The 56,457-nt window shown below is 67.4% G+C and carries 53 protein-coding genes; 28 read left to right on the top strand and 25 right to left on the bottom strand.

The genetic code is table 11. From position 1 onward, the window contains the following. Nucleotides 1-19: 19 nt before the first annotated feature. From ADE01S_RS00260 to ADE01S_RS00235, 6 genes are all read right to left on the bottom strand, one after another. Entirely contained in the window at nt 20-1,306 is a 1,287-nt protein-coding gene (locus ADE01S_RS00260) for an NTP/NDP exchange transporter (RefSeq protein WP_062679856.1), read from the bottom strand. A 4-nt stretch (nt 1,307-1,310) separates the two neighbouring features. Continuing rightward, nucleotides 1,311-2,228, bottom strand: coding sequence for an aldo/keto reductase (locus ADE01S_RS00255; protein WP_062679463.1), 918 nt, complete (start codon nt 2,226-2,228; stop codon nt 1,311-1,313). 77 nt (nt 2,229-2,305) lie between these two features. Beyond that, nucleotides 2,306-3,016 carry a Bax inhibitor-1/YccA family protein gene (locus ADE01S_RS00250; protein ID WP_062679462.1) on the bottom strand — a complete coding sequence of 237 codons (711 nt, stop codon included), beginning with the start codon at nt 3,014-3,016 and terminating at the stop codon, nt 2,306-2,308. Between the two features lie 130 nt (nt 3,017-3,146). Further along, nucleotides 3,147-3,536, bottom strand: a complete 390-nt coding sequence (locus tag ADE01S_RS00245) for a hypothetical protein (protein ID WP_062679461.1) — start codon at nt 3,534-3,536, stop codon at nt 3,147-3,149. A 53-nt stretch (nt 3,537-3,589) separates the two neighbouring features. After that, a complete protein-coding gene (locus ADE01S_RS00240; RefSeq protein ID WP_062679460.1) occupies nt 3,590-4,054 on the bottom strand; it encodes a DNA polymerase III subunit chi in 465 nt (154 codons plus the stop codon). Between the two features lie 22 nt (nt 4,055-4,076). After that, nucleotides 4,077-5,585, bottom strand: a complete 1,509-nt coding sequence (locus ADE01S_RS00235) for a leucyl aminopeptidase (protein WP_062679459.1) — start codon at nt 5,583-5,585, stop codon at nt 4,077-4,079. A 57-nt stretch (nt 5,586-5,642) separates the two neighbouring features. Between ADE01S_RS00235 and lptF the strand changes: the two genes are divergently transcribed. After that, complete coding sequence (lptF, locus tag ADE01S_RS00230; RefSeq protein ID WP_062679458.1) at nt 5,643-6,746, top strand: LPS export ABC transporter permease LptF; 1,104 nt, start codon at nt 5,643-5,645, stop codon at nt 6,744-6,746. 39 nt (nt 6,747-6,785) lie between these two features. On the opposite strand, the gene ADE01S_RS00225 is transcribed toward lptF, so the two are convergent. After that, a complete protein-coding gene (locus ADE01S_RS00225; protein WP_062679457.1) occupies nt 6,786-7,706 on the bottom strand; it encodes a LysR family transcriptional regulator in 921 nt (306 codons plus the stop codon). A gap of 204 nt (nt 7,707-7,910) precedes the next feature. Between ADE01S_RS00225 and ADE01S_RS00220 the strand changes: the two genes are divergently transcribed. From ADE01S_RS00220 to ADE01S_RS00205, 4 genes are all read left to right on the top strand, one after another. Further along, nucleotides 7,911-9,128 carry an ABC transporter substrate-binding protein gene (locus tag ADE01S_RS00220; protein ID WP_062679456.1) on the top strand — a complete coding sequence of 406 codons (1,218 nt, stop codon included), beginning with the start codon at nt 7,911-7,913 and terminating at the stop codon, nt 9,126-9,128. Between the two features lie 88 nt (nt 9,129-9,216). Then, complete coding sequence (locus ADE01S_RS00215; protein WP_062679455.1) at nt 9,217-10,710, top strand: CoA-acylating methylmalonate-semialdehyde dehydrogenase; 1,494 nt, start codon at nt 9,217-9,219, stop codon at nt 10,708-10,710. A 95-nt stretch (nt 10,711-10,805) separates the two neighbouring features. Continuing rightward, on the top strand, nt 10,806-11,750 hold the full coding sequence (locus ADE01S_RS00210; RefSeq protein WP_062679454.1) for a CysB family HTH-type transcriptional regulator: 945 nt from the start codon (nt 10,806-10,808) through the stop codon (nt 11,748-11,750). 198 nt (nt 11,751-11,948) lie between these two features. Then, complete coding sequence (locus ADE01S_RS00205; RefSeq protein ID WP_039883953.1) at nt 11,949-12,272, top strand: DUF2325 domain-containing protein; 324 nt, start codon at nt 11,949-11,951, stop codon at nt 12,270-12,272. 152 nt (nt 12,273-12,424) lie between these two features. Here ADE01S_RS00205 and ADE01S_RS00200 read toward each other — a convergent pair whose 3' ends face one another. Next, complete coding sequence (locus ADE01S_RS00200; protein ID WP_062679453.1) at nt 12,425-13,084, bottom strand: C40 family peptidase; 660 nt, start codon at nt 13,082-13,084, stop codon at nt 12,425-12,427. Nucleotides 13,085-13,371: 287 nt separating this feature from the next. Between ADE01S_RS00200 and ADE01S_RS00195 the strand changes: the two genes are divergently transcribed. The 6 genes from ADE01S_RS00195 (at nt 13,372) to ltaE (ending at nt 21,401) form a co-directional block, all read left to right on the top strand. Next, the gene (locus tag ADE01S_RS00195) at nt 13,372-15,261 is read left to right on the top strand and encodes a propionate--CoA ligase (RefSeq protein WP_062679452.1); all 1,890 of its coding nucleotides are present in this window, start codon (nt 13,372-13,374) and stop codon (nt 15,259-15,261) included. Then, nucleotides 15,258-15,665, top strand: a complete 408-nt coding sequence (locus ADE01S_RS00190) for a heme-binding protein (RefSeq protein ID WP_062679451.1) — start codon at nt 15,258-15,260, stop codon at nt 15,663-15,665. The genes ADE01S_RS00195 and ADE01S_RS00190 overlap by 4 nt, the downstream gene beginning before the upstream one ends. 173 nt (nt 15,666-15,838) lie before the next feature. Then, complete coding sequence (locus ADE01S_RS00185; protein ID WP_062679855.1) at nt 15,839-17,059, top strand: MFS transporter; 1,221 nt, start codon at nt 15,839-15,841, stop codon at nt 17,057-17,059. A gap of 287 nt (nt 17,060-17,346) precedes the next feature. After that, nucleotides 17,347-19,326 carry an acetate--CoA ligase gene (gene acs, locus ADE01S_RS00180; RefSeq protein ID WP_062679450.1) on the top strand — a complete coding sequence of 660 codons (1,980 nt, stop codon included), beginning with the start codon at nt 17,347-17,349 and terminating at the stop codon, nt 19,324-19,326. Nucleotides 19,327-19,456: 130 nt separating this feature from the next. Continuing rightward, nucleotides 19,457-20,341, top strand: a complete 885-nt coding sequence (locus tag ADE01S_RS00175) for a DMT family transporter (RefSeq protein WP_437340730.1) — start codon at nt 19,457-19,459, stop codon at nt 20,339-20,341. Nucleotides 20,342-20,378: 37 nt separating this feature from the next. After that, complete coding sequence (ltaE, locus tag ADE01S_RS00170) at nt 20,379-21,401, top strand: low-specificity L-threonine aldolase (RefSeq protein WP_062679448.1); 1,023 nt, start codon at nt 20,379-20,381, stop codon at nt 21,399-21,401. A 55-nt stretch (nt 21,402-21,456) separates the two neighbouring features. Here the strand turns inward: ltaE and aptA are convergent, their stop codons facing one another. The 6 genes from aptA to ADE01S_RS00140 all read right to left on the bottom strand — a co-directional run bounded on the left by aptA (nt 21,457) and on the right by ADE01S_RS00140 (nt 28,057). After that, nucleotides 21,457-22,773: an omega-aminotransferase AptA gene (gene aptA / locus ADE01S_RS00165; protein ID WP_087881338.1), complete on the bottom strand. Its 1,317-nt coding sequence runs from the start codon at nt 22,771-22,773 to the stop codon at nt 21,457-21,459. A gap of 123 nt (nt 22,774-22,896) precedes the next feature. Continuing rightward, complete coding sequence (locus ADE01S_RS00160; protein WP_062679447.1) at nt 22,897-23,784, bottom strand: GntR family transcriptional regulator; 888 nt, start codon at nt 23,782-23,784, stop codon at nt 22,897-22,899. 168 nt (nt 23,785-23,952) lie between these two features. Next, nucleotides 23,953-24,297, bottom strand: a complete 345-nt coding sequence (locus ADE01S_RS00155) for an antibiotic biosynthesis monooxygenase family protein (RefSeq protein WP_062679446.1) — start codon at nt 24,295-24,297, stop codon at nt 23,953-23,955. Then, entirely contained in the window at nt 24,294-25,397 is a 1,104-nt protein-coding gene (locus ADE01S_RS00150; protein ID WP_062679445.1) for a cytochrome P450 family protein, read from the bottom strand. The genes ADE01S_RS00155 and ADE01S_RS00150 overlap by 4 nt, the downstream gene beginning before the upstream one ends. A 71-nt stretch (nt 25,398-25,468) precedes the next feature. After that, nucleotides 25,469-26,332: an NAD-dependent epimerase/dehydratase family protein gene (locus ADE01S_RS00145; RefSeq protein WP_062679444.1), complete on the bottom strand. Its 864-nt coding sequence runs from the start codon at nt 26,330-26,332 to the stop codon at nt 25,469-25,471. Nucleotides 26,333-26,410: 78 nt separating this feature from the next. Beyond that, nucleotides 26,411-28,057, bottom strand: a complete 1,647-nt coding sequence (locus tag ADE01S_RS00140) for an electron transfer flavoprotein-ubiquinone oxidoreductase (protein ID WP_062679443.1) — start codon at nt 28,055-28,057, stop codon at nt 26,411-26,413. A 111-nt stretch (nt 28,058-28,168) separates the two neighbouring features. Here ADE01S_RS00140 and ADE01S_RS00135 point away from each other — a divergent pair, with 111 nt between their 5' ends. The 3 genes from ADE01S_RS00135 to ADE01S_RS00125 all read left to right on the top strand — a co-directional run bounded on the left by ADE01S_RS00135 (nt 28,169) and on the right by ADE01S_RS00125 (nt 30,177). After that, the gene (locus ADE01S_RS00135; RefSeq protein WP_062679853.1) at nt 28,169-28,618 is read left to right on the top strand and encodes an acyl-CoA thioesterase; all 450 of its coding nucleotides are present in this window, start codon (nt 28,169-28,171) and stop codon (nt 28,616-28,618) included. A 198-nt stretch (nt 28,619-28,816) separates the two neighbouring features. Next, complete coding sequence (locus tag ADE01S_RS00130; RefSeq protein ID WP_062679442.1) at nt 28,817-29,515, top strand: CoA transferase subunit A; 699 nt, start codon at nt 28,817-28,819, stop codon at nt 29,513-29,515. A gap of 11 nt (nt 29,516-29,526) precedes the next feature. After that, nucleotides 29,527-30,177 carry a CoA transferase subunit B gene (locus tag ADE01S_RS00125; RefSeq protein WP_062679441.1) on the top strand — a complete coding sequence of 217 codons (651 nt, stop codon included), beginning with the start codon at nt 29,527-29,529 and terminating at the stop codon, nt 30,175-30,177. 90 nt (nt 30,178-30,267) lie between these two features. On the opposite strand, the gene ADE01S_RS00120 is transcribed toward ADE01S_RS00125, so the two are convergent. Next, nucleotides 30,268-30,726, bottom strand: coding sequence for a GNAT family N-acetyltransferase (locus ADE01S_RS00120; protein ID WP_062679440.1), 459 nt, complete (start codon nt 30,724-30,726; stop codon nt 30,268-30,270). Between the two features lie 180 nt (nt 30,727-30,906). On the opposite strand from ADE01S_RS00120, the gene ADE01S_RS00115 reads away from it, so the two are divergent. The 9 genes from ADE01S_RS00115 to ADE01S_RS00075 all read left to right on the top strand — a co-directional run bounded on the left by ADE01S_RS00115 (nt 30,907) and on the right by ADE01S_RS00075 (nt 42,187). Further along, nucleotides 30,907-31,782 carry a MurR/RpiR family transcriptional regulator gene (locus tag ADE01S_RS00115; protein WP_062679439.1) on the top strand — a complete coding sequence of 292 codons (876 nt, stop codon included), beginning with the start codon at nt 30,907-30,909 and terminating at the stop codon, nt 31,780-31,782. Next, complete coding sequence (locus ADE01S_RS00110) at nt 31,779-32,759, top strand: isoaspartyl peptidase/L-asparaginase family protein (RefSeq protein WP_062679438.1); 981 nt, start codon at nt 31,779-31,781, stop codon at nt 32,757-32,759. The genes ADE01S_RS00115 and ADE01S_RS00110 overlap by 4 nt, the downstream gene beginning before the upstream one ends. A 131-nt stretch (nt 32,760-32,890) precedes the next feature. After that, nucleotides 32,891-34,768 carry a dipeptide ABC transporter ATP-binding protein gene (locus ADE01S_RS00105; RefSeq protein ID WP_062679437.1) on the top strand — a complete coding sequence of 626 codons (1,878 nt, stop codon included), beginning with the start codon at nt 32,891-32,893 and terminating at the stop codon, nt 34,766-34,768. A 66-nt stretch (nt 34,769-34,834) separates the two neighbouring features. After that, nucleotides 34,835-36,388 carry a glutathione ABC transporter substrate-binding protein GsiB gene (gene gsiB / locus ADE01S_RS00100; RefSeq protein ID WP_062679436.1) on the top strand — a complete coding sequence of 518 codons (1,554 nt, stop codon included), beginning with the start codon at nt 34,835-34,837 and terminating at the stop codon, nt 36,386-36,388. 82 nt (nt 36,389-36,470) lie between these two features. Continuing rightward, nucleotides 36,471-37,391, top strand: coding sequence for a glutathione ABC transporter permease GsiC (gsiC, locus tag ADE01S_RS00095; protein ID WP_062679435.1), 921 nt, complete (start codon nt 36,471-36,473; stop codon nt 37,389-37,391). A gap of 7 nt (nt 37,392-37,398) precedes the next feature. After that, nucleotides 37,399-38,298, top strand: a complete 900-nt coding sequence (gene gsiD, locus ADE01S_RS00090; protein WP_062679434.1) for a glutathione ABC transporter permease GsiD — start codon at nt 37,399-37,401, stop codon at nt 38,296-38,298. 144 nt (nt 38,299-38,442) lie between these two features. Then, complete coding sequence (locus ADE01S_RS00085) at nt 38,443-39,537, top strand: DmpA family aminopeptidase (protein WP_062679433.1); 1,095 nt, start codon at nt 38,443-38,445, stop codon at nt 39,535-39,537. A gap of 20 nt (nt 39,538-39,557) precedes the next feature. Beyond that, complete coding sequence (locus tag ADE01S_RS00080) at nt 39,558-40,382, top strand: M55 family metallopeptidase (RefSeq protein ID WP_062679432.1); 825 nt, start codon at nt 39,558-39,560, stop codon at nt 40,380-40,382. Between the two features lie 14 nt (nt 40,383-40,396). Continuing rightward, on the top strand, nt 40,397-42,187 hold the full coding sequence (locus tag ADE01S_RS00075) for an aminopeptidase P family protein (RefSeq protein ID WP_062679431.1): 1,791 nt from the start codon (nt 40,397-40,399) through the stop codon (nt 42,185-42,187). Between the two features lie 85 nt (nt 42,188-42,272). Here ADE01S_RS00075 and ADE01S_RS00070 read toward each other — a convergent pair whose 3' ends face one another. Next, nucleotides 42,273-43,280, bottom strand: a complete 1,008-nt coding sequence (locus ADE01S_RS00070) for a hypothetical protein (RefSeq protein ID WP_062679430.1) — start codon at nt 43,278-43,280, stop codon at nt 42,273-42,275. A gap of 200 nt (nt 43,281-43,480) precedes the next feature. Between ADE01S_RS00070 and pyrG the strand changes: the two genes are divergently transcribed. The 4 genes from pyrG (at nt 43,481) to ftsB (ending at nt 47,391) form a co-directional block, all read left to right on the top strand. Beyond that, entirely contained in the window at nt 43,481-45,133 is a 1,653-nt protein-coding gene (pyrG, locus tag ADE01S_RS00065; RefSeq protein WP_062679429.1) for a CTP synthase, read from the top strand. Between the two features lie 203 nt (nt 45,134-45,336). Next, nucleotides 45,337-45,621 carry a DUF1330 domain-containing protein gene (locus ADE01S_RS00060; RefSeq protein ID WP_062679428.1) on the top strand — a complete coding sequence of 95 codons (285 nt, stop codon included), beginning with the start codon at nt 45,337-45,339 and terminating at the stop codon, nt 45,619-45,621. A gap of 4 nt (nt 45,622-45,625) precedes the next feature. Continuing rightward, nucleotides 45,626-46,912: a phosphopyruvate hydratase gene (gene eno / locus ADE01S_RS00055; protein WP_013392290.1), complete on the top strand. Its 1,287-nt coding sequence runs from the start codon at nt 45,626-45,628 to the stop codon at nt 46,910-46,912. 68 nt (nt 46,913-46,980) lie between these two features. Then, nucleotides 46,981-47,391 (top strand): cell division protein FtsB, encoded by a 411-nt coding sequence (ftsB, locus tag ADE01S_RS00050; protein WP_062679427.1) that lies wholly within the window; start codon nt 46,981-46,983, stop codon nt 47,389-47,391. A 36-nt stretch (nt 47,392-47,427) separates the two neighbouring features. Here the strand turns inward: ftsB and ADE01S_RS00045 are convergent, their stop codons facing one another. From ADE01S_RS00045 to ADE01S_RS00005, 9 genes are all read right to left on the bottom strand, one after another. Next, nucleotides 47,428-48,165 (bottom strand): pilus assembly protein TadE, encoded by a 738-nt coding sequence (locus ADE01S_RS00045; protein WP_062679426.1) that lies wholly within the window; start codon nt 48,163-48,165, stop codon nt 47,428-47,430. Between the two features lie 90 nt (nt 48,166-48,255). Continuing rightward, nucleotides 48,256-49,185, bottom strand: coding sequence for an Hsp33 family molecular chaperone HslO (gene hslO, locus ADE01S_RS00040; protein WP_062679425.1), 930 nt, complete (start codon nt 49,183-49,185; stop codon nt 48,256-48,258). 75 nt (nt 49,186-49,260) lie between these two features. Next, a complete protein-coding gene (locus ADE01S_RS00035) occupies nt 49,261-49,782 on the bottom strand; it encodes a gamma carbonic anhydrase family protein (RefSeq protein WP_062679424.1) in 522 nt (173 codons plus the stop codon). 22 nt (nt 49,783-49,804) lie between these two features. Further along, a complete protein-coding gene (locus ADE01S_RS00030; RefSeq protein WP_062679423.1) occupies nt 49,805-51,499 on the bottom strand; it encodes an acetate--CoA ligase in 1,695 nt (564 codons plus the stop codon). 126 nt (nt 51,500-51,625) lie between these two features. Next, nucleotides 51,626-52,498 (bottom strand): UDP-2,3-diacylglucosamine diphosphatase, encoded by an 873-nt coding sequence (locus ADE01S_RS00025; RefSeq protein ID WP_087881454.1) that lies wholly within the window; start codon nt 52,496-52,498, stop codon nt 51,626-51,628. 125 nt (nt 52,499-52,623) lie between these two features. Further along, a complete protein-coding gene (locus ADE01S_RS00020) occupies nt 52,624-53,139 on the bottom strand; it encodes an RDD family protein (protein WP_062679421.1) in 516 nt (171 codons plus the stop codon). 395 nt (nt 53,140-53,534) lie between these two features. After that, a complete protein-coding gene (locus ADE01S_RS00015) occupies nt 53,535-53,723 on the bottom strand; it encodes a hypothetical protein (protein ID WP_008161862.1) in 189 nt (62 codons plus the stop codon). Nucleotides 53,724-53,982: 259 nt separating this feature from the next. Further along, entirely contained in the window at nt 53,983-55,650 is a 1,668-nt protein-coding gene (locus ADE01S_RS00010; protein WP_062679420.1) for a THUMP domain-containing protein, read from the bottom strand. A 34-nt stretch (nt 55,651-55,684) separates the two neighbouring features. Beyond that, nucleotides 55,685-56,113, bottom strand: coding sequence for a CopD family protein (locus ADE01S_RS00005; RefSeq protein WP_172600308.1), 429 nt, complete (start codon nt 56,111-56,113; stop codon nt 55,685-55,687). Here ADE01S_RS00005 and ADE01S_RS31930 point away from each other — a divergent pair. Continuing rightward, on the top strand, nt 56,094-56,457 hold a 364-nt coding region (locus tag ADE01S_RS31930; protein WP_218010721.1), incomplete at its 3' end, for a hypothetical protein. The genes ADE01S_RS00005 and ADE01S_RS31930 overlap by 20 nt on opposite strands.

The raw sequence follows: 56,457 nt of genomic DNA, 5'->3' as shown, positions 1-56,457 counted from the left end.
TATGAGTATTCAGAAAAATCTAAAACTCGTCCGGCTTGCGCGCATCGGCGTGCCGCCCCAGCCCGTAGCCCACCGCGGCGGCGCCCAGCGCGCAGACCGCGCCCAGCAAGGCGATCAGCGCCGCGCCGTAGCCCAGCATGTCCACGCCCGCCTTGACCCAGCCGCTGGCCGCGTCGCCGGCCCGGTAGACCACCGTGTCGATGACGTTCTTGGTCTTGTACTTGTCTTCCGGCGGCACCGCGGTGAACAGCATTTCGCGCCCGGGCTTGATCAGCGCGTACTCGCCCACCCGACGCACCACCATGGCCGCGGCCAGGACGCCGAAGACGGGGTAGGCGGCCAGGGCCAGGAAGCCGGCCGCCACCGCCAGCGGCACGGCCGTCAGCAGGAAGCGCAGGCCCAGTTTGGCGGCGACGCGGCCGGTGAGGAAAACCTGCGACAGCAGGGACAGCGCCTGCACCGCGAAGTCCAGCGTGCTGAAGACGCGGATGCGCTGGGCGGTGTCGGGAAAGGCGTGGGCCACGAGCCGCGCCTGCTCCATGTACAGAAAGGTGCTGAGCGTGGCCAGCAGGACCACCAGCAGCGAAATGCCCATCAGGTAGGGAGACTGGAAGATGCGCGAGATGCCGGCCAGCATGGCGCCTTCGATCGGACGCTGCATGTCGTCCGGGGCGGCGTCCTCCCGGTGCGCCGCGCGCCAGCGCAAGAGCCAGCGCTTGAGCGGAAGCGTGGCCGCCAGCAGCAGCGCCGACAGGAGCAGCAGGCCGGCCGGGCCCAGGGCGCCCGCCAGGAGGCCGCCCAGCAGCGGGCCGGACAGCCCGCCCGCGCTCGCGCCCGCCGCGATCAGCGCGAACAGGCGCTTGGCGGATTCCATCCGGAATACGTCGGCCATCAGGCTCCAGGCGATGGACACGACGAACAGATTGAAGACCGACAGCCAGACGTAGAAGGTGCGCGCGACCCAGACGCTGCCGGGCCGCAGGTACAGCAGCGCGGCGAAGCCCGCCATGGTGAGGGCGAACAGGGCGTAGACCCAGGTGACCAGGGTGGCGCGCGGCACGCGGGCCGACAGCCAGCCGAACAGCGGCACGACCGCCAGCATGGCCACGAACGTGGCCGTGAACAGCCATTGCAGCTGATCGACGCCGGCCTGTATGCCCATCGTCTCGCGGATGGGGCGCAGCATGAAATAGCCGCAGAAGAGGAAGAAAAAGAACGCGAAGCCGCAGGCCGCCGGGGCCAGCTCCTCGACGCGTATGCCCAGCGCTTGCGCCGCCCGGCCCCGCAGGGTGCTCGCGGCCGTCATGGCGTCAACCCAGCAGGGCGGCGATGCGCTCCCGCTGAGCAGCATCGGGTTGCCGCCCGAACCCCGCCCGGGCGTTGTCCGCCATGTTGGCGGGCTTGGAGGTGGCGGGGATGACGGCCGTGACGGCGGGATGGCCGATGATGAATTTCAGGAACAGCTGCGCCCAGGAGGTGCAATCGATCTCCGCCGCCAGCGCCGGCAGCGCCATGCCCCTGACCTGGCGGAACAGCGCGCCGTCCTGGAACGGCCGGTTGATCAGCACCGCGACGCCGTGGGCCTGGCAGGCCGGCAGCAGGCGCTTTTCCGCGTTGCGGGCGCCCACCGACAGGTTCACCTGCAGAAAATCGGGTCGCTCGCGCTCGACCAGCGAGGTCAGTTCGTCGTGGGCGTGGTCCGCGTAATGGGTGATGCCCACGTAGCGGATGACGCCCTGGCGCTTCAGGTCGCGCAGCAGGGCCAGCTGGTTGGCGGTGTCGATCAGGTTGTGCACCTGGACCAGGTCGAGCTTGTCGCTGCCGAGCGCCTTCCGGGACTGGCGCAGCTGGCGCATGGCGGATTCGTGGCCCTGGGTGCTGATCTTGGTGGCGAGGAAGGTCCGCTGTCGCAGGCCGCCGCCGCGGGCCAGCAGGGCGCCGGTGACGGCTTCGGCCTGGCCATAGCTGGGCGCCGTGTCGATGAGCGTGCCGCCCGCCTGCAGCAGGCTGTCGAGCACCTGGGCCAGCGGCGCCATGGCCGCGGCATCGGCGGGGGAGACATTGAAGGTGTCGGCGGTGCCCAGGCCGATGACGGGCAGCGCCTCGCGGGACGCCGGGATGGTCCGGGCCAGCATCGGCGGCGGCTGGCTGAGCGCGCGGGCGGCCTGGGTGGGACCGATGAGGGCGGCGCCTGCGGCGGCCTGGAGGAAGCGGCGGCGGTCGGGCATGGGCCTCTCCTTGCCTGGGACGAAAAAAAAGGGCCTACACGCGAATGCAGGCCCCGGGAGCGGTTGGCAGGCTGCGATTACTCGCGGTTGCCGCCGAAGATGCCCAGCAGCATCAGCAGGTTCGAGAAGACGTTGTAGACGTCCAGGTAGATCGCCAGCGTGGCCGAGACGTAGTTGGTCTCGCCGCCGTTGACCACGCGCTGCAGGTCGACCAGCATGAAGGCCGAGAAGATGACGATGGCCATGACCGAGATCGTCAGCATCAGCGCGGGCAGCTGCAGGAAGATGTTCGCCAGCGCCGCGACCAGGATCACGACCGCGCCGATGAACAGGAATTTCTGCATGCCGGAGAGGTCGCGCTTGATGGTCGTGGCCAGCGTGGCCATCGTGCCGAACACGATCGCCGTGCCGCCGAAGGCCGTCATGACCAGCTGCGAGCCGTTGCTCATGCCCATGACGAAGCCGAGCAGGCGCGACAGCATGATGCCCATGAAGAAGGTGAAGGCGAGGAGCAGGACGACGCCCAGCGAATTGTTCTTGTTCTTTTCGATGGCGAACATCATGCCGAACGCGCCCACCAGGAACACGATCGCGGACAGGCCGGGGCTGGCGCCCATGACGCGGTTGACGCCCGTGTACAGGCCCACGGCGGCGCCCAGCACGGTGGGGATCAGCGAGAGCGCCAGGAGCCAATAGGTGTTGCGCAGGACTTTGTTGCGCGCGACCTCGCCCGGCGCGCCGGCCATCGCGCCGGAACGGTTAAAAGGGGACGGACGATATTCGTTCATGAAGAACTCCTGTGTGCGGCAGAATAAGGGTTGCCTGATAGGCTTAGAGTTGAAGGATACCTTACAGTTCCCTGAAGAATCCAGTTCTGTCAAGAATTAGACCAGACGCGGGGCGGAGGTTCCAGAGGGGTCAACCCGGCCTTACGTCCCGCAGCACCCGGGCCACGATCCCGGGCAGTTCGGCGTCCATGCGGGCCTGGATCTGCTCGATGGCGTCGGCCAGGGCCTCCCGCATGAGCTGTTCGACCTCGGCTTGGAGGCGGGCGCCGAGAACGGCCGCGTCCGGTGAGGGGACCGTTGGCTCGGGGGGCTGGACGGACGCGCTGCCGGGCAGGGCCGCGGAATCCGCCAGGTCGGTCAGCACCGGGAACCCGTCATCGTCGTATTCCGACGCGGCGTCGTCGGCCAGCTCCGTCAGCAGCGGCGCCTCCGCCTCGTCGGCGGGGGCGGGAACGTGGAACACGGGCTCGGCCCGCTGGGTCAAGGTAGGGATGCCGGGGTCGTTGAGGCGAGAGGGCATGGTGGCTCCCGAAAGTCGAGATGGCGCAGCGCGCGAAACTGCCGGCGCGGCGTTCAACCGTCCGGCTGCTGGCGGCTGAGGTCGTGGCTGTGCGGCGTGTGGCCGGCGCCCTGGTACGTCCGCCAGCGCTGGCGGGCGGCCTGCTTGTCCTCGGGGTCGTCCGAGACGATTTCGAGCAGCCGCTCGAAGGCCTCGAACCCGGGAGGACAATCGTTGTCCAGGTTCAGCAGCCAGGAGGGCGGCGGGTGCCCGCCCTGGCCCGCGGCCGCCGCGGCCTGCTGCGGATCGCCCGCGGTCAGCACCACGGGGGTGTCGGCCGCCAGCGGATCGTTGGCCAGCACGTGCGGCACGAAGGCCGTGTCGTCGAACGCCCACAGCATGCGGTCGAAGGCGGCCAGGCGGCTGCCGTCCTTACAGTACACCACCAGCCGCTGGCCTGCCAGATAGCGCTTGCGCACGACCTGGCAGGCCATGCGCAAGCGGTCGGGCGCGCCGAAGGCGAAATCGATGCGCGTCATGCCGGATACCGTCGCAGGCGCTTCAAGCCTGGTCCAGCAGGTACTGCATCAGCAGGGGCACGGGGCGGCCGGTGGCGCCCTTGTCCTTGCCGCCGCGCCAGGCGGTGCCGGCGATGTCCAGGTGGGCCCAGGGGTAGGCCGTGGCGAAGCGCGACAGGAAGCAGGCCGCGGTGACCGCGCCCGCCGGAGGACCGCCGATATTGGCGAGGTCGGCGAAGTTGGACTTCAGCTGTTCCTGGTAGGCGTCGTCCATGGGCATGCGCCAGGCGGTGTCCAGCGAGGCGCGTCCAGCGGCGGCGAGCGCGTCGGCCAGGGCGTCGTCCTTGGAGAACAGGCCGCTGTTGACGTTGCCCAGCGCGACCACGCAAGCGCCCGTCAGGGTGGCGATGTCGATCACGGCGGACGGCTTGAAGCGTTCGGCGTAGGTCAGGGCGTCGCAGAGGACCAGGCGGCCTTCGGCGTCGGTGTTCAGGATTTCGATGGTCAGGCCGGCCATGCTGGTGACCACGTCGCCCGGCTTGTTGGCCTTGCCGCTGGGCAGGTTCTCGCAAGCGGGGATCAGGCCGACCACGTCCAGCGGGAGTTCCAGTTCGGCCAGGGCGCGGAACGAGCCCAGCACGCTGGCGGCGCCGCACATGTCGTACTTCATTTCATCCATGGTGGCGGCGGGCTTGAGCGAGATGCCGCCGGCATCGAAGGTGATGCCCTTGCCGACCAGCACGATGGGGCCCGGGGCCGCCTTCGCGCCCTTCTTGGCGACCTTGCCGCCCGCGTGGCGCAGCACGATGAAGCGCAGCGCTTCGTCGGAGCCGCGCGCGACGGACAGGAACGAGCCCATGCCCAGCGCCTCGACCTGCTTGCGGTCCAGCACTTCGACCTTCAGGGACTTGAATTCGCGCGCCAGGCGCTTGGCCGTGTCGCCCAGGTAGGAGGGCGTGCAGATGTTGCCGGGCAGATTGCCCAGCGTGCGGGTCAGTTCCATGCCGTTGGCGATGGCGTTGCCTTCGCGCAGGCCCTTCTGGGCCTGGGCTGCGTCGGCGCGCTCGACGACCTGGACGATCTTCTTGAGTTTGGGGCGGGCGTCGCGGTCGGGCTTGCCGAAGCTGGCGTCGTAGTGATAGGTGGCGCTGCCGGCGGCGATGGCCGCGCTGCGGGCGCGCGCCGCCATGGTCACGTCGGCGATGGGGTTGGCGGCCAGCGTGGACACGCCTTCGGCGAGCTGCGCGGCCACGCAGGCCGAGGCAAAGGCCTGTTCGGCGGAGGCATGGGTGCGGGCCGAATATTCTTCCTGCTTGCCCAGGCCCACCAGCACCACGCGCTGCGCGGTCACGCCGGGCAGGTTGCGCAGCGTCAGGGTGGAGCCGGCGCGGCCGCGGAACTCGGCCTTGACCACCGAACGGACGGCGCCGTTGGAGGCGCGGTCGATGATGTCGGCGGCGGGGCTCAACACGCCTTCCGCATACACCCCGACGGCCAGGGCGGCGGTTTTGACTTGGTGCAGGGAAGCGGTGGTCTGTGTGCTAAATTCCATGAGGGTTTCCCGTGTGCGTCTGTGTATGATGCGGTCGATTATCCCGCATATTCTCCCATGTCTCTATTTAAACGCTCCGTCGTCAGCGAGATCATCAGTCACGCTGGCGTTGTCTTTTCCACGTTGCTCGTCGTGTGGCTCAGCGTGCTGCTCGTGCGCTTGCTCGGCGAAGCCGCCGGAGGCAACATCGGAGCAGACGTCGTGCTCGTGCTGGCCGCGCTGTCGACCATCACCGCCTTGCCGACGGTTCTGGCGGTCTCCATATTCATCGCGGTCCTGACCACCGTCACGCGCAACTATCGCGAATCCGAGATGGTGGTGTGGTTCGCCAGCGGCCTGTCGCTGGCCGACTGGCTCAAGCCGGTGCTGCGCGTGGCCATCCCGGTGGCGCTGGCCGTGGCCGGCCTGACGCTGGTGGCGGCGCCGTGGGCGTACCGCCAGATCGGCGAATACCACGAGCGCTTCGAACAGCGCTCGGATCTCTCCAAGGTCACGGCCGGGCAGTTCGCCGAATCGTCGGGCGGCAGCCGCGTGTTCTTCGCCGAGGATCCCCTCGAACCCAGCGACGAGCTGGGCAACGTGTTCGCGCGTGAAATCGGGCCCGAATGGCTGAGCGTGCTGACCGCCAGCAGGGCCCACAGCGAAACCCTGCCCAACGGCGACCGCTTCCTGGTGCTGGGTGAAGGGCACCGCTACGACCTGAAGCCGGGCACGCCCGAGATCCGCCTGGTGCACTTCGACAAGTACGGCCTGCGCCTGGAAAGCAAGTCGGGCGGCGATCCGGTGGCCGAGGCCCGCGCCGCCGCCGAGCGCTCGTCCAAGGCGCGCACCACCACGCAGCTGATGGCGGACAACACCGACAGCAGCTGGTCGCAGGTGATGTGGCGCGTCTCGCTGCCGCTGGCCGCGCTGAACCTGGCGCTGCTGGCGATCCCGCTGGGAGCGGTGAATCCGCGCCTGGGACGCTCGGGCGACCTGCTCATCGCCGGCCTGGTGGGCCTGCTCTACATGAACCTGATCAACCTGTCGCGCGCCTGGATCTCCAGCGGCAAGCTCAGCTTCGGCGTGGGCGTGTGGGCCATCCACGGCGTGGTGGCGATGTTGACGGTCTTCCTGCTGATGCGGCGCTTGCGCGTGAAGGCGCCCAAGAACAGCAGCTAGCGGCCGCCGCGGGGGCCCACCCTCCCGCCGCTCCCGCCCTTACGGCAGGTACTTCATCGTGCCGCGCCGGCCGGCCAGCAGGTCGGCGTTCTTCAGCACCGACTTGCGGATGAATTCCCACAGGACCGTCACGCGCTTGAGCTTGCGCAGGTCTTCGTGGCAGTACATCCAGAACGAGCGGGTGATCTCCACTTCGTTTTCCAGCACCGGCACGAGCCGCGGATCCTGCGCCGCGATGAAGCAGGGCAGGATCGCCAGCGACTGGCCCTGCAGCGCTGCGTGGTACTGCGCGACCACGCTGGTGCTGCGCAGGACCACCTTGCTGGCGGGCAGCAGGTCTTCCAGGTAGCGCAGGCGTTCGCTGAACAGCAGTTCGTCCACGTAGCCGATGAAGGTATGGTCGGCCAGGTCCGCGCGTGACGTGATCGGCGAGTGGCGGGCGAGGTAGCCCGGCGTTCCGTACAGACGCAGCGTGTAATCGCACAGCTTGCTGCACACATACGGCCCGCGTTGGGGGCGCTCGATGGTGATGGCCAGGTCCGCCTCGCGCTTGGACAGGCTGACGAAGCGCGGCACCGGCAGGATGTCCAGCGTGATGTGCGGATAGCGGCGCTGGAAATCGGCGGCCAGCGGCGTCAGCACGTAGCTGCCGAAGCCTTCGGTGGCGCCGATGCGAAGGTGGCCCGAGAGGGCCTGGCCGATGCCGGAGAGGGTCTCGCGGGCCGAGTGCACCGTGCTTTCCATCTGCTCGGCATGGACGAACAGGCGCTGGCCGTCTTCCGTCAGCATGAACCCGGCGCTGCGCGACTTCTCGAACAGCAGGGTTTCCAGCTCCGCCTCCAGGGCGCGGATGCGCCGCGACACCGTGGTGTGCTCCACCCCGAGCTTGCGCGCGGCCGCGCTCACCCGCTGCGTACGGGCCACTTCCAGGAAATACCGCAGGCTGTCCCAATCAAGCACGATCCGCCGCTCCAGGCATCCGCCGCGCCTGGCGCGGCGGGCCAGAAATTCACTTGGTTATTTATGCACAAGGAATGTGCATTTCTGGTGTTGCTTGTTGATTTTCACACATCTACACTGGGTTGGCAGGCCCTGGGGCATTGCCCTGGGTACCGCAGGCCGCAAAGACGGCGCCATAACGCATAAAACTCAGGAGACAAATCCATGAAATTGCACGCACGCGGGCTCGCCGCAGGTTTGTGTCTGGGCGCTGCCCTGGTTGCCCAGGCGCACGCGGCGGACAAGCCGCCGGTGAAGATCGGAATTCTGACGGACATGTCGGGCACCTATGCCGGCATGGGGGGCGCGGGTTCGGTGGCCGCGGCGCAACTGGCGATCGACGATTGCCTGGCCGCGGAGTGCAAGGGCATGAAGATCGAGCTGGTGTCCGCGGACAACCAGAACAAGGCCGACGTGGGCGCGGCCAAGGCGCGCGAGTGGTTCGACCGCGACGGCGTCACCGCCATCGCCGACCTGACCAACTCCGCCGTGGCGCTGGCGGTGCAGGGCATCGCGCGCGAAAAGAACAAGGTCGTGATGTTCTCCGGGCCGGCCACCACGGCGCTGACCAACAAGGAATGCTCGCCCGTCGGCTTCCACTGGATGTTCGACACCTATTCGCAGTCCGCCGGCGGCGCCAAGGCCACGGTGCGGGCGGGCGGCAAGTCCTGGTTCTTCATTACCGTGGACTACGCGTTCGGCCACTCGCTGGAGGCCGACACGGCCAAGGCCGTGCAGGCCCTGGGCGGCACGGTGGCCGGCAGCGTGCGGCATCCGCTGAACGCGCCCGATTTCGCGTCCTACCTGCTGCAGGCGCAGAGTTCGAAGGCGCAGGTGGTGGCGCTGGCCAACGGCGGCCAGGACACCGTCAACGCCGTGAAGCAGGCGCGCGAGTTCGGCATCGTCGCGGGCGGCCAACGCCTGGTGTCGCTGCTGATTTTCCTGTCCGACTTGCGGGCGCTGGGCCTGGAGAACGCCCAGGGCCTGTCGTACGTGGACGGCTTCTACTGGGATTACGACGACACCACCCGCGAATGGTCCGGGCGCTTCGAGAAGGCGTTCCGCGGACTGAAGCCCACCATGACCCAGGCCGGCGTGTATTCCAGCGTGCTGCACTACCTGCGCGGCGTGGCGGCGTCGGGCAGCACGGACGGCAAGGTGGTGGCCGACAAGATGCGCGAGCTGCCCATCAAGGATCCGATCATGCGCAACGCCTCGATCCGCCCCGACGGCCGGGTGATCCACGACATGTACCTGTACGAAGTGAAGAAGCCCGCGGAGTCCAAGGGCGGCTGGGACTATTCCAAGCTGGTGGCCACCATCCCGGCCGCCGAGGCGTTCCAGCCCCTGGCCGATTCCTCGTGCCCCCTGGTGAAGAAATAGACCATGCGGGCGCTGCCCGGCGGCGCGCCGCAAGATCCATGAACGCGGAGTCCACTCCGCATCGACTATGCAGTGTGAGGAGCATCAAATGAGTGAAGTCCCGCGCGTTCCGCTATTGATCGGCGGCAAGCTAGTGCAGTCCAAAACCACCGAATGGCGAGACGTGATCAATCCCGCCACCCAGGAGGTCGTCGCCAAGGTTCCCTTCGCCACCCGCGAGGAACTGGACCTGGCCGTCTCCAACGCCAAGGAGGCTTTCAAGACCTGGCGCAACAGCGGGCAGGGCATGCGCATGCGTGTCATGCTGAAATTCCAGGAGCTGCTGCGCGCCAATACCGGCAAGCTGGCCGAGATGATCACCCGCGAGCACGGCAAGACGCTGCCGGACGCCGAGGGCGAAGTCGGCCGCGGCCTGGAAGTGGTCGAGCATGCCTGCTCGATCGCCAACCTGCAGCTGGGCGAGTACGCTGAAAACGCCGCCACCGGCATCGACGTCTACACGCTGATCCAGCCGCTGGGCGTGTGCGCGGGCATTACCGCGTTCAACTTCCCCGTGATGCTGCCCTGCTTCATGTTCCCGATCGCCGTGGCTTGCGGCAACACGTTCGTGCTCAAGCCCTCGGAGCAGGATCCGACGTCTTCGCTGTTCCTGGCCCAGCTGGCGCTGGAAGCCGGCCTGCCCCCGGGCGTGCTGAACGTCGTGCACGGCGGCCCGGAAACCGCCAACGGCCTGTGCGAGCACCCCGACATCAAGGCGGTTTCGTTCATCGGCTCGACCCGCGTGGGCACCGAGATCTACAACCGCGCCTCGGCCGCGGGCAAGCGCTGCCAGTCCATGATGGGCGCCAAGAACCACTGCGTGGTCCTGCCGGACGCCGACCCCGAAGTCGCCCTGAACCAATTGCTGGGCGCCGCCTTCGGCGCGGCCGGCCAGCGTTGCATGGCCTCGTCGGTGGCCGTGCTGGTCGGCGAGGCGCGCAACTGGCTGCCTGATTTCGTCGAACGGGCCAAGAAGCTCAAGGTCAATTCCGGCACCGACCGCGCCGCCGACCTGGGCCCGCTGGTCTCGCCCAACGCCAAGAAGCGTGTCGAGGGCCTGATCCAGAAGGGCGTGGACGAAGGCGCCAAGCTGCTGCTGGACGGCCGCGACCTGAAGGTGGCGGGCTTCGAGCAGGGCAACTTCGTGGGCCCGACGATCTTCGACGGCGTCACCGAGAACATGACCATCTACACCGAAGAAATCTTCGGCCCGGTCCTGTGCGTGGTGGGCACCGAGACGCTGGAAGAAGCGGTGGAGTTCATCAACCGCAACCCCAACGGCAACGGCGTCGCCCTGTTCACCCAGGATGGCGGCGCGGCCCGCTACTTCCAGAACAATATCGACGTCGGCCAGGTCGGCATCAACGTGCCGATCCCGGTGCCCGTGGCCTGGTTCAGCTTCACCGGCTCGCGCGGCTCCAAGCTGGGCGACCTGGGCCCCAACGGCAAGCAGGCGGTGCAGTTCTGGACGCAGACCAAGACGATCACCGCGCGCTGGTCCGCCCACGCCAAGAGTGTGAACACCACGATCTCGATGCGCTGAAAGGGGGACGTCTTGCTCCTAAGCTTATACAAATAAGTGATATAGCAAGGCGTCCTTATTACTTATAATTGGTCCGTCTATCAGGGGCCAATTCAATGAACCTGCAGCAATTTCGTTTCGTGCGGGAAACCATCCGGCGCGACTTCAATCTGACCGAAGCCGCCCGGATGCTCTACACGTCCCAGCCGGGCGTCTCCAAGGCGATCATCGAGTTCGAAGACGAGCTGGGTATCAAGATCTTCGAACGGCATGGAAAACGCATCAAAGGGCTGACCAAGCCCGGCCTGGCGGTCTCGCAGGTCATCGACCGCATCATGCGCGAAGTGGACAACCTCAAGAAGGTGAGCGACGAGTTCGCGCGCCGGGACGAGGGCGGCCTGGTCATCGCGTGCACCCATACCCAGGCGCGCTACCTGTTGCCGCGGGTCATCCCGGCGTTCCGCAAGCAGTTCCCCAAAGTGCATTTGTCGCTGGCCGAAGGCAGCCCCGCGCAATTGGCGGAAATGGTGCTGCACGAGCAGGCCGACCTGGCGCTGGCGACGGAATCGCTGGCCTTGACGCCGGGCCTGGCCACGCTGCCGGTCTACGCCTGGGAGCACACCGTGGTGGTGCGTCCCGACCATCCGCTGGCCGAGCTGACCTCCAGCGCCGCCAAGCGCCTGTCGCTGGCGCAGCTGGCCGAATTCCCCATCGTGACCTACGACCGCGCCTTTACCGGCCGCAGCACCATCGACGAGATCTTCGCCAACCAGGGCATCCATCCGGATATCGTGCTGGAGGCCATCGACGCCGACGTGATCAAGACCTACGTCGACGTGGGCCTGGGCATCGGGATCATCGCCGGCGTGGCCTACGACCCGCGCCGCGACTCGAACCTGGTGGGGCTGCCCGTGGGCCATCTGTTCGGCACCCATACGACCCGGGTGGGCGTGAAGGCGGGGGTGTTCCTGCGGGATTACGTCTACACCTTCCTGGAGATGCTGGCGCCGTCGCTCACCCGTGCCGTGGTGACCGAAGCGGTGCAGGGTACGCCCAAATAGGCGGGGCAGGGTTTCGCCCAGGAAAGGCGCGGCGCCGCGGGGCGCGGCGCCTTTTTTTTGGCCTCGTCCCCCGGGCGTCGCTATCCCTCCGGGCAGGCTCATAAAAATAATTAAATAAGAACTGATCTCATTTAAGTTGACTAAACAATAGGAATCATTATCATTACACCTAGTCTCAACGACCCAGTGAGGTTCATCATGACGGCAGGACTCAGTGCAGTGGTAGTGGGCGCCGACAGGCTCGGCAACATTCCCGATCTTCTCAAAGGACACAATATCTCGATCACGCATCACATCAGCGGCCGTGATCCCTCGCATCAAAAGAAGACGCTGCAACTGCCTTCGGGCACCCAGCTGGTGATCCTGCTGACCGACTTCCTCGGCCATAACGTCATGAAGACGTTCCGCAACGCGGCACAGCGCGGCGGCATCCGTGTCGTGGCTTGTCGCCGTTCGGTATGCAGCATGCAGCAGGCGTTGCAGCAATGCGGCCTGTGCTCCCGCGCGGGCACGGTGCACTAGGCGTCGGGCGGCCGCTGCCTGCCGCGGCCGCACAAGAAAACTGGGGAGGCCGAACCGGCCTGCGGCCATCGAGCCGCGAAGAGAAATGAAAACGCCGCCGGACTGGAAAGTCCGGCGGCGTTTTGCTTGTCTGGCGGGGCGAACCCGGGGGATCAGTTGGCCGCGCGCGCGGAAGCCATCAGGCTATTGTCGAGGCGGCGGGCGCCGTTGTAGCGCTTGGCCCAATAGGCCATGGTCATGTTTTCGACGCGGACCACCCCGCCGGCGCTGGGCGAGTGGACGAAGCGGTCGTCGCCCAGGTAGATGCCGACGTGCGAGTAGCGGCGTCCCAGGGTATTGAAGAAGACCAGGTCGCCGGCCTTCAGTTCGTTCTTGTTGACGGCGATGCCCTGCTGCGCCATGTCGGCGGCGTTGCGAGGCAGTTTCAGGCCCAGCGAGCGCTCGACCGTGTAGGTGACCAGGCCGCTGCAATCGAACCCGGTATCGGGGGAGTTGCCGCCGAAGCGGTAGCGGATGCCCAGGTAGTTCAGGGCTTCGCTGACCATGGCGTTGTCGCTGTTCACGCCGGTGTGGGCTTGCTGGCGTTCGCGCTTGAACTTGTGCACCACCAGCATGCCGATGGGGTCATCCGCGGTGGCGACCCACTCGGTTTCGTAGGGGTCGATCTCCGACGTATAGGCGGTTGACTTTTGGTTCGTACCGGCACAACCTGCCAGACCCGCCACGCACGCAACCAGCGCCAGCAAGCGCAGACCGCGGGTTGCTTGGCCAGTGGATGAAATCTGTAGCGCGCGTGTGGAGTGTCGATGCATTCGCCAGGGGATGATTTGCGGATAACGGCAGAAAGCACGGTATTCGCCGTGAATCTGGCCGAGATGTCAGCAAAATCAACATTTTTGTACAACTTCGCGGGGATTCTACCAAACTTTTAAGACCGGTTCGTTACGTTACCGGCTTAAATGTCCATGCAGCGTGGACGCCTGGGAGAACTTTTTGACTTGCGGCAAGCCTCGTGCAAGGTTCGCCTACCAAAATGACCGAATGTTCCAGGAAGAAAACAATCAGCCTTAAGGCGTACGAACGATAACAGGAGACATAAATGCAAAAAACCCGGGATTTCCATTACCGGTCGGTGCATGACCGCGATGCGTTCTGGCGCGAAGAGGCCAGCCGCATCCACTGGGAAACGCCATTCGGGGCCGTGCTGGACTTCTCCCGGCCGCCCTTCGCCAAATGGTTCACGGGCGGGCGCAGCAACCTCTGCTACAACGCCGTCGACCGCTGGCTGCCGACCCAGGCCGACGCGCCGGCCCTGATCTGGGTGTCCACCGAGGTGGACCGCGAGCGCGTCTATACCCGCCAGGACGTGTTCGAAGAGGTCAATGCCGCCGCCGCCATGCTCAAGGAGCTGGGCGTGGGGCGGGGCGACCGGGTGCTGCTCTACATGCCGATGGTGCCGGAGGCGGTGTTCACCATGCTGGCCTGCGCCCGGATCGGCGCGGTGCACTCCGTGGTGTTCGGCGGATTCGCCTCGGTCAACCTGGCCCAGCGCATCGACGACGCGGCGCCCAAGGTCGTGGTCTGCACCGACGGCGGCTCCCGCGCGGGCAAGGTGGTGCCGTACAAGCCCCTGCTGGACCGGGCGCTGGCGCTGGCCAAGTCGCCGCCGGCCTCGGTGGTGGTGTTCGACCGCGGCCTGGCCCCGTTTGAACCCGTGGCCGGCCGCGACCTGGACTACGCGGCCCTGCGCGAGCGCCACCGTGGCGCGCGCGTGCCGGTGGAGTGGCTGGAATCGTCCGAGCCGAGCTACATCCTCTATACCTCCGGCACCACCGGGCGGCCCAAGGGCGTGCAGCGCGATACGGGTGGCTATGCCGTGGCGCTGGCGTCTTCCATGGAGTACCTCTTCAACGGGAAGCCGGGCGACACCTTTTTCTGCACCAGCGACATCGGCTGGGTGGTGGGACACTCCTATATCGTCTACGGCCCGCTGATAGGCGGCCAGGCGACCGTGCTGTACGAAGGCACGCCGGTGCGGCCCGACGGCGCGATCCTGTGGAAGCTGGTGGAACGGTTCGAGGTCAACACGCTGTTTTCGGCGCCGACCGCGGTGCGCGTGCTCAAGCGCCAGGACCCGGCGCTGCTCAAGCAGCACGACCTGTCGTCGCTGCGCGCCGTGTACCTGGCGGGCGAGCCGCTGGACGAGCCGACCGCGCAATGGATCTCCAGCGGGCTGGGCAAGCCCATCATCGACAACTACTGGCAGACGGAATCGGGTTGGCCGATACTCTCGGCCCAGCCGGGCGTGGAGAAGGTGCCCACCCGTTTCGGCAGCCCGTCGTTCCCCGTGTACGGATTCGACGCGCGCATCGTCAGCGAATCCACCGGCGAGGACCTGGGCCCGGGCCAGAAGGGCGTGGTGGCCATCGTGCCGCCGTTGCCGCCGGGGGCCATGTCCACCATCTGGGGCGACGACGAGCGCTTCGTGCAGACCTACTTCACCTCCATCCCCGGGCGCCAGGTGTACTCCACGTTCGACTGGGGCCTGGTGGACGAGGATGGCTACTGGTTCATCCTGGGCCGCACCGACGATGTGATCAACGTGGCCGGCCACCGGCTGGGCACGCGCGAGATCGAGGAATCGGTCAACAGCCACAGCCTGATCGCCGAATGCGCGGTGGTGGGCGTGGCCGATGCGCTCAAGGGGCAGGTGGCCATGGCGTTCGCCGTGCTGAAGAATCCGGCTGGCGCCGAAACGCCCGAAGGGGCAAAGCAGCTGGAAGGCGATATCATGCGGCTGGTGGAAGATCAGCTGGGAGCGGTGGCCAGGCCCGCCCGGATCCGGTTCGTGGGCGCGCTGCCCAAGACCCGTTCCGGCAAGGTGCTGCGCCGCGCGATCGTCGCCGTGTGCGAAGGACGCGATCCCGGAGACCTGACGACCATCGAAGACCCATCCGCCCTGGAACAGATCAAGGAGTCGCTGCAATGAATACCAAACCCGTGCTGAGCGCCGAAGACGTCAAGAAAGTGTTGGCCGCGGCCGAAGCACACGCCCTGCAGAACAAGTGGGCCGTCACGATCGCCGTGGTCGACGATGGCGGCCACTTGCTGGGCATGCTGCGCCTGGACGATGCCGCGCCGATCTCGGCGCACATCGCTCCCGCGAAGGCGAAGACCGCCGCGCTGGGCCGTCGCGAATCGCGCGTCTACGAGGAAATGATCAACAACGGCCGCTATTCGTTCCTGTCGGCCCCCTTGATCGACGGCCTGCTGGAAGGCGGCGTGCCGGTCGTGGCCGACGGCCACGTGGTCGGCGCGGTCGGCGTCTCGGGCGTGAAATCGACCGAAGACGTGCAGATCGCTCAAGCTGGTATCGCCGCGCTGGGCCTATGAGCTCGCAGGGCCGCCCCGAGGGCGAATACCGGCGTGCGGAGCACGAAGGCAGTCCGGTAAGCCGGGGCGTGCCGCCGGAAGCGTCGGCCGACGCTTCCGGGCAGACCGCCGGATCGGGGGGCGACAGCCCCCTGAATCCGGGCGTGGCCAAGCGCGAAGTCTGGGCCTGGGCCATGTACGACTTCGCCAATTCCGGCTACACCACCGTGATCCTCACGGCGGTGTTCAGCACCTATTTCGTCGGCGTGGTGGGCGGGCGCGCCCCGTGGGCCACGCTGGCCTGGACCGCGGCGCTGTCGCTGTCCTATCTGCTCATCATGCTCACCATGCCCACCCTGGGCGCGCGCGCCGACGCGCGCGCGGGCAAGCGGCGCCTGCTCTATACGAGCACGGTGGGCTGCGTCGCCGCCACCCTGGTGCTGACGCAGGCGGGCCCGGGCGACGTCTGGCTCGCGCTGGCGGCCATCGTCGTCTCCAACTATTGCTATTGCGTGGGCGAATCCGTGGTCGCGGCGTTCCTGCCCGAGCTCGCCAAGCCCACGGCGCTGGGCCGCGTGTCCGGCTGGGGGTGGAGCTTCGGCTATTGCGGCGGCATGCTCACCCTGGGCCTGTCGCTGGTCGTCGTGACCCTGGCCGAGGCGCGCGGCGAGACCGCCGAGCACTTCGTGCCCTGGGTCATCGTCGTCACCTGCTCGGTATTTGCCCTGGCGGCGCTACCGTCCTTTTTCCTGCTGCGCGAGCGCGCGAAGCCGCAGGGACGGCCCGAGGCGCTGCACATGTTCAAGCGCCTGGCCTACGCGTGGCGCGAAACCGGAATGCACTTTCCCGAATTCCGCCGGCTGCTCATGTGCATAGCCTGCTACCAGGCCGGGATCTCGGTGGTGATCACGCTGGCGGCCGTGTATGCCTCCGAGGTCATGGGCTTCACCACGCCGCAGATCATGCTGCTGGTGTTCACGGTGAACATCGGCGCCGCGGCGGGCGCATTCTCGTTCGGCTACGTGCAGGACCGCATCGGCCACAAGCCGGCGCTGGCCATGACCCTGGTGGGCTGGATCGCGATGGTCCTGGTGGCCTATGCCGCCGTGACGGCGCCGGTGTTCTGGGTGGCCGCCACGCTGGCGGGCCTGTGCATGGGCACGACCCAGAGCGCGGGCCGGGCCATGACGGGGGCGCTCGCGCCCGCGGGCCGGCTGGCGGAGTTCTTTTCGCTATGGACCTTCGCGGTGCAACTGGCCGCCGTGATCGGCCCGCTGACCTACGGGCTGGTGACCTGGGCCACGCACGGCAACCACCGGCTGGCCATCCTGGTGACCGGCCTGTTCTTCGTGGGCGGCCTCGTCCTGCTGTCGCGCGTGGACATGAAGCGGGGCCTGGCCCGGCGCGCCGCCTGAGGGTCGCGAAAACGGGGCCGTGGCTGCTATCCTTATGGTCTGCCCAGCGGCGGCGCCTTCGCAAGGCGGCGCCGGTGCGTTGTTGGCTTGTGCATGCCGCTTGATCCGTGCCTGGTTCGGATGTTCCGAGCCGAGGCCGGCATTGTCGGAGCTCCGGGCTCCTGCGCGCTTGCGGGCTCCGGCCCGCATTTTGCGTAAGGTGCCCGTAAGAGCGCGGCGATACGGTTGCAGGTGGGTAATGAAAAAAGCGGCATAAACAACAGAATCACCGATTGGAGACAAAAATCATGTCGAACGCTATTGAGTCCGTCCTGGTGGAAACCCGTGTTTTCCCGCCGCCCGAGCGCGCGGCGCAGGGCGCCGCCATTCCCAGCATGGAAGCCTATAACGCGCTGTGCGCGCAGGTCGAGAACGACTTCGATGGCTTCTGGGCCGGGCAGGCCCGCGACAACCTGCAGTGGACCAAGCCGTTCACGCAAGTCCTCGACGAATCCGACGCCCCGTTCTACCGCTGGTTCGGCGACGGCGAACTCAACGTCTCGGCCAACTGCCTGGACGTGCACCTGACCAACGGCAATGCCGACAAGACCGCCATCATCTTCGAGGCCGACGACGGCCGTGTCGACAAGGTGACCTACCGCGAACTGCTGGCCCGCGTGTGCCGCTTCGCCAACGGCATCGCGGCGCTGGGCTACAAGAAGGGCGACCGCGCCATCATCTACATGCCGATGTCGATCGAGGCCGTGGTGGCCATGCAGGCTTGCGCGCGCCTGGGCGTGACGCACTCGGTGGTGTTCGGCGGCTTCTCGGCCAAGAGCCTGCAGGAGCGCATCATGGACGTGGGCGCGTCGCTGGTCATCACCGCCGACGAGCAGGTCCGCGGCGGCAAGACCATCCCGCTCAAGCCCGCGGTCGAGGAAGCCTTCGCCATGGGCGGCTGCGAGGCCGTCTCCAAGGTCATCGTGTACCGCCGCACCGGCGGCAAGGTGCAATGGAACGAAGGCCGCGATCTCTGGATGCACGAGGTCGAGGCCGGCCAGCCCGACACCTGCGCGCCCGTGTCCGTCAACGCCGAGCATCCGCTGTTCATCCTCTACACCTCCGGCTCCACCGGCAAGCCCAAGGGCGTGCAGCATTCCTCGGCGGGCTATCTGCTGTGGGCGCTGTTGACGGTGAAGTGGACCTTCGACGCCCGCAAGGACGACGTGTACTGGTGCACGGCCGACGTGGGCTGGGTCACGGGCCACACCTATATCACCTACGGTCCCCTGGCCGCCGGCCTCACGCAGGTGGTCTTCGAAGGCGTGCCGACCTACCCGAACGCCGGCCGCTTCTGGGACATGATCGCTCGCCACAAAGTCACCACGTTCTACACCGCGCCCACGGCGATCCGTTCGCTGATCAAGGCGGCCGAGGCCTCGCCCGAAGCGCATCCGAAGAACTACGACCTGGACAGCCTGCGCATCATCGGCACGGTGGGCGAGCCCATCAATCCCGAAGCCTGGATGTGGTATCACAAGAACGTGGGCCGCGAGCGCTGCCCCATCGTGGATACGTGGTGGCAGACCGAGACTGGCGGCCACATGATCACGCCGCTGCCGGGCGCTACCCCGACCAAGCCGGGTTCCTGCACCTTGCCCCTGCCGGGCATCGCGGCGGCCATCGTCGACGAGACCGGGGCCGACGTCGAACAGGGCAATGGCGGCTTCCTGGTCATCAAGCGGCCGTGGCCCGCGATGATCCGCAACATCTGGGGCGATCCGGAGCGTTTCAAGAAGAGCTATTTCCCGCCTGAACTGCGCGGCTACTACCTGGCGGGCGACGGCGCGCAACGCGACGCCGACGGCTACTTCTGGATCATGGGCCGCATCGACGACGTGCTGAACGTGTCCGGCCACCGCCTGGGCACGATGGAAGTCGAATCGGCGCTGGTGGCGCACGAGATGGTAGCCGAAGCCGCGGTCGTGGGCCGCCCGGACGACACCACCGGCGAAGCCGTGGTGGCCTTCGTGGTGCTCAAGCGCGCGCGTCCGGAAGGCGACGAGGCGCAGGCCATCGCCAAGACGCTGCGCGACTGGGTGGCCAAGGAAATCGGCCCCATCGCCAAGCCCAAGGACATCCGCTTCGGCGACAACCTGCCCAAGACGCGCTCGGGCAAGATCATGCGCCGCCTGCTGCGCGTGGTCGCCAAGGGCGAGGAAGTCACGCAGGACGTCTCCACGCTGGAGAACCCCGCCATTCTCGACCAGCTGTCCAAGCCCCTGTGAGCGCGATCGGCCGGCACTTGCCGGCCGCCCGCTGCGCGACAGGCGCATAATGTGAGGCGCCCGTGCCGGCAACCCGCCGGCGCCGGGCGCCTTTTCTTTTTTTCTTCCGCATCTCCACGGAGCCAGACACGTGAGCAGCAGTTTCGATCGGGCGGGGCTAGCCCTGATGTTCAGCACCATCCTGGTCTGGGCGGGCAGCTGGATCGCGATGAAACTGATCGTGCCCTATATCGGCCCGTTCGATTTCGTGGCGCTGCGCTACGTAGTGGGCAGCCTGGTGCTGTTCGCGCTGGCGATCGCGACCCGCCGGCCGCTGGCCATGCCGCCCTGGAAACTGACCCTGCTGATCGGCCTGACCCAGACGGCGGGCTTCCAGGGGTTCGTGCAGACGGCGCTGGTGACGGGCGGGGTGGGCAAGGTGTCGCTCATGGCCTACACCATGCCGTTCTGGGTGATCCTGTTCGCCTGGTGGCTGCTGCGCGAGCGGCCCACCGCCAGGCACGGCCTGGGCATGGGCCTGGCCGCGGTCGGGCTCGTCTGCTTCGTGGAACCCTGGAACGGCCTGGGCGATATCCGTCCGGTGCTGCTGGGCCTGGGCAGCGGCCTGAGCTGGGGCGTGGGCACGGTGCTGTCCAAGCGCATGTTCGAGCGCCACGCGCCGGACGTGATGACCTTCACCGCCTGGCAGATGCTGTTCGGCGGCCTGGCGATGGTGCCGCTGGCCCTGCTGGTGCCGCAGATGCCGGCGCAATGGGGCTGGCAGCTCTGGGCCGGCATGACCTACATCGTGCTGATCGCGACGGCGGCCGGCTGGCTGTTGTGGTTGCAGGTCGTGCGCCGCGTGCCCGCGTCCATCGCCGGCCTGTCCAGCCTGGGCGTGCCCGTCGTGGCCATGCTGCTGGCCTGGGCGCTGTTGTCCGAGCGGCCGACCGCCGTCGAGCTGGGCGGCATGGCGCTGATCCTGGCCGGCATCTGGGTCGTGAGCCGCGCCGCGCCCGCGCCGCGCGCCGAATGAGCGCTTTCCGAATTCATCTTCCATCCAAGGACTTTCCATGATCGATCTGCGCAGCGACACCGTTACCCGGCCCTCGGCGGCCATGCTGCAGGCGATGGTCGCCGCGCCCCTGGGCGATGACGTGATGGGCGACGACCCCACCGTGATCCGGCTGCAGGAAGCGGTTGCCGAGCGCGCCGGGAAGGCGGCGGGCCTGTTCTTTCCCTCGGGCACGCAAAGCAACCTGGGCGCGTTGATGGCGCACTGCGAGCGGGGCGATGAATACCTGGTGGGCCAGCTGGCGCACACCTACAAGTACGAAGGGGGCGGGGCGGCCGTGCTCGGCAGCATTCAGCCCCAGCCGGTGGAACACGCGGCGGACGGTTCGCTGCCGCTGGAGAAGCTGGCCGCCGCGCTCAAGCCCGCGGGCGACGCGCATTTCGCCCGCACCCGCCTGCTGGCGCTGGAAAACACCTTCCACGGCAAACTGATCCCGGCTTCCTACGTGCAGGCTGCCACGGATTGGGCGCGCCAGCACGGCCTGGCCACGCATCTGGACGGCGCGCGCGTGTTCAACGCGGCGGTGGCCAGCGGCAAGCCGCTGGCGGACATGTGCCAGCCCTTCGACTCGGTGTCGATCTGCTTTTCCAAGGGCCTGGGCGCTCCGGTGGGCTCGGTCCTGGTGGGCAGCGCCGAATTGATCGCCCGCGCGCACCGGTGGCGCAAGATGTTGGGCGGCGGCCTGCGCCAGGCCGGCGTGCTGGCGGCCGCCTGCCTGTACGCGCTGGAGCACAACGTCGACCGGCTGGCCGAGGATCACGCCAACGCCCGCCTGCTGGCCGAGGGGCTGGGAGGCATTGCCGGCGTGACGGTGCTGAGCCAGGACACCAACATGGTGTTCGTTCAGGTCGAGCCGGCGCTGTGCGATGGCCTGACCGCCGCGCTGGACGCGCAGAACATAAAAATGCGCGCGGTGTACGGCGGGCCGACGCGCCTGGTGACCCACCTGGACATCAGCGCGGACGACGTGCGCCGCGCGGTGCGCGCCGTGGCCGACTACTGCTCCACCGCTCCGCGTTGAACGCCGCGGTAGCGCGCGGCGCTGGCTTCCAGGCCGCGCCGCGCGCCGGCAGGCGTCAGGGCAGGGACCGCAACGCGTCGTGCAGCGTCGAGAAGAGTCGGTCCATCTGATGGCGTTCGATCGTGAGCGGCGGTGACAGCAGCATGGTGTCGCCGGCCGAGCGGATCAGGCAGTCGCGCTCCAGGCAGGCCTGGTGCACGGCATAGCCGCGCTGGCCGGGCTTGCCTTCCTCGGGGGCCAGCTCGATCGCGGCCAGCAGGCCGATGTTGCGCACGTCGACCACATGCGGCGCGCCCTTGAGCGAATGCGCGGCGTCTTCCCATTCCTTCCCTAGTTCGCCGGCCCGCTCGAACAGGTTTTCGCGCCGCGCGATATCGAGCGTGGCGAGGCCCGCCGCGCACGCCACCGGATGGCCCGAGTATGTATATCCGTGCGACAGCTCGATGGCGCTTTCCGGTCCCTGCATGAAGGCTTCGTACACGTGCTCCCGCACCAGCGTGGCGCCCATGGGGACCGCGCCGTTGGTCAGCCCCTTGGCGCTCGTGATGATGTCCGGCATCACGTCGAAGTGCGAAGCGGAGTACGCGCCGCCGATGCGTCCGAATCCGCAGATGACTTCGTCGAAGATCAGCAGGATGCCGTACTTGTCGCAGATTTCGCGCAGGCGCTGCAGGTAGCCGCGGGGCGGCACGAGCACGCCCGTCGAACCGGCAACGGGCTCGACGATGACCGCGGCGATGGTCGAGGCGTCGTGCAAGGCCACGATGCGTTCCAGCGCGTCGGCCAGGTGCGCGCCCCACTCGGGCTGGCCGCGGGTGTAGGCCATTTTCTCGCGGTCGTAGGTGTGGGGCAGGTGGTCGACGAAGGGCAGCAAATTGCCGAAAGGCTTGCGGTGGCCCGCGATGCCCGAGACCGACAGGCCGCCGAAACCGACGCCGTGGTACGAGCGCTCGCGACCGATCAGGCGCACGCGCTGGCCGTCGCCGCGCGCCCGGTGGTAGCCCAGCGCGATCTTCAGCGCGGTGTCCACGGCCTCCGAACCCGAGTTCGAGAAGAACACCTGGCTAAAGCCGGCAGGCGCTGCCTGAATCAACTCATCGGCGAAGCGCAGGGCGAGCGGATGGCTCATCTGGAACGAGGAGGCGTAATCGAGGTCCGCCGCCGCCCGCGAAATGGCCCGCACGATCTCGGGCCGGCCATGGCCGGCGTTCACGCACCACAGTCCCGCGATGCCGTCGAGCACCTCGCTGCCGTCGGGGCGGAAGTAGTACATGTCCTGCGCGCCGCTGAATATGACGGGGTTGCGCTTGAAGCGGCGATTGGAGGTAAAGGGCAGCCAATAAGCCTCGGAACTTGGAATCTGGGGCGACATAAGACAATCCTGCTGGGCCAGTGAGTGATATTCCATTATGTACTAACAATAAGAAAAGTACAATTTGGATTGAGCGAAAACAATCCAGGCCCAGGCATGGGCCGGCGGGAAAGGCTCAGGGGATCAGGAGCGTTGCAGCGCGGATTTCAGATGCTGCCGCATCAGCTGGGCGGCCCATTCCTGGTCGCCGTCCTCGATCGCAGCCAGTATCTGCAAATGCTCGCGGCTGGAGTTCGAGTACTGCGCCAGGTGATAGAACGCGCGATGCTCCTCCAGCCGGCGCAGCTGGTTCTGCTGTTGCACGGCCTGCAGGATGTAGCGATTGCCCGAGAAGCGCGCCAGCATTTCGTGGAACGAGGCGTTCAAATTGAAGAATTCCGCGGCCGAGATGTCGCTGCTGTCGTCGCTGCGCGCGGCAAGCGCCTCGTGCGCGGCGCGCATGCGCTCCAGGGCCTCTTTGTCCGGGTGGAACGTGGGCTCCAGCAGCCCCGCGCATTCGACCGTCATGCGGAAGCGGTAGCTTTCGTTGAGCGCGTCTCGGTTTTCCAGCGACGGCGCGAACTGCCAGCCGTGGCCTTTGCGCTTTTCGATCAGGCCGTCCGCGGACAGCTGCAGCAGCGCCTTGGCCAGCACGCTGCGCGGCGCGGGGTAGCGCTGGAGCAGGTCGCTTTCAGTAAACGTGTCCGGCAGCGCGCGCGAGGCGCGATCGCCGATCAGTCGCCGGTACAGCTCGTCCTGGGTGGGGCCGGCTCCCTCGATCGCGGGAAGCGCGACGGCGGCGCGCGCCGCCACCGTATAGCCGCTGTTGGGGCGATGCATGATCAGACCCTGCGCGGCCAACAGCTTGAGCGCGCCGCGCACCGGGGTGCGCGAGACCTCGTGGTTCGCGGCCAGCGCCTCCTCGGAAAGGTGGTCGCCCGGGGCGTAGCGTCCGGCCACGATATCTTCCGCGATGTGGCGAGCCAGGTCGACTTGCAGCGGAGTGGGGCGGGCAGGAACGGCGGTGGACATGGACGGGGCAGCGGCGCGCGTGGCGAGGGAAGGGGAATGGTACCGGAGAGCGATGCGGCGCGGGCGCCGCGCCTGCGATAGCAGGGGGGGGTGCTTATATTGATTATTTTCTTATATTAGTACAAATTAGAAGCCCCCTCTGGACCTGGGTGCCAGGAATCGCCGGTCTCAGCCGTGCCGCTCGCGGCTGTCCATGGGGGCCTCCCGACGTTCATCCATGCCGTAGTCGCGCAGCACCTGGGCAACTCGCAGGCGGTAGCCCGCGAATACGCCGCCGCGTCCGGCCTCCTGTGCGCGGCGGTGCGACTCCAAAGAACGCCAGCGGCGTACGGCGTCTTCATCCCGCCAGAACGACAGCGACAGCAGCTTGCCCGGATTGCTCAGGCTCTGGAAGCGCTCGACCGAGATGAAGCCGTCCACGGCCCTCAACTCCTCGATGAGGCCGGCGGCTATTGCGAGATAGGGCTCGGGGTTGCCGTTGGCGGGTTCGACTTCGAATATCACGGCGATCATTGGGATGGCTCCTTGGGGAAATCAAATTGCGGAACGCGCGCGTTGGGCAGCGGCCGGTAGCGGAAGCGAGCCGCGAGCGCTACGGTGTCGGCGCCCGCGCTCACCAAATGCGCAAGCGCCGCGGCCGCGTGCCGGCGGGCCAGTCCGGCGCCGGGACAGGCGTGCCCCAGCGCCCCGAAAGGCCAGTGCGCCTCGGGCTCGATCATGGCTGCGGCGGCCAGGACCAGCAACACTGTCTCTCCGGCTTCGATGCGCTGGCCGCAGATCTCGGCGCTGGCGGCGAGAAAACGCCGGGTATTGTGCACTGGCGGGTCCGTGCGCAGCACTTCGTCCACCAAGGTCTCGGCCTGTCCGTCGAGGACCGCGCCGCGTATGCCGCGGCGTCCGGCCAGGACGAGCGCGTTGCCCAGCAGGCCCGCGCCCGCTTCGCAGGATTGGAACAACAGGCCCGCCAGGTTCGCGGCCAGCAGGGCCGGCGTCAGATCGGCGCGTATGCCCCCATCGCGCAGCCCGCGCAAGGCGCTCGAAGCCTGCGGGGCTTGCAGGTGCGATTCGAGACGGCCCTGAAGGCGTTCGGCGGCGGCGTGCGCGGCGGTGGTCTTGGGGCCGGCGGAAACCTCGGGCAAGCCCGACAGGAAGGCGCTGATATCCGCCGCGCAGTCGGCGTAGACGCCGGGCGGCAGACCGAGGAAGGCGGCTTGCGCGTGCACCGGGGCCGCGGCGAGGTAGCGGTCGACGGCGTTCGCCGTGAGCGCTCCGGTGTCGGGCCAGGCCACCGTCTCCGGAAGGGGTTCCTGCTCGCGCGTGAAGTCCATGAGCAAGCCTTTGAGCCGCGTATGCGGCGCACTGTCGTTCATGCGCACGAAGCGGCCGAACAGCGTTGCCGCCGGACCCGGGCACAGGGCGGGGGGAACCGGCGCATCGGGCGGCCGCACGCGCGCGGCCGGATGCCGCATGACGGCGCGGATGGCGTCGGGATGGCAGGCGACCCAGAGCCCGAGCGCGGGCTCCCGATACAGCGGGGCGCCGCGGGCCAGCGCGGCGTAGTAGGGATAGGGGTCGGGATGCGTGACCGCGTCCAGGGGATGGGCGGGATACATGGCGGCGGGCGTCAGTGGAGGTGGCGCCAGTATCCGGCAGGTTCGCAGCCGACGATTCGGCGCGTGGCGAACTATGCCTGCGGCGGCCCGTCCCGGGCGTCGCGCTCGGCGAGCAGCGCGGCGTAGCCCTGGCGAGAATCCGGCCATTGCAGCGTGAATCCGCTGGCGCGCAGCCGGGCATTGCTGAGCTTCTTGCTGCCGACGTTCGCGGGCGCGGGCGCCACGCGCGGCGCGGGCGCGCCGGCCAGCCGGGCCAGTTCGGCATACAGCGCGTGCAGGGGCAGCGGCGTATCGTCGCAGCCGATGTACACCGGCGCCACCTCGGGCAGCAATGCCAGATGGACCACGGCGGCGGCTGCGTCGTCGATGTGCATGCGGTTGGCCCAATGCTCGGGCTGGACCGGCGCGCCGGCCGCGCCGCTGCGCAGCCGCTCGATCAGCTGCAACCGGCCGGGGCCGTACAGGCCCGCCAGCCGCAAGGCGGTGGACGGCAGGCGGCGGGCCGCCAGCGCGGCCTCGGCCTCCAGCAGCAGCCGGCCGTTGGCGCCCAGCGGAGAGGGCGGCGTGTCTTCGGTGACCCAGTCGCCATCGTGTTCGCCGTAGACGGCGCTGGACGAGACGAACACGACGCGTTCGAGCCGCGACGTGTCCAGCGCGTCGAGCACGTTGGCCAGGCCGTCGATGAAGACGGCGCGGTAGGCGGCGGGGTCGCGCGCGCCGGGCGCGGGCAGGTGGATCAGCCGGGTAACGCCCGCAGGCAGCGCGGGCAGCCCGTCGGGGCGCGAGATGTCGCCGCGCAGCCAGCGGATGCCCTGCGGGCCGTCGGCCGGCGGATGGCGGCGCAGGGCCAGGACTTCGTCGCCGCGCGCCAGGAAGCGCCGGGCCACTCGCTGGCCCAGGTCGCCGCAGCCGATGAGGAGTACGCGTTCGGTCATGGAATAGTCCTGCTCGTCGAAAAAAAGGCGCCCCGCGGGGCGCCTTCGGTGACCGGGCGCGCAAGGCGTCCGGCCGTTTTACATGCCGCTGTAGACGGGGCCTTCGCCGCCTTGCGGGGCCACCCAGACGATGTTCTGGGTCGGGTCCTTGATGTCGCAGGTCTTGCAGTGCACGCAGTTCTGCGCATTGATCTGCAGGCGGTCCTCGCCGTGGTCGTCCTTGACGAACTCGTACACGCCGGCCGGGCAATAGCGCGACTCCGGCCCGCCGTACTTGGCCAGGTTGACCTGCACGGGGATGTTCGGGTCCTTGAGCGTCAGGTGGACGGGCTCGTTTTCGTCATGGTTGGTGTTCGAGATGAACACCGAACTGAGCTTGTCGAAGGTGAGCTTGCCGTCCGGCTTGGGATAGTCGATGCGGGCGCATTGCGACGCCGGCTGCAGGCAGGCATGGTCGGGCTTGTTGTGGCGCAGGGTCCAGGGCATCTTGCCCTTGAGCAGCAGTTGCTCCACGCCGGTCATCACGGTGGCGATGGTGCGGCCCTTCTTGAACCATTGCTTGAAGTTGCGGGCCTTGTTCAGCTCGGCATGCAGCCAGGAGTTCTCGAACGCGCGCGGGTAGGCCGAGAGCTCGTCCTGGCGGCGGTCGGCGACCAGGGCGTCGAAGGCGGCTTCGGCGGCCAGCTTGCCGGACTTGATGGCGGCATGGCTGCCCTTGATGCGCGAGGCGTTCAGGAAGCCGGCCTCACAGCCGACCAGCACGCCGCCGGGGAACGTCAGCTTGGGCAGCGCCAGCAGGCCGCCGGCCGTGATGGCGCGCGCGCCGTAGGCGATGCGCTTGCCGCCCTCGAACGTGCCGCGGATGGCGGGGTGCGTCTTGTAGCGCTGGAATTCGTCGAACGGCGAGAGCCAGGGGTTGGCGTAGTCCAGGCCCACGATCATGCCGACCGCCACCAGGTTGTTGTCCAGGTGGTAGAGGAAGGAGCCGCCGTAGGTGTCGGAATCCAGGGGCCAGCCGGCCGTGTGGATGACCAGGCCGGGCTTGGACTGGGCCGGATCGACTTCCCACATTTCCTTGATGCCGATGCCGTAGGACTGCGGATTGCGGCCGTCGTCGAGCTTGTAGCGTTCGATCAGCTGGCGGCCCAGCTGGCCGCGCGCGCCTTCGGCGAACACCGTGTAGCGGGCGTGCAGTTCCATGCCGGGCTGGTAGTGGTCGGTGTGGCTGCCGTCGCGGGCCACGCCCATGTCGCCGGTGGCCACGCCGCGCACGGCGCCGTTCTCGTCGTACAGGACTTCAACCGCGGCGAAGCCCGGGAAGATGTCCACGCCCAGCGCCTCGGCCTGCTCGCCCATCCATTTGACGACGTCGCCCAGGCGGACGATGTAGTTGCCTTCATTGTGGAAACAGGGTGGCAGCAGCCAGTTGGGCGTGCCGCGCGCGCCCGTTTCGGACAGGAACAGGAATTTGTCCTGCGTGACGGGCACGTTCAGCGGCGCGCCTTTTTCCTTCCAGTCGGGGATGAGCTCGGTCAGCGCCAGCGGGTCCATGACGGCGCCGGACAGGATGTGCGCACCCAGTTCCGCGCCCTTTTCAAGTACGCAGACGCCGACTTCCTGATTCTTCTCAGCGGCCAGCTGCTTAAGACGGATTGCGGTGGCCAGGCCGGCGGGGCCACCGCCAACCACGACCACGTCATATTCCATCGACTCGCGTTCAGACATTGCAAAGCTCCCCGTATGTATTCCATATATGGCTGGAAGTATTATCGGCGATTGTATTGCAGGCGGCGCCATGCCCGCCTTCGTATTTCATTCAGCCATCAGGAGCTATTGGTGAACCCGGACAATTTGTCTGCACGGATTCTTGAGGTGGGCGATATCCACCAAACGGAATTGCCTTTGCGTTGGGGCGACTCGGACGCTTTGAACCATCTCAATAACACGCTGTATTTCCGCCTCATGGAAGAGGCCCGGATGCAGATCCTCTACGGGGCCGGCTTCGAGCTGCCCTCGGACATGGGTCCGATCCTGGCCCATGCCTCCTGCGATTTCCTGCGTCCCCTGACCTATCCCGCCAATGTGCGCGTCACGCACAAGGTCCTGCGTATCGGCCGCTCCAGCGCCGAATTCGAACTGCTGCTGGAAAAGTCGGACGATCCCTCGGGCCCCTATGCCCGCGGACGCAACGTGCTAGTCTGGATGGATTATGTGGCCAATGCGTCCGCTGCGTGGCCGCCGGCGGTGCTGGCGCAGCTGGGCGCGATGTTCCGGCCCGCGGCCTGAGGCGCGCTTGCCCGGGGGCTCCGCTCCCGGGAAAATAGGGCGTGCGTTGGCCGGGCATGCCGGTAAAATCTAGCGCGAGATCACAAAAGCAATAGAAAACAGGGCCCATCCCGATCTTCTCGATCCCCGCGCGGGACGCTTGCGCGCAAGCGGCGGGAGGGACCCTCTTCAGTTCGACCTTAACTAGGAGTTGGAGCGATGGACAAGGTTTATGCAAGCGCCCAGGAGGCGCTGGCAGGCATCGTCAAGGACGGTCAGATGATCGCCGTGGGCGGTTTCGGCCTTTGCGGTATTCCCGAAGCCCTGATCGCCGCGCTGCGCGATTCGGGCGTCAAGGACCTCACCTGCATCAGCAACAATGCGGGCGTCGACGGCTTCGGCCTGGGCCAGCTGCTCAATACGCGCCAGGTCCGCAAGATGATCGCGTCCTACGTGGGCGAGAACAAGGAATTCGAGCGCCAGTACCTGTCGGGCGAACTCGAACTCGAATTCACGCCGCAGGGCACGCTGGCCGAGAAGCTGCGCGCCGGCGGCGCCGGCATCCCGGCGTTCTTCACCCGCACGGGCGTGGGCACGATCGTGGCCGACGGCAAGGAAATCCGCGAGTTCGACGGCCAGCAGTACGTGATGGAACGCTCGCTGGTGCCCGACGTGTCGCTGGTCAAGGCGCACATCGCCGACCGCAGCGGCAACCTGGTATTCCGCAAGACGGCCCGCAACTTCAACCCGAACGTCGCCATGGCGGGCAAGCTGACCGTGGTCGAAGTCGAGGAAATCGTTGAGACCGGCACCCTGGATCCCGACCAGATCCACCTGCCCGGCATCTATGTGCAACGGATCGTGCTGAACGCCACGCCCGAAAAGCGCATCGAACAACGCACCACTCGCCCGGCCTAAGGAGAACAGACATGGCATGGTCCCGCGATGAAATGGCGGCTCGCGCCGCGCGCGAACTGCAAGACGGTTTTTACGTGAACCTGGGCATCGGCTTGCCCACCCTGGTGGCCAACCACGTGCCCAAGGGCGTGGAAGTGTGGCTGCAATCCGAGAACGGCCTGCTGGGCATCGGCCCGTTCCCCACCGACGACGAGGTCGACGCCGACCTGATCAACGCCGGCAAGCAGACGGTCACGACCCTGCCGGGGTCCTCGATCTTCTCCTCGGCCGATTCGTTCGCGATGATCCGCGGCGGCAAGATCAACCTGGCCATCCTGGGCGCGATGCAGGTCTCCGAAAAGGGCGACCTGGCCAACTGGATGATCCCGGGCAAGATGGTCAAGGGCATGGGCGGCGCCATGGACCTGGTGGCGGGCGTGGGCCGCGTCGTGGTCCTGATGGAGCACGTGGCCAAGAAGAAGGACGGCACCGAGGACATCAAGCTCCTGCCCGAATGCACGCTGCCGCTCACGGGCGTGGGCGTGGTCAACCTGATCATCACCGACCTGGGCGTGATGGAAGTCACCGAAAACGGCCTGAAACTGCTGGAAACGGCGCCCGGCGTGACGGTGGACGAAATCCAGTCCAAGACGCTGGCCAAGTTGGACGTGTCCGGCCTGTAGCCGGGCCGCCGACCGTCTCGCGGCCGGCAACCAGACGCTTTGCCCGACGCCCCGCAAGGGGCGTTTTTCATGGGGCCGGCGGGGCGGCCCTCAGGCCGATTCGGACAGCAGCATGCCCACGTGGGGGATGCCGTCTTCCATGTATTCGTCGGTCACCGGCACGAAGCCGTGCCCGCCGTAGTAGCCCTTCAAGCGCGCCTGCGCGCCCAGGTACACCGGCTGACCCGGCCAGACGCGCTGAACCTCGGCCTTGGCGCGGCGCATCAGTTCATGCCCCAGACCCGTGCCGCGCGCGGCCGGCGCCGTGATCACCCGGCCGATGACGACCCGGCCCTCGTTCCGGGCCGGTTCGAGCAGCCGGCAATAGGCCAGCAGCGCGCCGCCGTCCCAGGCCATCAGGTGCTCGGTCTGCCCTTGCAGGTCCTTGCCGTCCATGTCGAGGAAAACGCAGTTCTGTTCCACCACGAAGACTTCGGAGCGCAGCCGCAGGATGGCGTAGAGCTCGGTCGGCGTCAGTTCGGCGTGCGGTTTGCAGATCCAGGCGGGCATGGCAAGACGATAGAAAAAAGAAAGGGCGACCAGGGTACCTCAGGCCGGTTCGCGGGCAGCGGCTCCACTGTTACATTTTTGCACGGGTATACCCTTAGTATGAAAATCTATTTTCTTATCTAAAATTTGCATGTAAACAGATTTACATAAACCTCCGCTACCGCCTCCCCCTTTCCTTCGATGAACAAGGCCGCACTTACGATCGCTGATCGGATCGCCCGGGCCCAGCCCGCGCTGAGCCGGACCCAGCACAAGATGGCCGACTACGTCCTGGCGCACCAGTTCCGGGTAGCGACCATGACCATCGACGAATTCGCGGCGGCGGTCGGAGTATCGGTCGCCACGGCGAACCGTTTCGCGCGCGCCCTGGACCTGCCGGGCTATCCGCAATTCCGCGCCGAGCTGGCGCGCGGCTTCGAAGCCGCGCTGGAGCCCGTGGAAAAGCTGCGCACCGAACTCGCCCATTCCGCCAGCGCCGTGCAGATCTTCGCCGCGACGCTGGAAGAGGACATCCGCAACGCGCAGCGCAACCTCCAGTCGCTGGACGCCGCCGCCTGTGAGCAGGCGGTGGACGCCATCCTGGCCGCGGAGCGCGTGTTCATCATCGGCTTCGGCGCCAGCGGTTTCCTGGCCGGCCTGCTGCAGCGCGGCCTGTGCATGCATCTGCACTCGGTCGAATCGCTGGCGGGGCCCGGCGGCGTTTCGCACGCCGCGCGCCAGATGTCGCGGATGACGGCCAAGGACCTCGTGATCGCCATCGGCTTTCCGCGCTACCTGGCCGACACGGTCACGCTGGCCGGCGCGGCCAAGCAGGCCGGCGTGCCCGTCCTGGTGCTGACCGACAAGCCCACCTCGCCGCTGGCGCCCACGGCCTCCGTGGTGCTGTACGCATTTTCCGCGCGCCAGTTGAGCCCCAATTCCGAAACCGCCGCGCTGGGGCTGATCGAAGCCCTGTCGGCGGCGGTGGCCTATCGGGCCAAGAATTCCGTCGCGGCCGCCGCTGGGGTGACCCAGTCCGTCATGCCGTGGCTCATCCATGGAGTAGGTAAACGATGATTCAACCCGTGATCGCCATTCACGGTGGCGCCGGCGCGATGTCCCGCGCGGCCATGTCGCCCGAGAAAGAACAGGAATACCTGAGCGCGCTGGAGTCCATCCTGACCGCCGGCCAGGCCGTGCTGGCCCGGGGCGGCAGCGCCCTGGACGCCGTGACCGAAGCCGTCCGCCTGCTGGAGGATTGCCCCCTGTTCAACGCCGGCCACGGCGCGGTGTTCACCAGCGCCGCTACCCACGAGCTGGACGCCGCCATCATGGACGGCGCGACGCTGCGTTCCGGCGCGATCGCCAACGTGCACCGCGTGCGCAATCCGGTGTTCGCCGCGCGCAAGGTCATGGAGAACAGCAAGCACGTCTTCTTCGTGGGCGAGGGCGCCGAGGCGTTCGCCCAGGAAGAGGGCCTGGAGCTGGTCGATCCTTCGTACTTCTCCACCGAGGCCCGCCGCGAACAGCTGCTGCGCGTGCAGCGCGAGACGCCGGAAGCCGCCGTGCTGGACCACGACGGCCAGGCCATGGTCGCGCGCGGCCAGCCCGCGCCGGCCGACCCGCTGGACGCCGACAAGAAGTTCGGCACGGTGGGCGCGGTCGCCGTGGACGCCCAGGGCAACCTGGCCGCGGCGACCTCGACCGGCGGCATCACCAACAAGCAGGTCGGTCGCGTGGGCGACGCGCCGCTGATCGGCGCCGGCACCTATGCCAGCAACAAGACGTGCGCGGTGTCCACGACGGGCACCGGCGAGATGTTCATCCGCATGGTCGCCGCCTACGACGTGGCGGCGCAGATGGAGTACTGCGGCGCGTCGCTGGAAGCGGCCGCGGACCGCGTCGTGAACGAAAAACTGCCCACCATCGGCGGCAAGGGCGGCCTGGTGGCCGTCGACGCCCAGGGCAATGTGGCCTTGCCGTTCAATACGGAAGGCATGTACCGGGGTTATGCCCGCGTCGGCGAAAAGCCGGTCACCGCGATCTATCGATAAGCGGCGAGAGGTTCGTGCCGGCGCGGGGGTAAGTATTTCCCCGCCGGGCCGTCCCGGGGGCAGAGGCCGCTCGGAGGCGGCAAGCCCGGGGGCGCGGCGCGGGAATGTAATTTTTTGGGGATTGAATAAAGATGGTTGATCGCGCAAACAGCCTGGCGATGCCGGATAACCGCGTGGTCCAGGTCGACGACCTGACGGTGCGCTTCGTGGGATCCGAGCGCACGGTCGAAGCCGTGCGCAATCTGTCGTTCCATGTGGACCGGGGCGAGACCCTGGCCATCGTGGGCGAATCGGGTTCGGGCAAATCGGTGACGTCGCTGGCGCTCATGCGGCTGGTGGAGCATGGCGGCGGGCGCATCGCCCAGGGCAGCATGGCCCTGCGGCGGCGCAACGGCTCGGTGATCGACCTGGCCGGCTCCAGCCAGCGCGTCATGCGCAACGTGCGCGGCGCGGACATGGCCATGATTTTCCAGGAGCCGATGACCTCCCTGAATCCGGTGTTCACGGCCGGCGACCAGATCGCCGAATCGATCCGCCAGCACCAGGGCAAGGACGCCGCGGCCGCGCGGGCCGAGGCATTGCGCATGCTGGAGCAGGTCCGCATTCCGGAAGCGAAGTCGGTGCTGGACCGCTATCCGCACCAGTTGTCGGGCGGCATGCGCCAGCGCGTGATGATCGCGATGGCGCTGGCCTGCAAGCCGGCGCTGCTGATCGCGGACGAACCCACCACCGCCCTGGACGTCACCATCCAGGCGCAGATCCTGCAGCTGATCCGCCAGCTCCAGGAAGAAATGCACATGGGTGTGGTGTTCATCACCCATGACATGGGCGTGGTGGCCGAAGTGGCCGACCGCGTGCTGGTCATGTACCGCGGCGACAAGGTCGAGGAAGGCCCGTCGGAGCGCGTGTTCGCCTCGCCGCAGCACCGCTACACCCAGGCGCTGCTGTCGGCCGTGCCGAAGCTGGGCGCGATGCAGGGCACCGATCTGCCCGCGCGCTTCCCGCTGCTGCAGGTGGACGGCCAGGCCGTGCCGGAAGAGGCGCCGGTCGCGCCGCAGGCATCGGGCGAGAAGCGCGAGCCCATCCTGAGCGTCCGAGATCTCGTCACCCGTTTCGACCTGCGCGGCGGCATCATGAGCCGCGTGCAGCGCCGCGTGCACGCCGTGGAGCGGGTCAGCTTCGACCTGTACCCCGGCGAAACGCTGTCGCTGGTGGGCGAATCGGGCTGCGGCAAGTCCACGACCGGCCGTTCGCTGCTGCGCCTGGTGGACAGCCAGGGCGGCGAGATCCGCTTCGGCGGCCGCGACATCGTGCGCTTGAAGAACAACGAACTGCAATCCCTGCGCCGCGACATCCAGTTCGTGTTCCAGGATCCCTTCGCCTCGCTCGATCCGCGCGTGACCGTGGGCTTCTCTATCATGGAGCCGCTGCTGGTGCACGGCGTGGCCAAGGGCCGCGACGCCGAGCGCCGCGTGGCCGAGCTGCTGGAGCGCGTGGGCCTGCCGGCGGAGATGGCGCAGCGCTATCCCCATGAATTCTCCGGCGGCCAGCGCCAGCGCATCTGCATCGCGCGCGCCCTGGCCCTCAATCCCAAGGTCGTGATCGCGGACGAATCCGTGTCGGCGCTGGACGTGTCGATCCAGGCGCAGATCGTGAACCTGCTGATCGACCTGCAGCGCGACATGGGCATTTCGTTCCTGTTCATTTCGCACGACATGGCCGTCGTGGAGCGCGTCAGCCACCGCGTGGCCGTGATGTACCTGGGCCAGATCGTCGAGATCGGCCCGCGCCGCGCCATTTTCGAGAATCCCCAGCATCCGTACACGAAGAAGCTGATGTCCGCCGTGCCGATCGCCGATCCGGCCCGTCGCCACCTGAAGCGCACTTTGCTGTCCGATGAAATCCCCAGCCCGATCCGCAAACTGGGCGACGAACCGGTGGTGCAGCCGCTGGTGCAGGTCGGAACGGATCACTTCGTCGCCCGCCATCCGGTCGGCGGAGCGTATTGAGTCAGTTGTCGTACTTGTTTTTCTTCCACCAAACCCCCTAATTCCTTTATGGAACCAGGAGTTGCAATGATGAAAGTTCTGCGCCCCACCAAGCTGATGGCCGCCGCCGCGGTAGCCTTCGGCATGCTCAGCTCGCCGCTGGCGCACGCTGCCAAGGACGTGACGTTCGCCGTCTCCATCGCGCTGGAAACGCTCGATCCGTACAACACCAACAGCACCCTGAACCAGGCGGCCGGCAAGGCCTACTACGAAGGCCTGTTCGAGTTCGACAAGGACCTGAAGGTCCAGAAGGTGCTGGCCACCGATTACACCGTCAGCGAAGACGGCCTGGTCTATACCTTCAAGCTGCGCGAAGGCGTCAAGTTCCATGACGGCACCGACTTCAACGCCGAAGCCGTCAAGATCAACTTCGACCGCCCGGCAAACCCGGAAAACCGCCTGTCGCGCTACATCCAGTTCAGCGTCATCGAGAAGACCGAAGTGGTCGACCCGCTGACCATCAAGATCACCCTGAAGAAGCCGTTCTCGGCCTTCATCAACGCGCTGGCCCACCCGGCCGCCATGATGATCTCGCCGGCCGCCCTGGCCAAGTACGGCAAGGAAATCGGCTTCCACCCCGTGGGCACCGGCCCCTTCGAATTCGTCGAATGGAAGCCGGCCGAATACCTGAAGGTCAAGAAGTTCGACGGCTACTGGAAGAAGGGCTACCCCAAGGTCGACACCCTGACCTTCCGCACCGTGACCGACAACAACACGCGCGCCGCCGTGGTGCAAACGGGCGAGGCGCAGTTCGCCTTCCCGGTGCCGTTCGAGCAGGCCGCCGTGCTGCAGAAGAACGACAAGCTGGACGTGGTCGATCACAAGAACTCGATCATGGCCCGCTACCTGTCGATGAACACGCAGCAGAAGCCCTTCGACAACGTCAAGGTGCGTGAAGCCATCAACTACGCCATCAACAAGGAAGCCCTGGCCAAGGTCGCTTTCTCGGGCTACGCCACCATCGTCGACGGCGTCGTGCCCACCGGCGTGGACTTCGCCCACAAGACGGGTCCGTGGCCGTACGACATCAAGAAGGCCAAGGCTCTGCTGGCCGAAGCCGGCTACCCCAACGGTTTCGAAAGCCAGCTGTGGTCCGCCTATAACGACGGCACCTCGGTGAAGGTCGTCCAGTTCCTGCAACAGCAGCTGGCGCAGGTCGGCATCAAGGTGTCGGTCGAAGTGCTGGAATCCGGCCAGCGCGTTCAGCGCGTGCAGCAGGTGCAGAAGCCCGAGGACGCCAAGGTCCGCATGTACTACGCCGGCTGGTCGTCCTCGACCGGTGAAGCCGACTGGGGCCTGCGTCCGCTGCTGACCACCGCCGCCTTCCCGCCGGTGCTGAACAACGTGTCGTACTACTCGAACAAGTCGGTCGACGACGGCATCCAGCAGGCCCTGGCCACCACGGACCGCGCCAAGAAGACGGAAATCTACAAGAACGTCCAGGAAACGATCTGGAAGGATGCGCCGTGGGCCTTCCTGGTGACCCAGAACAACCTGTACGTGAAGTCGAAGAACCTGTCGGGCGTGTACGTGGAGCCGGATACGTCGTTCTGGTTCGGCGACATCGACCTGAAGCAGTAAACACCCCCGGGGCCGCGAGGCCCCACAGTAAGGCCGCATGCGGCGGGGACACGGTGTCCCCGCCGATGTCGCAGGAATTTCAATGCTGACCTACATCGTCAAACGTCTTTTGGGCATGATCCCCACGCTGCTGCTGGTAGCCGTGGTCGTGTTCCTGTTCGTGCACATGCTTCCGGGCGACCCGGCGCGACTGGCCGCGGGCCAGGAGGCCGACCAGCAGACCGTCGAGCTCGTGCGCAAGGAACTCGGGCTGGATCTGCCGCTGCCGCAGCAGTTCGTGCGCTACTTCAGCCACATGCTGCAAGGCGACCTGGGTACCTCCTTGCGTACCAAGCGCCCCGTCTCGACCGAAATCGCCGACCGCTTCATGCCCACCCTGTGGCTCACGATCGCCAGCATGGTGTGGTCCGTGACCTTCGGCATGATCATCGGCATCGTCTCGGCGGTGTGGCGCAATCGCTGGCCCGACCGTCTCGGCATGACGCTGGCGGTGTCCGGCATCTCGTTCCCCGCGTTCGCGCTGGGCATGATGCTGATGCAGGTGTTTTCCGTGAACCTGGGCTGGCTGCCTACCGTGGGCGCCTCGACCTGGCAACACTACATTCTTCCGTCCATCACGCTGGGCGCCGCGGTGGCCGCGGTGATGGCGCGCTTCACCCGGGCCTCCTTCGTGGAAGTCGTCCAGGAAGACTTCGTGCGCACCGCCCGCGCCAAGGGGCTGACCGAGCGACGCGTCGTGATCAAGCACGCGCTGCGCAACGCGCTGATTCCCGTGGTCACGATGATGGGCCTGCAGTTCGGCTTCCTGCTGGGCGGCTCCATCGTGGTCGAAACGGTTTTCAACTGGCCCGGCCTCGGCCGCCTGCTGGTGGACGCCGTGACCCAGCGCGACTATCCGGTGATCCAGGGCCTGGTGCTGCTGTTCTCGCTGGAATTCATCCTGATCAACCTGATTGTCGACGTGCTCTACGGCGTCATCAATCCCAGCATCCGTTACAAGTGAGGCGGCCATGAGCAATACGACACCCGCCGCGACCATCGCCGCCGCTCCCAAGAACGACGTGCGCACGCCCGCCACCGAGTTCTGGCGCAAATTCAAGAAGCAGAAGCTCGCGGTCGGCGCGGGCGTCTTCGTCCTGCTGCTGGTCGTCGTCGCGATCTTCGCGCCGTGGATCGTGCCGTTCGACCCGGAGAACTTCTTCGACTACGACGCCCTGAACGCCGGGCCTTCGGCCACCCACTGGCTGGGCGTGGATTCGCTGGGCCGCGACATCTTCAGCCGCATCATCATGGGCGCCCGCATCTCGCTGGCCGCGGGCTTCCTGTCGGTGGCCATGGGCGCCATCGTCGGCACCTTCATGGGCCTGATGGCGGGCTATTACGAAGGCTGGTGGGAACGCATCACGATGCGCATCTCCGACGTGCTGCTGGCATTCCCCGGCATGCTGCTGGCCATCGGCGTGGTTGCCATCCTGGGTTCCAGCATGGTCAACGTGATCGTGGCCGTGGCCGTGTTCAGCGTGCCGGCATTTGCCCGCCTGGTGCGCGGCAACACGCTGTCGATCAAGCAGATGACCTACGTCGAGGCGGTCAAGAGCGTGGGCGCGTCCGACTGGACCATCATCATGCGCCACATCCTGCCCGGCACGATCTCGCCCATCGTGGTGTACGGCACGATGCGCATCGGCACCTCGATCATCACCGCGGCCAGCCTGTCGTTCCTGGGCATGGGCGCCTCGCCTCCCACGCCGGAGTGGGGCGCGATGCTGAACGAAGCGCGCGCCGACATGGTGATCGCGCCGCACGTGGCGATCTTCCCGGCGCTGGCGATCTTCCTGACGGTGCTGGCGTTCAACCTGCTGGGCGACGGCCTGCGCGACGCGCTCGATCCGAAGATCGACCGCAAGTAAGGCCTGCCGCCGGTCCTCCGCCGAGGGCCGGCGGGAAGGGCGATTTTTGCGCCGCCGCCTCCGTCCGCCACGCGCCGCAACGCGTGTGTCCCGGACCCAGGGTGGCGGCGTTTTGCATTCTGGAACGTGGCGACACGAGTGAACATGGACAAACTAGCGCTGGACATCCCCCGCATCGGCGTGCTGCCCTCGGGGCCGCTGGATTCGATCTGCGACGTGGGCGAGATCACCGTCGGGCATTGCACGCTGGACGACGGCCCGTGGCAGACGGGCGTGACCGTCGTGCGTCCGCATGGCGGCGATCCCTACCTCGACAAGGTGCCGGCAGCCGCCACCGTCTTGAACGGCTTCGGCAAGAGCACCGGCCTCGTCCAGGTACAGGAGCTGGGCGTGCTGGAGACCCCCATCGCGTTGACCAACACCTTCGGCGTGGGCACGGTGGCCAACGCCCAGATCCGCGCCGCGGTCGCGGCCAATCCCGGCATCGGCCGAGGCCTGGCCACCGTCAATCCGCTGGTGTTCGAGTGCAACGACGGCTACCTGAACGACATCCAGGCGCTGGCGGTCCAGGAGTCGCACTACGCCGATGCGCTGGCCGCCGCGGACAAGCCGTTCGCGCAGGGCGCCGTCGGCGCCGGCCGGGGCATGTCCTGCTTTTCGTTCAAGGGCGGCATCGGCTCGGCCTCGCGCGTGGCGTCGATCCAGCCGGGGCTGCGGTATACGGTCGGGGCGCTGGTGCTGGCGAACTTCGGCCGCCTGCCCAACCTGACCGTGGCGGGCAGGCCCTTCGGCCGCCGGCTGGCCGAGCAGCTGGACCGAGACCTGGCGCAGGCGGGCGAGAATGCCGCCATCGTTCCCGAAAAGGGTTCCATCATCCTGTTGCTGGCCACCGACGCGCCGCTGGACTCGCGCCAGTTGCGCCGCCTGTCCTTGCGGGGGGGAGCGGGGCTGGCGCGCACCGGTTCGGTGTTCGGCCACGGCAGCGGCGACATCGCGCTGGCGTTTTCCACCGCCTACACGGTTCCGCAACTGGCGGAGCGGCCCATGCCGGCCATCGCGATGCTGCACGAGACCCGCATCGATCCCCTGTTCGAAGCGGCCGCCGAGTCCTGCGAACAGGCCATTGTTTCCGCGCTGTGGCATGCCGATGGCGTGACCGGGCGCGACGGCCACCACCGCGCCGCGATCCGCGACGCGGCGCCCCAGTGGCGCCAGTGGCTGTCCGATACCGCATTCTGAATTCCTCGAAGGCTGATTCCATGAAGATCCTGATTTCCACCGATATCGAAGGCGTCGCCGGCGTCTTCCATTCCGAGCAAGTCCGCGCCGGCAACGGCGAATACGAGCGCGCGCGCGCCTGGATGACCGCCGAGGCCAACGCGGCCGTGCAAGGCGCGATCGCGGGCGGCGCCGAAGAAATCCTGGTCAACGATTCGCACGGGGGCTTTCGCAACCTGCTGCCCGACGGCCTGGATGAGCGCGCCCGCCTGGTGCTGGGCAAGCCGCGCTACCTCGGCATGATGGGCGGCCTGGAAGAGGGCTGCGACGCAGTCTTCATGATCGGCTACCACTCGCGTTCGCAGGGCCGCGGCATCCTGGCCCACACCATCAACAGCTTCGCCTTCGCCCGCGTGTTCATCAACGGCATGGAACTGGGCGAGGCCGGGTTGTACGGCGCGCTGGCCGGCGAGATGGGCGTGCCCGTCATCCTGGGCACTGGCGACGACGCCTTCATCGCCGAAACGCGCGATACCTTCCCCGGCGCGGAATGGGTACAGACCAAGGTGGCCCACGGGCAGGGCAGCGGCGTGACGCTGTCGCCGGCCGCCTCGCGCCGCGCGATCGCCGCCGCCGCCGAAACCGCCGTCAGGAATCTCAAGAAGGGAGGGGCGGTTCCTTTCCGCATTCCCGCCCCTATAGAATGCCGGTTGCAGACGCAGAGCTCGGCCCTGGCCGACCTGTTCTGCATGTGGCCCACGCTCGAACGCGTGGACGGCGTCACCCTGCGGTTCACCACGGACAGCATGCAGTCGGCCGTCCGCAGCTTGAACAGCCTGGCCGCCATGTCTTTCATGTTGCGCTAAGGATCCCATCCCCCATGTCTAGCACCGACGCCCGTATCGCCCAATTGCGGCAGGCCATGAGCCGCCGCGGCCTGTCCGCCTATGTCGTTCCTTCCTCGGACCCGCACCTGTCCGAGTACCTGCCCGCGCGCTGGCAGGGGCGGCGCTGGCTGTCCGGCTTCACGGGGTCGGTCGGCACGCTGGTGGTCACGGCCGATTTCGCCGGCCTGTGGGTGGACAGCCGCTACTGGGTGCAGGCCGAGGCGCAACTGGCCGGCACCTGCGTGCAACTGATGAAGATCGCGCTGGCCACCACGCCCGGCCACGTGGACTGGCTGGCCGCCAATACCAAGGCGGGCGAGGTCATCGGGGTGGACGGGCAGGTGCTGGGCCTGGGCGCCTTCCGCGCGCTGTCGGCGGCGGCGGCCTCGGCCGGCGCCGTCCTGGAAATCCGCGAGGACCTGCTGGACGACGTCTGGAAGGACCGGGCCGGCCTGCCTGACGCTCCCATCTACGAACACGTCGCGCCCGAGGCCTGCGTGAGCCGCGCCGACAAGCTGGCGCAGGTGCGCGAGGGCATGCGCGCGCACGGCGCGGACGTGCATTTCATCAGCACGCTGGACGACATCGCCTGGCTGTTCAACCTGCGCGGCGCCGACGTGGACTACAACCCGGTGTTCGTCGGCCACGCGCTGGTGGGTCTGGACCACGCCACGCTGTTCGTGGCCGACGGCAAGATCGACGACGCCCTGCGCGCGGTGCTGGCGCGGGATGGCGTGGAGGTGGCCGGCTATGCCCAGGCCGCCGACGCGCTGGCGTCGCTGGAGCTGGACCAGAAGCTGCTGATCGACCCGGCCCGCGTGACCTGCGGCGTGTTCCACGCCATGGATCCGGCGGTGCCGCGCGTCGAGGCCATCAACCCGTCCACGCTGCTGAAATCGCGCAAGACCGACGCCGAGCTGGCCAACGTGCGCCAGGCCATGGCGCAGGACGGCGCGGCGCTGTGCGAGTTCTTCTCCTGGTTCGAGGGCGCGCTGGGTAATGAAACCATCACTGAACTGACCATCGACGAGCAGATCACCGCCGCCCGCGCGCGGCGGCCCGCCTACGTCTGCCCCAGCTTCGCCACCATCGCCGGCTTCAACGCCAACGGCGCGATGCCGCACTACCGCGCCACCCAGGAATCCCACGCCGCCATCGAAGGCGATGGCCTGCTGCTGATCGATTCCGGCGGCCAGTACCTGGGCGGCACCACCGACATCACCCGCGTGGTCGCGGTGGGCACGCCCAGCGCCGACCAGAAAGTGGACTTCACGCTGGTGCTCAAGGGCATGATCGCGCTGTCGCGCGCCTCGTTCCCGCGCGGCACCCCGTCGCCGATGCTGGACGCCATCGCGCGCGCTCCGATCTGGGAAGGCGGCGCGGAATACGGCCACGGCACCGGACATGGCGTGGGCTACTTCCTGAACGTGCACGAAGGCCCGCAGGTCATTTCCTACCGCGCGGCCCCCGGTCCGCACACCGCCATGGAACCGGGCATGATCACCTCCAACGAGCCGGGCATCTACCGTCCGGGCCGCTGGGGCGTGCGCATCGAGAACCTGGTCGCCAACCGGGCCTGGCTGACCTCGGAGCTGGGCGAGTTCCTGTGCTTCGAGACGCTGACGCTGTGCCCGATAGATACGCGCTGCATCGAGCCCTCGCTGATGCGGGCCGACGAGATCGCGTGGCTCAACGACTATCACAAGACGGTGTTCGAACGCCTGTCGCCGCTGGTCGAGGGCGAGGCCCTGGCCTGGCTGGAGCGCCGCACCGCGGCGATCTGACGGCCGCGTCCGGCAATGAAAAAAGGCCCCTCGGGGCCTTTTTTCATTGCGCTTGCGACGCTGCGCCGTGGCGATCGGCGGCGCTTCAGGCCGGCGCGATTTCTGGCGGCGCCTCGCGACGCGGGTAGAGCAGCCGGGCGCCCGTGTAGCTTCCCAGCGCCACCAGGGCGAAGTAGAACAGCAGCACCACCGCCATCGTCGAGTACGACTCGGCGGCGCGCGCGATCTGGCCCACGCTCATGTTCCAGAGGACCAGGAGGGCCAGGCCGACGCCGAGCAGTTGCGTCAGCCAGAAGGCGAACGTGCCGTGGGCGATGGCGCGGCCGAACCCGGCCGTGCCCAGCGTCCGCGGCAGGTTCCTGAGGCCGACCCACGCCGCCAGGGCCAGGATCAAGGCGGGCAGCGCCCAGTAGCCGATGACGTAGTTCAGCAGCTCCGGCGAACGCGCATAGGTCGTGAAGTAGCCGCCCAGCGCCAGCCCGACGTGCAACTGCCACAGCAGCAGCGTCAGCGCGGCGATCCACGCGGCGTGGCGGGGTCGATAGGGGGGCGCGCCGGTCCCGGCGACGGGGCTGACGCTCCAGGCGGCGATGCGCACCGCCAGCCAGCCCCCCAGGATCGAGATCAGGATGCCGCACAGCTTGAGCGGCAGCGCCGTCAAGAGCGCCCGGGCCAGGCCGTAATGGCCGAAGGCGCTGTCCACCCATTCCCTGTTGTTGACGACGAACCGGTAGAACGCGTGCTGCAGCAGCGCCAGGCCGGTCGAGATCAGCACGAACAGCACCAGCGAGACCGCCAGCAGCACGGCAATCATCCGGCCGGGGCGGTCGACGCCGCTCGCATCATGCCGGCGCAACCAGCCCTGTGCGGAGCACCAGGTGGTCAGGCCGAGCAGCATGCCGGCCATGCACGTCTGGAGCACCGTGGTCACCACCATGTCGGGGCGCGTGTAGAGCTCGCGCATCGGATCGGCCATCGGCGAGGCCAGCAGCAGGTAGGCCTGGATCAGGACGGCGCCGAGCAACTGCGGGACGATGGCGGCGATGGTCAGGCGCCAGACCAGGGCATTCGGGTTAGCGGGCGGGGTGTTCATCGGCGACGGGTTCCTCGGAGGGACGTTCCAAAATCGGGGACGACCATAGCACGAAGCCCTGTGGCGAGACATTTCGGCATGCCGGCCGAGTGCAGCCAAATGTTACTCGCGGTCGCTAGGGGAAAACCCAAATAAGTTTCGCCTCCCGGCTATAATCCAAATTTCCCGCACGCGCCCGCTCGTCCCGGGTGCTCATTACGATGACCAAATACGTATTTGTCACCGGCGGTGTGGTGTCTTCCCTGGGCAAGGGCATCGCCGCTGCGTCGCTCGCCGCCATCCTTGAGTCGCGTGGTCTGCAAGTCACCATGCTGAAACTCGACCCCTACATCAACGTCGATCCGGGCACGATGAGCCCGTTCCAGCATGGCGAAGTCTTCGTCACCGAAGACGGCGCCGAAACCGATCTGGACCTGGGCCATTACGAGCGTTTCATTTCCGCTCGCATGCACAAGGTGAACAACTTCACCACCGGCCAGATCTATGAATCCGTGCTGCGCAAGGAGCGCCGCGGCGATTACCTGGGCAAGACTGTCCAGGTCATTCCGCACATCACGAACGAAATCCAGGACTTCATCGCCCGTGGCGCCGACGCCGCCTGGAACGGCAACACCGACGTCGCCATCGTGGAGATCGGCGGCACGGTCGGCGACATCGAATCGCTCCCGTTCCTGGAAGCCGCGCGCCAGATGAGCCTGCGCATGGGCCGCAACAACGCGGCCTTCGTGCACCTGACGCTGGTTCCGTTCATCGCCTCCGCCGGCGAACTGAAGACCAAGCCCACGCAGCACTCGGTGCAGAAGCTGCGTGAGATCGGCATCTACCCGAACGCGCTGCTGTGCCGCGCCGACCGCCGCATCCCGGACGACGAGCGCGCCAAGATCTCGATGTTCTCCAACGTCCCCCTGGACGCGGTCGTGTCCGTCTGGGACGCCGACTCGATCTACAAGATCCCGGCCATGCTGCACAAGCAGGGCGTGGACAACATCGTCTGCGAAGCGCTGGGCCTGACCCCGCCGCCGGCCGACCTGTCCATGTGGGACAACCTGGTCGAGGCGCTGGAGCATCCCCAGCACGAAGTCACCATCGGCATGGTCGGCAAGTACGTCGACCTGACCGAGTCGTACAAGTCGCTGACGGAAGCCCTGGTCCACGCCGGCATCCACACGCGCTCGAAGATCAACATCGAATACATCGACTCCGAGGACATCGAAACCCGCGGCACCGACCAGCTCAAGCACCTGGACGCCATCCTGGTTCCGGGCGGCTTCGGCAAGCGCGGCACCGAGGGCAAGATCGCCGCCATCCGTTACGCCCGTGAAAACGGCGTGCCGTACCTGGGCATCTGCCTGGGCATGCAACTGGCCGTCATCGAGTTCGCCCGCCACGTCGCGGGCCTGGGCGGCGCCAACAGCACGGAATTCGATCCGTCGGCGCCGCACCCCGTGGTGGCCCTGATTACCGAGTGGATGGACCGCGAGGGCAAGGTGGAAAAGCGTGACAATTCCTCCGACCTCGGCGGCACCATGCGCAAGGGCGCCCAGCGCGTGCCGATCAAGCCCGGCACCCGCGCGCAGGCGATCTACGGCGACGAAGTGAACGAGCGCCACCGCCACCGTTACGAAGTCAACAACGTCTACGTGCCGCGCCTCGAAGAGTCCGGCATGGTGATCAGCGCACGCACCCCGACCGAGAACCTGCCGGAAATGATGGAATTGCCCAACCACCCGTGGTTCGTGGGCGTGCAGTTCCACCCGGAGTTCACGTCCACGCCGCGCGACGGCCACCCGTTGTTCTCCAGCTATATCCGCGCCGCCATCGAGCAGAAGGCTCGCCGCGGCCAGGAGGCCTGATGCGCGCCTGCGGTCTCGGGTTCCGTATGCGGATCCTCGGGATCGCGGGCCGTCGCCCCGGCGCCGCCCTGTACGGCGGCGCTTCTTTCGGATACAACCGATTAGCATCGGATATGCGTCGCCGGGCCGCCTTGCGCGACACTGGCGGCTTCGCCGTATCCGGCGTTACACCGAAACCAACGCAACTGTCCTGAAGGAACCCCATGAGTGCTTACCTCATCGCCGACGTCACAGTGACCAAGCCCGCGCAGTACGAGGATTACAAGCGTCTGTCCACGCTCGCCATGCGCGCGTACGATGCGAAGATCCTGGTGCGCGGCGGCGACTCCAAGCACCTTGAGGGCCGTAAGCCTGGCCGCACCGTCGTCATGGAGTTTCCCTCCATGGCCTCGGCCCAGGCCTTCTACGACTCCTGGCAGTACCGCCGCGCCCGCAATGCCCGCGAGGGCGCGGCCGTCATGAATATGTTTATCGTTCAGGGAATGTAAAGTCATGAGTGCTATCGTCGATATCATCGGCCGCGAGATTCTGGATTCGCGCGGCAACCCCACCGTCGAATGCGACGTGCTGCTGGAGTCCGGCGCCATGGGCCGCGCGGCCGTGCCGTCGGGCGCGTCCACCGGCGCCCGCGAAGCCATCGAGCTGCGCGACGGCGACAAGAGCCGCTATCTGGGCAAGGGCGTGCTGCGCGCCGTCGAGAACCTGAATACGGAAATCTCGGAAGCCCTGATGGGCCTGGACGCCCAGGAACAGACCTTCGTCGATCGCACCCTGATCGAGCTGGACGGCACCGAATCCAAGGAACGCCTGGGCGCCAACGCGATCCTGGCCGCCTCGATGGCCGTGGCCCGCGCCGCCGCCGACGAATCCGGCCTGTCGCTCTACCGCTATTTCGGCGGCAGCGGCCCCATGAGCATGCCCGTGCCGATGATGAACGTCATCAACGGCGGCGCGCACGCCAACAACACGCTGGACCTGCAGGAACTGATGATCCTGCCGGTGGGCGCGGGCAGCTTCCGCGAAGCCCTGCGCTGGGGCGCCGAAGTCTTCCACATGCTGAAGAAGCTGATTCACGGCCAGGGCATGTCCACGGCGGTGGGCGACGAGGGCGGTTTCGCGCCCAACGTGCCCAGCCACGAAGCCGCCATCCAGCTCATCCTGAAGGCCATCACCGAAGCTGGCTACGAGCCGGGCACGCAGATCGCCCTGGGCCTGGACTGCGCCAGCTCCGAGTTCTACCGCGACGGCAAGTACACCCTGGCCGGCGAAGGCGGCATTTCGCTGTCCTCGCAGGAGTTCACCAACCTGCTGGCCACCTGGTGCGACAAGTACCCCATTATTTCCATCGAAGACGGCATGGCCGAAAACGACTGGGAAGGCTGGAAGCTCTTGACCGACCAACTGGGCAAGAAGGTGCAGCTGGTGGGCGACGATCTGTTCGTCACCAACACCAAGATCCTGCGCGAAGGCATCCAGAAGGGCGTCGCCAACTCGATCCTCATCAAGATCAACCAGATCGGCACCCTGACCGAGACCTTCGCCGCCATCGAAATGGCCAAGCGCGCCGGCTACACCGCCGTCGTGTCGCACCGTTCGGGCGAAACCGAAGACTCGACCATCGCCGACATCGCGGTGGCGACCAACGCCATGCAGATCAAGACGGGTTCGCTGTCCCGCTCGGACCGCATGGCCAAGTACAACCAGCTCCTGCGCATCGAGGAAGAGCTGGCTGAAGTGGCGTCGTATCCCGGCCTGGAAGCTTTCTACAACCTGCGTTGATGAGAAGCGCGGCCCGGGGCGCAAGCCCGGGGCTGCATCCACGCCACGACTGCTGAGGGTTCTCGCGTATGCGCCTGTTGTTCCTGGTGCTGTTCGTGCTGCTAGGCTTGATCCAATACCCGCTCTGGCTGGGTAAGGGCGGCTGGTTCAAGGTCTGGGACCTGCAACGCCAGGTGGCGGAGCAGCGCGAGACCAACGAAGGCCTGCGCGCGCGCAATGCCGCGCTCGAAGCCGAAGTGCGCGACCTGGAAGGCGGCTCCGGCGCCATTGAGGAGCGGGCCCGCGGCGAGCTGGGCATGATGCGCGAGGGCGAAGTGTTCGTCCACATCCTGCCGCAGAACACGCCGGCGCCCGCCGGCGGCGCGACCCTGGCGGCCGAACCCGTCGCCAAGCCCGCCGCGCGCCCCGGCGCGCCCGCGACCCGGGCCTCCGCCCCGGCAGCCAAGCCGCCTGCCAATCCCGCGAACGCCCGGCACTGACGCCGGCCGCGTTCCCGCTTCCACATTCGCTTCCGATCAGCCGCAGCGCAGGCTGCGGCATTCGCCGTACACGATGCCGTCCGGCGGCGGTTTGCGGCCCGCCCAGTCGGCGGGATGCGTGTGCATTTCCGTTTCCAGTTCGACCCGGATGGGCAGCAGGCCCCGGGCCTGCGCATGGCCGGCGTAGCCGGCGTCGTCACGCGCCAGCAGCGCCAGCAAGGCCCGCAGGGGCGGCAGCAGGGGCTGGTGCAGGTAGGTCAGCCGCAGCCTCAGCGTATTGGCCTGGAAGATGCTGCGGCCGCCCGGCAGCGGCGGGCGGCGCGCATGCTGCAGATCCTGGTAGTCGTTGTCGATCACGCGAAGCTCCGGCGCCGCGGCGATGCGCAGGCCGGGCCGGGCGTGGTCGCGGAATGCGGCGTCGTCCGGCAGCAGCACCTCGATGCGCCAGGCGGGCGCGCCCGCAATGGCCGCGAGCCCGGCCAGGCGGGCGGCCTGGCGGCGCCGCGCGTCAGCCCGGCCGAGCGCCGAGGCATGGCCCGGCAGCAGGGCCTGAAGAAAGGCGGCGCGCATGCGCGCCGGATCGCCGTGCGCGGTGGCGCCGGCGCGCCCCGCTTCCATCAGCGCCAGGTGGGCCAGCTGGCGGGCGGCCTGCCAGTGGGCTGCCTCGACGGCCAGCAGGCCCAGCAGCAGCACGACGGCCGCCGCCACCGCGAATTCGATCGCGGCGGCGCCGCGTTGCGGCGGGCGGGGCGGGGCAATGAAAAAGGCGGTCATGGCCGCGCAGTGTGGCGCGGGCATGACCGCCTGTCGATGAGGACAATCCGGTGTGATGGAAATGGCGCGGCCAGGCGGCCGCCGCCGACGTCAGTGGACGGTGGGCGGCGCGTCTCCGGCGGAAGGCTGGTTCGCCGAGAACAGGGCGGCGCAGTCGACGGCGTCGAACTTGTAAGGCTTGCCGCAGAAGTCGCAGGACACGTCCACTTCGCCGCGCTCGGCGAGGATGTCCTCGACTTCTTCCTGGCCCAGCGAGCGCAGCATGTTGGCAACGCGCTCGCGGGTGCACGGGCAGTGCCAGCGCACGTCGAGCGGATCGAAGGCCATCAGGGTTTCTTCCCAGAACAGGCGATGGATCAGCGTGTCGATCTCGGTGGCCAGCAGCTCGTCGCGCTGCAGGGTGCCGGCCAGCGCGCAGGTGCGGTCCCAGGTTTCGGCGGCGTCCTGCTGGGTCAGCACGGGGGCCTCCGACCCGCCGTGGTACGGCAGGCGCTGGATCAGCATGCCGGCGGCGTGGTCGCCGTCGGCAGCGAGCCACAGCCGGGTGTCCAGCTGCTCGGAAGCCTTCATGTAGTGTTGCAGGGCCTCGGCCACGGTGTCGCCTTCCAGGGGCACGATGCCCTGGTAGGCCTGCTGGCCGGGCAGCTTGCGCTGCGGATCCAGAACCACGATGAAACGGCCGTTGCCGCCCGGATTCAGCAGGCTTTGCATGTTGCCGTCGGTGGGCACTTCGTGCCCCTCGCGCATCTTGACGGTGGCGCGCAGGCTGAGGTCGTGGCGGCATTCCACCACCAGCAGGGCGATGGGGCCGTCGCCCTGGATCTGCAGCACCAGCGAGCCGTCGAACTTGATGTTGGCGGCCAGCAGGGTGGACGCCGCCACCAGTTCGCCCAACAGGTTGGTGATGGCGGGCGGATAGTCGTGGTTGGCCTGGACGGCCTTCCAGGTGGCGCCCAGGTGGACGGCCTGGATGCGGACGCTGCGGTCTTCGGTAAGGTATTTCTTGAGCTGATCGGTCATGGAGGAATCTTAGCCGATCAGGCAGGCCAAATCCCCCTGCTGGCAGCAGGGGGTTGAAGCGCCGCGCGGGGAGGATCAGCCGATGCGCTTCAGGCCGGTCTTGTAGTGTTGGCCCCGCGCCACGTAGTGGGCGGTGTTCTTGTGCAGGTTGGCGATTTCCTCGTCCGAGAGCTCGCGGACGATCTTGCCAATGCCGATGACCAGGGAGTTGTCCGGGATGATGCGGTCTTCGGGGATGATGGCGCCGGCGCCGATCAGGCAGTTGCGGCCGATGACCGCGTTGTTCAGCACGATGGCCTGCATGCCCACCAGCGAACCTTCGTGGATGGTACAGCCGTGCAGCATGGCCTGGTGGCCCACCGTCACGTTGGGGCCGACGTTCATGGGGCAGCCTTCGTCCACGTGCAGCACGCTGCCTTCCTGGATATTGGTGCCATGGCCGATCACGATGGCGTCGTTGTCGCCGCGGATCGAAACGTTCGACCAGATGCTGACATTGGCCTGCAGCGTGACGTTGCCGATGAGGTCGGCGCTGTCGGCCACGTAGGCCGAGGGGTCGATGCGGGGAATCAGGTCGTCGAGCTGGTAGATGGGCATGCCTTGGTCTCCGGTTGCGGCGTCAGGCCTGAGGGGCCGGCGGCGCGTCTGTTGTGTCTGCGGCGATCCGGGCGAGGTCTTCCTCGCGCTGGCGCAGGATGCGGCGTTGGATTTTACCGGTGGTGGTCATGGGCAACTCGTCGACGAACTCGATCTCCTTGGGATACTCGTAGGGGGCCAGGCGCTCGCGCACGTGTTCCTGCAGGTTTTCGATGAGGTCGCCGCGGTCGCGCTGCGCGAATTCCGGGGTCAGGACCACGTAGGCCTTCACCAGGGCGCCGCGTTCGGCGTCCGGCTTGGGCACGACGGCCGCATTGGCCACGGCCGGATGCCCGACCAGGCAGCTTTCGATTTCCCCCGGGCCGATCCGGTAGCCGGCGGACTTGAAGACGTCGTCCGCCCGGCCCGCGTACCAGAGGTAGCCGTCGGCATCCACCGTCGCCAGGTCGCCCGTCATGCACCAGTCGCCCTTGAACTTGGCCTGCGTGGCGGCCTCGTTGCGCCAGTAGCCCAGGAACATGACCGGGTCGGGGTAGCCGTGGATGTCCAGGCGGTTGACGGCGATCTCGCCGGTGCCGCCGGCGGCCACCGGCTTGCCGTCTTCGTCCAGCACCGCGACGTTGTGGCCCGGATAGGGGCGGCCCATGCTGCCGGGCTTGGCCGGCCAGCGCTTCTGGCTGTTGCCGACCACGTAGTTCATTTCGGTTTGGCCGAACATTTCGTTCGGCGTCACGCCCAGCGCCGACCGGCACCAGTCGAACACGCTTTCCCCCACGCTTTCGCCCGCGCTCATGACGGCGCGCAGCGCCAGCTGGTAGCGGCTGCGCGGGTCCGGCACCGCTTTCATCATCATCTTCAGCGCGGTGGGGAACAGGAAGGTATTGGTGACCTGGTAGCGCTCCAGGAGCTCGAAGGCGCGCTCCACCGAAAAACGGCCGCGCGTGCCGACGATGGCATGCCCGAAATACAGCGTGGGCAGCAGGGCGTCCATCATGCCGCCCGTCCAGGCCCAGTCGGCGGGCGACCAGAACACGTCGCCGGGCTTGGGGAACCAGTCCTGGGAGGCCACGAAGCCCGGCAGGTTGCCGATCAGCACGCTGTGGGGCAGCAGGGCGCCCTTGGGCGCGCCGGTGGTGCCGGAGGTATAGAGCAGGATGGCCGGATCCGACGAGCGGGTCTGGACGGCCTTGAATTCGCTGGGCTGGCGGGCCAGCAGGCTGCGCCAGGGCAGCACGCGTTCGTCCGCGAAGCCGATGCCGATGATCTGTTGCAGGGCGGGGCAGTCGTCGCTGATGGACAGCAGGTTGGCGCTGGAGGCGTAATCCACGATCGCGACGCGGGCTTCCGAGTCGCGCAGGCGGCTTTCCAGGGCTTCCGGGCCGAACAGGGCGGACAGCGGCAACACCACGGCGCCCACGCTGTAGATGGCCATGTGGGCCACCACGGTTTCCGGCCGTTGCCCCAAAACCACACCGACCCGGTCGCCGCGACCGACCCCCATTTTTATCAGGCCGTTCGCCAACTGGTTGGCCGCTTCCGCCAAGCGGGCATAGGTCCAGACCTCGCGGTTGCCGGATTCGTCTTCATAGTAGATGGCGATGCGCCGCGCATCCGGACTGCTGGATGCCCAGCGGTGGCAGCACGCTTCCGCGATGTTGAACTGGGTGGGTACCAGCCAGCGGAATGTTTGGTAGAGCGCCTGATATTGGTCGTTCATGGCCCTATGTTGTGAGCATGTTGCAGCGTGAACGGGTCAGATCGCCCGTTGCCCCAGATGCAAGCATGACCTAGAGGGCCGTGAACTGCAACATCCCCGTTGCGTAACGGGGACGCATACGGGTTATCACGGGTGTTTGCCTTGGCGGCGCAGCGCGGAGGGCAGCGCGGGCAGCGTCAGCGAGCGGGGCGGACGGGGCGCCGGCTCGGCCCGTCGCTCGGCCTGGATGGCGGCCCAGTCCAGCAGCTGGAGCTGGCCTTCGTGGGTTTCACCCAGGGCAGACAGGCTTTCCACCCAGTCTCCGTCGTTGCAATAGAGAATCCCGCCCACGTCCCGCAGCTCGGCTTTGTGGATGTGGCCGCAGACCACGCCGTCCAGGCCGCGGCGCCGGGCTTCGCCCGCCAGCGCTTCCTCGAAGTCGGTGATGAAGGAGACGGCGTTCTTGACCTTGTGCTTCAGGTACTGCGACAGGGACCAGTAGTGCAGGCCCAGGCGATGGCGCAGTCGGTTGAAATGGTGGTTGATCCAGAGCGCCAGCTGGTAGAGCCCATCGCCCAGGTGGGCCAGCCAGCGGCTGTGCTGGACCACCCCGTCGAATTGGTCGCCGTGCAGCACCAGCAGCCGCAGGCCTTTGGCGGTGACGTGCACGTCTTCGTCCAGGATCTCGATGTCGCCGAAGGCGTAGCCGGCGAACTCGCGGGCGAACTCGTCATGGTTGCCCGGAATGAACACGACGCGGGTGCCGTTGCGGGCCTTGCGCAGGATGCGCTGGATGACGTCGTTGTGGGCGCGGGGCCAGTGCCAGTGCTTGCGCAACTGCCAGCCGTCGACGATGTCCCCCACCAGGTACAGGGTGTCGGAATCGTTGTGGTCCAGGAAATCGAGCAGGAATTCCGCCTTGCACCCGGCGGTGCCCAGGTGAATATCGGAAATCCAGAGGGCGCGCCAGTGCGCAGGTTGGATTTCGTTCACGGTCGCGTCCCCAAGGGCTGTGGTCATTCCTGGCAATCAAACCACCCGGCGATGACCGGATCATGAACCTTGGATGACGCAGTTGTGACGGCGAGCCGCGAGGCCGCCCGCAGGGGCGGGGGGAGGTCGGCCGGCCGGAAGGCCGGGCTGGCTCAGCGGGCTTTCTTGCGCTGCGGCGCGTTGCGCAGCCGCGTGCCCAGGATGCGGTCGTGGAGGAATTGGCCGTCCGGGTCGAACCAGGACCAGACGAAGATGGAGAAGGGCGCCGCCACGATGAACATGTCCATCGACGGCCAGCCGGTGGCGGTGGCGGCGGCCCACACCAGGCCGGCGCCGGCCAGCACCAGGGGCCAGGCCAGGACGTAGCGCAGCACGAGGCGGGGCGTGGACGGCGTATTGCCGTCGCGGTCCACCAGCCGGATGTTCCAGGTCTTCATGGGCAGCGTCTGGCCGCGGCGGCGCCAGCACAGCACGAAATAGGCGCCGATCGCGACGAACAGCCAGGCCTGCCGGGCGGGACGCAGATCCAGCGCGCTCTTGCTTTGCGTCAGGGTGTCCATCAGGTAGCCGGCGAGAAACACCACGCCGAACAGCAGCACGGCTTCGTACATCATGCAGGCGAATCGGCGCAGCCGATTGGGGGTCTGTTCGAGATGGGCGTCGGTCATGGACGCGTATTATGCCCGGGAATCCCGGACCGTCCCAAGGCGCGGCAAGCCCCGCTTTGAGGGGCCGCAAGCGCGCGATGCGAGGACCACCCGCGGGGCCGCGTGTTCGGCGGCCCGAGTCAACCTGTTACCCATGTCCCCGGTCCATACAGCCAGCCCCTCGGGGGGCAGCAAGCGCGTAACGCGCGCGCAGCGTGGGGGCACACACAGCCGGCCCGCCGCCGGGCCGCCCCAAGGCGGGCCAGCCCCCTCGGGGGGCAGCAAGCGCGCAACGCGCGCGCAGCGTGGGGGCCCCATTCAGGCAAAAAAAACCCGCCGGTGAGGGCGGGTCTATAAAAGGGGCTGTGCAGCCCCCAAGGGGAAAACTTTTCAGGCCCTAGGGCCCGGGGCCATGCTCAGGCAGCGGAGTGCGCGTTCTTGGCGCTCGTCTTGCCAGCCAGGGCCTTGATGCCGTGGGCCAGCTTACGCAGGCCGGCGGCCAACGCCCGCATCGGGTGCGGACGGAATTGTTCTTCAATAGCCTGGAGCATCAGTTGACGCTCAAGTTCGTCGGTCAGGCGGATGGTGTTGTTCGGGTTGATCACAATAGCCTCCACGGGCTTGCACTGTTGTTTAGCTACTAGGGATAACCCGAATTATAGGGTTAACCCTGAATGTGTGCAAGTGGCCGGTGCGTATTGGCAACACCTTGGTTCGATGATGCCCCAAAACGACGCTGCGAGGCACCATAAGCAAAGATACGCGCACCATGTTGCGGCGCTTTTACAACGGGCAGGCTGGGCGGCGCACCACAAGGGGGAGGATGGGCCGGGCGGCGCGCGGCCGCCCGGAAGCCGCCATGGCTCAGGCGTCGCGGTAGCCGGCCGCGACCAGTTCGAAACCGAACAGGCGACAGTCCAGCGAGCCGTTGTGCAGCGGCACGCGGCGCTTGGGCTTCAGGCGCATCTGGTTGGGCAGGGTCAGGTCGCTGGTGATGGCATGGAGCTGCCAGCCGGCGAAATTGCGCTTCAGGCAGGCCGCCCAGTCGCGCCAGAGGTCCGGATCCTGTTCCGTCCCCATGCGCTCGCCATAAGGCGGGTTGGTGACGATCCAGCCGTGGTCGGCCGGCGCCGTGATGTCGCGGGCGTCGCCCACTTCGAAGCGGATCGAGTCTGCCGTCAGCCAGGCGCGCTCGGCGTTATTGCGGGCGTATTCGATGGCTTGCGGATCGAGGTCGTAGCCGACCAGCGGCGCGTCCAGTTGCGGCAGGATGCGCGAGCGGGCGTCTTCCTTCAGGTCGCGCCAGCGGTAGGCGTCGTGGCCGCGCAGGCGCTCGAAGCCGAAGGGGCGCGAGATGCCCGGGGGCACGCCCAGGGCGATCCAGGCGCCTTCGATCAGGATGGTGCCCGAGCCGCAGAACGGATCCAGCAGCGGCGCGGCCGGGTCCCAGCCCGCCAGGGCCAGCATGCCGGCGGCCAGGTTCTCGCGCAAGGGAGCCTCGCCCTTGTCCAGGCGCCAGCCGCGCTTGAACAGGGATTCGCCCGAGGTGTCCAGGTACAGCGTGGCCGTGTGGCCGGTCAGGAACAGGTGTACGCGGGCGTCGGGCCGCACCGTGTCGATGCTGGGACGCTCGCCTTCCCGTTCGCGCAGGCGGTCGCAGATGCCGTCCTTGGCGCGCAGATTGCAGTATTGCAGGCTCTGCACCGGGCTCTTGATGGCCGAGGTGTCGACCCGCAGCGTCTGTTCGGCGCCGAACCAGCGCTCCCAGGGCGTATCGCGGGCCAGGTCGAGGATGTCGTCTTCGTGCGAGATCTCGGCATGCGCGACCTGCACCAGGATGCGGGTGGCCAGCCGCGAGTACAGGTTGGCGCGCTGCACGCCGGACCAGTCCGCGGTGAACGAGCAGCCGGCGCGGCCGACCTGCGCGTCTTCGAAGCCCAGCGCCTGCATTTCGGCGGTCAGCGCTTCTTCCAGCCCCTGGGGGCAGGGGGCGAAAATGGGAAACACCTCCGCCTGGCGCGTTTCACGCGGGCGGCGGCCTCGGGTTTCCACGATCGGCGCGCGCTCGGGCGCCTCGGCCAGTTCGGCCGCGCGCGCGGCCTCGGATTCCGCCAGGTATTCGGGCGCGGGGCCGTCGTCCTCGAAGGGGTCGTAGAAGCGTCCCGCCGGCGTGGCGGGCGCGATGTACTGGTCATCCAGGCGGGGAGCGCGTTTCGGCGCGCGGCCGGAACGGGAACCGGGGGCATCGTCGCGGCGGGTGGCGCCGCGGGCATCCTGGCCCCGACCGGCGGGGCCGCGCTCGCCCGCAGCCGCGGACTTGCGCGGGCCGCGCTCGGATTCCTGCTGGCGCCGCTGGTAGCCTTCGGGGTCTTTCTGGCGCTCCAGGTTGTCCTTGGCGCGCTCTTGCTGCGCGACCAGGCGGGCCCGGGCGCCGCTGCGCACGCGCTTGGGCGCGGCTTCGGCGTGCGCGTCGCGCGCGGTTTTCTTGATCGTCAGCGTCTTGCGCGGGCGGTCCTGTTCATCAGAGGACATACGAATCCTGGCGAATGTGCAGAGGTAGGGGGTATCAGAAGGGTTTGACGACGACCAGCGCCACCACCACCAAGAGCAGCAAGACGGGAACTTCGTTGAACCAGCGATAGAACTTGTGCGAACGGGTGTTCTTGCCCTGTTCGAATTTGCGCAGCATGGAGCCACAGGCGTGATGGTAGCCGATCACGAGCAGGACGAAAAAGAGCTTGGCGTGCATCCAGCCGTTACCGGGGCCCACGCCGATGCCGTAGCCCAGGTAGAGCCACATGCCCAGCAGGACGGCGACCACGGCGAGGATGGTGGTGAAGCGGTACAGCCGGCGGGCCATGCCCAGCAGCGTCGCCTGGACCGAGGGGTCCGATTGCTGCGCCAGGTTCACGTAGATGCGCGGCAGGTAGAACAAGCCGGCAAACCAGGAAGCGATAAAGACTATATGAAAGGTCTTGACCCAAAGCATGGCCATGGCGCGATCCAATCGAGGAAAGCCGCATTGTAAGGCCGGCGCCACGGATGCCCCCGGTGCGCGTAGGATGGGTGGAGCGCGGCAGTTCCTGGGCAAGAATTCAAGTATTCAGCGCGCGCAACCCATGCGGCCGCAATCGACTGTTTTCCGGCCGATGCCGAGCACCGCCCGCCCACGGCCGCATGGGTTGCGCGCGTTCAGCATCGAGGTTCTTGCCCAGGAACTGCCGCGCTCCACCCATCCTACGGTCCGTCCCATGGGCCATGGCGCTGCCTCAGGTCACGTACCGCATGGGTTGCGCGCGTTCAGCATCGAGGTTCTTGCCCAGGAACTGCCGCGCTTCA

The organism is Achromobacter denitrificans NBRC 15125 (genome assembly GCF_001571365.1).
GTDB lineage: Bacteria > Pseudomonadota > Gammaproteobacteria > Burkholderiales > Burkholderiaceae_B > Achromobacter > Achromobacter denitrificans.
The sequence above is the reverse complement of the archived record's forward strand: the minus strand, read 5'-3'. Positions and strand labels throughout refer to the sequence as shown.

Coding starts and splice junctions, on each gene's coding strand:
- ADE01S_RS00110 (WP_062679438.1), top strand. CDS start 31,779: ATGATTCAACCCGTGATCGCCATTCACGGTGGCGCCGGCGCGATGTCC.
- ADE01S_RS00210 (WP_062679454.1), top strand. CDS start 10,806: ATGAACCTGCAGCAATTTCGTTTCGTGCGGGAAACCATCCGGCGCGAC.
- acs (WP_062679450.1), top strand. CDS start 17,347: ATGTCGAACGCTATTGAGTCCGTCCTGGTGGAAACCCGTGTTTTCCCG.
- ADE01S_RS00125 (WP_062679441.1), top strand. CDS start 29,527: ATGGCATGGTCCCGCGATGAAATGGCGGCTCGCGCCGCGCGCGAACTG.
- ADE01S_RS00045 (WP_062679426.1), bottom strand. CDS start 48,165: ATGACCGCCTTTTTCATTGCCCCGCCCCGCCCGCCGCAACGCGGCGCC.
- ADE01S_RS00160 (WP_062679447.1), bottom strand. CDS start 23,784: ATGTCCACCGCCGTTCCTGCCCGCCCCACTCCGCTGCAAGTCGACCTG.
- aptA (WP_087881338.1), bottom strand. CDS start 22,773: ATGTCGCCCCAGATTCCAAGTTCCGAGGCTTATTGGCTGCCCTTTACC.
- gsiC (WP_062679435.1), top strand. CDS start 36,471: ATGCTGACCTACATCGTCAAACGTCTTTTGGGCATGATCCCCACGCTG.
- ADE01S_RS00260 (WP_062679856.1), bottom strand. CDS start 1,306: ATGACGGCCGCGAGCACCCTGCGGGGCCGGGCGGCGCAAGCGCTGGGC.
- ADE01S_RS00140 (WP_062679443.1), bottom strand. CDS start 28,057: ATGTCTGAACGCGAGTCGATGGAATATGACGTGGTCGTGGTTGGCGGT.
- ADE01S_RS00255 (WP_062679463.1), bottom strand. CDS start 2,228: ATGCCCGACCGCCGCCGCTTCCTCCAGGCCGCCGCAGGCGCCGCCCTC.
- pyrG (WP_062679429.1), top strand. CDS start 43,481: ATGACCAAATACGTATTTGTCACCGGCGGTGTGGTGTCTTCCCTGGGC.
- ADE01S_RS00245 (WP_062679461.1), bottom strand. CDS start 3,536: ATGCCCTCTCGCCTCAACGACCCCGGCATCCCTACCTTGACCCAGCGG.
- ADE01S_RS00235 (WP_062679459.1), bottom strand. CDS start 5,585: ATGGAATTTAGCACACAGACCACCGCTTCCCTGCACCAAGTCAAAACC.
- lptF (WP_062679458.1), top strand. CDS start 5,643: ATGTCTCTATTTAAACGCTCCGTCGTCAGCGAGATCATCAGTCACGCT.
- ADE01S_RS00105 (WP_062679437.1), top strand. CDS start 32,891: ATGGTTGATCGCGCAAACAGCCTGGCGATGCCGGATAACCGCGTGGTC.
- ADE01S_RS00035 (WP_062679424.1), bottom strand. CDS start 49,782: ATGCCCATCTACCAGCTCGACGACCTGATTCCCCGCATCGACCCCTCG.
- ADE01S_RS00070 (WP_062679430.1), bottom strand. CDS start 43,280: ATGAACACCCCGCCCGCTAACCCGAATGCCCTGGTCTGGCGCCTGACC.
- ADE01S_RS00220 (WP_062679456.1), top strand. CDS start 7,911: ATGAAATTGCACGCACGCGGGCTCGCCGCAGGTTTGTGTCTGGGCGCT.
- ADE01S_RS00250 (WP_062679462.1), bottom strand. CDS start 3,016: ATGAACGAATATCGTCCGTCCCCTTTTAACCGTTCCGGCGCGATGGCC.
- ADE01S_RS00190 (WP_062679451.1), top strand. CDS start 15,258: ATGAATACCAAACCCGTGCTGAGCGCCGAAGACGTCAAGAAAGTGTTG.
- ADE01S_RS00030 (WP_062679423.1), bottom strand. CDS start 51,499: ATGAACGACCAATATCAGGCGCTCTACCAAACATTCCGCTGGCTGGTA.
- ADE01S_RS00075 (WP_062679431.1), top strand. CDS start 40,397: ATGTCTAGCACCGACGCCCGTATCGCCCAATTGCGGCAGGCCATGAGC.
- ADE01S_RS00155 (WP_062679446.1), bottom strand. CDS start 24,297: ATGATCGCCGTGATATTCGAAGTCGAACCCGCCAACGGCAACCCCGAG.
- hslO (WP_062679425.1), bottom strand. CDS start 49,185: ATGACCGATCAGCTCAAGAAATACCTTACCGAAGACCGCAGCGTCCGC.
- ADE01S_RS00120 (WP_062679440.1), bottom strand. CDS start 30,726: ATGCCCGCCTGGATCTGCAAACCGCACGCCGAACTGACGCCGACCGAG.
- ADE01S_RS00025 (WP_087881454.1), bottom strand. CDS start 52,498: ATGACCACAGCCCTTGGGGACGCGACCGTGAACGAAATCCAACCTGCG.
- ADE01S_RS00205 (WP_039883953.1), top strand. CDS start 11,949: ATGACGGCAGGACTCAGTGCAGTGGTAGTGGGCGCCGACAGGCTCGGC.
- ADE01S_RS00085 (WP_062679433.1), top strand. CDS start 38,443: ATGGACAAACTAGCGCTGGACATCCCCCGCATCGGCGTGCTGCCCTCG.
- ADE01S_RS00080 (WP_062679432.1), top strand. CDS start 39,558: ATGAAGATCCTGATTTCCACCGATATCGAAGGCGTCGCCGGCGTCTTC.
- ADE01S_RS00060 (WP_062679428.1), top strand. CDS start 45,337: ATGAGTGCTTACCTCATCGCCGACGTCACAGTGACCAAGCCCGCGCAG.
- gsiB (WP_062679436.1), top strand. CDS start 34,835: ATGATGAAAGTTCTGCGCCCCACCAAGCTGATGGCCGCCGCCGCGGTA.
- ADE01S_RS00215 (WP_062679455.1), top strand. CDS start 9,217: ATGAGTGAAGTCCCGCGCGTTCCGCTATTGATCGGCGGCAAGCTAGTG.
- eno (WP_013392290.1), top strand. CDS start 45,626: ATGAGTGCTATCGTCGATATCATCGGCCGCGAGATTCTGGATTCGCGC.
- ADE01S_RS00150 (WP_062679445.1), bottom strand. CDS start 25,397: ATGTATCCCGCCCATCCCCTGGACGCGGTCACGCATCCCGACCCCTAT.
- ADE01S_RS00005 (WP_172600308.1), bottom strand. CDS start 56,113: ATGGCCATGCTTTGGGTCAAGACCTTTCATATAGTCTTTATCGCTTCC.
- ADE01S_RS00195 (WP_062679452.1), top strand. CDS start 13,372: ATGCAAAAAACCCGGGATTTCCATTACCGGTCGGTGCATGACCGCGAT.
- ADE01S_RS00200 (WP_062679453.1), bottom strand. CDS start 13,084: ATGCATCGACACTCCACACGCGCGCTACAGATTTCATCCACTGGCCAA.
- ADE01S_RS00115 (WP_062679439.1), top strand. CDS start 30,907: ATGAACAAGGCCGCACTTACGATCGCTGATCGGATCGCCCGGGCCCAG.
- ADE01S_RS00240 (WP_062679460.1), bottom strand. CDS start 4,054: ATGACGCGCATCGATTTCGCCTTCGGCGCGCCCGACCGCTTGCGCATG.
- ADE01S_RS00185 (WP_062679855.1), top strand. CDS start 15,839: ATGTACGACTTCGCCAATTCCGGCTACACCACCGTGATCCTCACGGCG.
- ltaE (WP_062679448.1), top strand. CDS start 20,379: ATGATCGATCTGCGCAGCGACACCGTTACCCGGCCCTCGGCGGCCATG.
- gsiD (WP_062679434.1), top strand. CDS start 37,399: ATGAGCAATACGACACCCGCCGCGACCATCGCCGCCGCTCCCAAGAAC.
- ftsB (WP_062679427.1), top strand. CDS start 46,981: ATGCGCCTGTTGTTCCTGGTGCTGTTCGTGCTGCTAGGCTTGATCCAA.
- ADE01S_RS00010 (WP_062679420.1), bottom strand. CDS start 55,650: ATGTCCTCTGATGAACAGGACCGCCCGCGCAAGACGCTGACGATCAAG.
- ADE01S_RS00020 (WP_062679421.1), bottom strand. CDS start 53,139: ATGACCGACGCCCATCTCGAACAGACCCCCAATCGGCTGCGCCGATTC.
- ADE01S_RS00130 (WP_062679442.1), top strand. CDS start 28,817: ATGGACAAGGTTTATGCAAGCGCCCAGGAGGCGCTGGCAGGCATCGTC.
- ADE01S_RS00145 (WP_062679444.1), bottom strand. CDS start 26,332: ATGACCGAACGCGTACTCCTCATCGGCTGCGGCGACCTGGGCCAGCGA.